Origin of the sequence: Maribacter forsetii DSM 18668 (assembly GCF_000744105.1) — a bacterium.
GTDB lineage: Bacteria > Bacteroidota > Bacteroidia > Flavobacteriales > Flavobacteriaceae > Maribacter > Maribacter forsetii.
This window is the reverse complement of record NZ_JQLH01000001.1, coordinates 3,747,843-3,790,000: the sequence shown is the minus strand read 5'-3', so window position 1 is coordinate 3,790,000 and position 42,158 is coordinate 3,747,843. Positions and strand designations below refer to the sequence as shown.

The 42,158-nt window shown below is 35.1% G+C and carries 33 protein-coding genes and 2 tRNA genes (2 of these 35 cut by a window edge); 26 read left to right on the top strand and 9 right to left on the bottom strand.

Annotated features, from left to right (window positions below):
* From P177_RS16135 to P177_RS16125, 3 genes are all read right to left on the bottom strand, one after another.
* Window positions 1–1,003 carry the 5' portion of a glutamate synthase subunit beta gene (locus tag P177_RS16135; RefSeq protein WP_036156407.1) on the bottom strand. Its footprint begins 464 nt before the window's first position, so only the first 1,003 of its 1,467 coding nucleotides appear in the window; it begins with the start codon at window positions 1,001–1,003; its stop codon lies off the left edge, out of view.
* 9 nt (window positions 1,004–1,012) lie between these two features.
* A complete protein-coding gene (gltB, locus tag P177_RS16130; protein WP_036156405.1) occupies window positions 1,013–5,521 on the bottom strand; it encodes a glutamate synthase large subunit in 4,509 nt (1,502 codons plus the stop codon).
* 320 nt (window positions 5,522–5,841) lie between these two features.
* Window positions 5,842–6,981 (bottom strand): acyl-CoA dehydrogenase, encoded by a 1,140-nt coding sequence (locus tag P177_RS16125; RefSeq protein ID WP_036156403.1) that lies wholly within the window; start codon window positions 6,979–6,981, stop codon window positions 5,842–5,844.
* A gap of 338 nt (window positions 6,982–7,319) precedes the next feature.
* Here P177_RS16125 and nhaD point away from each other — a divergent pair, with 338 nt between their 5' ends.
* The 15 genes from nhaD to P177_RS16050 all read left to right on the top strand — a co-directional run bounded on the left by nhaD (window position 7,320) and on the right by P177_RS16050 (window position 24,358).
* Window positions 7,320–8,690: a sodium:proton antiporter NhaD gene (gene nhaD, locus P177_RS16120; protein ID WP_036156401.1), complete on the top strand. Its 1,371-nt coding sequence runs from the start codon at window positions 7,320–7,322 to the stop codon at window positions 8,688–8,690.
* Window positions 8,691–8,742: 52 nt separating this feature from the next.
* Window positions 8,743–9,432 (top strand): MotA/TolQ/ExbB proton channel family protein, encoded by a 690-nt coding sequence (locus P177_RS16115; RefSeq protein WP_036156399.1) that lies wholly within the window; start codon window positions 8,743–8,745, stop codon window positions 9,430–9,432.
* 9 nt (window positions 9,433–9,441) lie between these two features.
* Window positions 9,442–9,828: an ExbD/TolR family protein gene (locus P177_RS16110; RefSeq protein WP_027068115.1), complete on the top strand. Its 387-nt coding sequence runs from the start codon at window positions 9,442–9,444 to the stop codon at window positions 9,826–9,828.
* Complete coding sequence (locus P177_RS16105; RefSeq protein WP_036156397.1) at window positions 9,829–10,767, top strand: cell envelope integrity protein TolA; 939 nt, start codon at window positions 9,829–9,831, stop codon at window positions 10,765–10,767.
* The gene (locus P177_RS16100) at window positions 10,764–11,975 is read left to right on the top strand and encodes a bifunctional folylpolyglutamate synthase/dihydrofolate synthase (RefSeq protein ID WP_036156395.1); all 1,212 of its coding nucleotides are present in this window, start codon (window positions 10,764–10,766) and stop codon (window positions 11,973–11,975) included. The genes P177_RS16105 and P177_RS16100 overlap by 4 nt, the downstream gene beginning before the upstream one ends.
* A gap of 59 nt (window positions 11,976–12,034) precedes the next feature.
* Window positions 12,035–12,109: transfer RNA gene (locus P177_RS16095), tRNA-Val, on the top strand.
* Window positions 12,110–13,033: 924 nt separating this feature from the next.
* Window positions 13,034–16,138, top strand: coding sequence for a SusC/RagA family TonB-linked outer membrane protein (locus P177_RS16090; protein WP_036156393.1), 3,105 nt, complete (start codon window positions 13,034–13,036; stop codon window positions 16,136–16,138).
* Window positions 16,139–16,155: 17 nt separating this feature from the next.
* Entirely contained in the window at window positions 16,156–17,598 is a 1,443-nt protein-coding gene (locus P177_RS16085; RefSeq protein ID WP_036156391.1) for a RagB/SusD family nutrient uptake outer membrane protein, read from the top strand.
* Between the two features lie 19 nt (window positions 17,599–17,617).
* Window positions 17,618–18,439, top strand: coding sequence for a PKD domain-containing protein (locus P177_RS19510; protein ID WP_051941879.1), 822 nt, complete (start codon window positions 17,618–17,620; stop codon window positions 18,437–18,439).
* Window positions 18,440–18,589: 150 nt separating this feature from the next.
* Entirely contained in the window at window positions 18,590–20,032 is a 1,443-nt protein-coding gene (locus tag P177_RS16075) for a hypothetical protein (protein WP_036156388.1), read from the top strand.
* A 10-nt stretch (window positions 20,033–20,042) separates the two neighbouring features.
* The gene (locus P177_RS16070; protein WP_036156386.1) at window positions 20,043–20,954 is read left to right on the top strand and encodes a polysaccharide lyase family 7 protein; all 912 of its coding nucleotides are present in this window, start codon (window positions 20,043–20,045) and stop codon (window positions 20,952–20,954) included.
* A gap of 10 nt (window positions 20,955–20,964) precedes the next feature.
* Complete coding sequence (locus P177_RS16065; RefSeq protein WP_051941878.1) at window positions 20,965–21,942, top strand: polysaccharide lyase family 7 protein; 978 nt, start codon at window positions 20,965–20,967, stop codon at window positions 21,940–21,942.
* Between the two features lie 178 nt (window positions 21,943–22,120).
* Complete coding sequence (locus P177_RS16060; protein ID WP_036156384.1) at window positions 22,121–22,822, top strand: FadR/GntR family transcriptional regulator; 702 nt, start codon at window positions 22,121–22,123, stop codon at window positions 22,820–22,822.
* Between the two features lie 87 nt (window positions 22,823–22,909).
* Window positions 22,910–24,190, top strand: coding sequence for an Nramp family divalent metal transporter (locus P177_RS16055; protein WP_051941877.1), 1,281 nt, complete (start codon window positions 22,910–22,912; stop codon window positions 24,188–24,190).
* Between the two features lie 93 nt (window positions 24,191–24,283).
* Window positions 24,284–24,358: transfer RNA gene (locus P177_RS16050), tRNA-Val, on the top strand.
* Window positions 24,359–24,378: 20 nt separating this feature from the next.
* Here P177_RS16050 and P177_RS16045 read toward each other — a convergent pair.
* Together P177_RS16045 and gldJ are read right to left on the bottom strand one after the other, a co-directional pair.
* On the bottom strand, window positions 24,379–25,656 hold the full coding sequence (locus tag P177_RS16045; protein WP_036156382.1) for a UDP-N-acetylmuramoyl-tripeptide--D-alanyl-D-alanine ligase: 1,278 nt from the start codon (window positions 25,654–25,656) through the stop codon (window positions 24,379–24,381).
* Between the two features lie 62 nt (window positions 25,657–25,718).
* Complete coding sequence (gldJ, locus tag P177_RS16040) at window positions 25,719–27,386, bottom strand: gliding motility lipoprotein GldJ (protein WP_036156380.1); 1,668 nt, start codon at window positions 27,384–27,386, stop codon at window positions 25,719–25,721.
* 439 nt (window positions 27,387–27,825) lie between these two features.
* Here gldJ and porV point away from each other — a divergent pair, with 439 nt between their 5' ends.
* The 9 genes from porV to P177_RS15995 all read left to right on the top strand — a co-directional run bounded on the left by porV (window position 27,826) and on the right by P177_RS15995 (window position 37,388).
* Entirely contained in the window at window positions 27,826–28,974 is a 1,149-nt protein-coding gene (porV, locus tag P177_RS16035; protein WP_036156378.1) for a type IX secretion system outer membrane channel protein PorV, read from the top strand.
* A 131-nt stretch (window positions 28,975–29,105) separates the two neighbouring features.
* On the top strand, window positions 29,106–29,591 hold the full coding sequence (gene cdd / locus P177_RS16030) for a cytidine deaminase (protein ID WP_036158636.1): 486 nt from the start codon (window positions 29,106–29,108) through the stop codon (window positions 29,589–29,591).
* Window positions 29,592–29,780: 189 nt separating this feature from the next.
* Complete coding sequence (gene pdhA / locus P177_RS16025; protein ID WP_036156376.1) at window positions 29,781–30,779, top strand: pyruvate dehydrogenase (acetyl-transferring) E1 component subunit alpha; 999 nt, start codon at window positions 29,781–29,783, stop codon at window positions 30,777–30,779.
* A 4-nt stretch (window positions 30,780–30,783) separates the two neighbouring features.
* Window positions 30,784–32,424: a pyruvate dehydrogenase complex dihydrolipoamide acetyltransferase gene (locus tag P177_RS16020; RefSeq protein WP_036156374.1), complete on the top strand. Its 1,641-nt coding sequence runs from the start codon at window positions 30,784–30,786 to the stop codon at window positions 32,422–32,424.
* 82 nt (window positions 32,425–32,506) lie between these two features.
* Window positions 32,507–33,547, top strand: coding sequence for a M28 family metallopeptidase (locus tag P177_RS16015; RefSeq protein WP_316930797.1), 1,041 nt, complete (start codon window positions 32,507–32,509; stop codon window positions 33,545–33,547).
* A complete protein-coding gene (locus P177_RS16010; protein ID WP_036156372.1) occupies window positions 33,547–34,227 on the top strand; it encodes an SDR family NAD(P)-dependent oxidoreductase in 681 nt (226 codons plus the stop codon). The genes P177_RS16015 and P177_RS16010 overlap by 1 nt, the downstream gene beginning before the upstream one ends.
* A 2-nt stretch (window positions 34,228–34,229) precedes the next feature.
* On the top strand, window positions 34,230–34,832 hold the full coding sequence (locus P177_RS16005; protein ID WP_036156370.1) for a SprT-like domain-containing protein: 603 nt from the start codon (window positions 34,230–34,232) through the stop codon (window positions 34,830–34,832).
* A 1-nt stretch (window position 34,833) separates the two neighbouring features.
* Window positions 34,834–35,913 (top strand): mannose-1-phosphate guanylyltransferase, encoded by a 1,080-nt coding sequence (locus tag P177_RS16000; protein ID WP_036156368.1) that lies wholly within the window; start codon window positions 34,834–34,836, stop codon window positions 35,911–35,913.
* 5 nt (window positions 35,914–35,918) lie between these two features.
* On the top strand, window positions 35,919–37,388 hold the full coding sequence (locus P177_RS15995) for a DUF389 domain-containing protein (protein WP_036156366.1): 1,470 nt from the start codon (window positions 35,919–35,921) through the stop codon (window positions 37,386–37,388).
* Here P177_RS15995 and P177_RS15990 read toward each other — a convergent pair.
* Together P177_RS15990 and P177_RS15985 are read right to left on the bottom strand one after the other, a co-directional pair.
* Complete coding sequence (locus tag P177_RS15990) at window positions 37,385–38,152, bottom strand: ABC transporter ATP-binding protein (RefSeq protein WP_036156364.1); 768 nt, start codon at window positions 38,150–38,152, stop codon at window positions 37,385–37,387. The two genes, P177_RS15995 and P177_RS15990, sit on opposite strands and share 4 nt — an antisense overlap.
* A complete protein-coding gene (locus P177_RS15985) occupies window positions 38,152–38,889 on the bottom strand; it encodes an MlaE family ABC transporter permease (protein WP_036156362.1) in 738 nt (245 codons plus the stop codon). Before P177_RS15985 ends, P177_RS15990 begins: the two co-directional genes overlap by 1 nt.
* 111 nt (window positions 38,890–39,000) lie before the next feature.
* On the opposite strand from P177_RS15985, the gene pafA reads away from it, so the two are divergent.
* Together pafA and murI are read left to right on the top strand one after the other, a co-directional pair.
* A complete protein-coding gene (gene pafA / locus P177_RS15980) occupies window positions 39,001–40,674 on the top strand; it encodes an alkaline phosphatase PafA (RefSeq protein ID WP_036156360.1) in 1,674 nt (557 codons plus the stop codon).
* Between the two features lies 1 nt (window position 40,675).
* Window positions 40,676–41,464, top strand: a complete 789-nt coding sequence (gene murI / locus P177_RS15975) for a glutamate racemase (protein WP_036156358.1) — start codon at window positions 40,676–40,678, stop codon at window positions 41,462–41,464.
* Here murI and P177_RS15970 read toward each other — a convergent pair.
* Both P177_RS15970 and P177_RS15965 read right to left on the bottom strand, forming a co-directional pair.
* The gene (locus tag P177_RS15970; protein WP_036156356.1) at window positions 41,451–41,951 is read right to left on the bottom strand and encodes a dihydrofolate reductase; all 501 of its coding nucleotides are present in this window, start codon (window positions 41,949–41,951) and stop codon (window positions 41,451–41,453) included. The two genes, murI and P177_RS15970, sit on opposite strands and share 14 nt — an antisense overlap.
* A 35-nt stretch (window positions 41,952–41,986) precedes the next feature.
* Window positions 41,987–42,158: the 3' portion of a 2TM domain-containing protein gene (locus P177_RS15965; RefSeq protein WP_036156354.1), read on the bottom strand. The gene runs 206 nt beyond the window's last position; only the last 172 of its 378 coding nucleotides appear in the window; the start codon falls outside the window, past its right edge; the stop codon is at window positions 41,987–41,989.

The following is a 42,158-nucleotide window of genomic DNA, read 5'->3' as shown; positions in this document are numbered from 1 at the left end:
GTCTCATTGGCCAAAAAGGCCAAGGCTGACCTTCTGGTCTTTCAGTAGTTGACATTGGCATAATTTCAAAATTAGAAACTGATGTTGCGCCATGACGAAAAGAAGTACCTATACAGTCTGAACCAGTATCACCACCACCAATAACGACCACGTCTTTACCTGTAGCTTTAATTTCTTCACCTAATTCTGTAATACCGTCTACACGTCTGTTATTTTGACCTAGAAAATCCATTGCTTGAACAACACCTTTTAAATCAGAGCCTTCAATAGGTAAATTTCTTCTAATAGTTGCACCTCCCGTTAATACGATAGCGTCATATTCTTCTTTAAGTGTATCAGCTTTAATATCTATACCAATATGAACTCCACATTTGAAAGTGATTCCTTCTTCCTTTAAAACATCTAAACGTCTATCGATTACATTCTTTTCCATCTTAAAATCTGGAATTCCATAACGCAATAATCCGCCAGGTTTTTCATCTCTTTCGAATACGGTAACATCATGCCCAGCTCTGTTCAATTGTTGGGCAGTAGCTAGACCTGCAGGTCCGGAACCTACAACCGCAACTTTTTTTCCGGTTTTATTTAAAGGTGGTTTTGCAGTAATCCACCCTTTTTTGAAAGCGGTCTCCACAATATTTTTCTCAATATTTTCTATAGTAACCGGATCTTCATTTATACCTAGAACACATGCTTCTTCACATGGTGCTGGGCATAATCTTCCAGTAAACTCAGGAAAATTATTTGTAGAGTGTAAAATCTCACTTGCTTTTTCCCATTTTCCACGATAAACGGCGTCATTAAAATCAGGAATTAAATTCCCTAAAGGACAACCGCTATGGCAAAAAGGAATACCACAATCCATGCAACGAGCACCTTGCTCTTTCAGTTCCTTTTCAGGAAGCGGCACTGTAAATTCTTTATAATCTTTTAAACGCTCTTCAACCGGTTCGTATGCTTCGATTTTTCTGTCAAATTCCAAAAATCCTGTTATCTTTCCCATTTTCCGATCTTAAATAGTTTGTAAATTTTCTTGCTCTAATCTAATTAAAGCTTGTCTGTATTCTTCGGGTAAAACCTTAACGAATTTAGGTAAGTATGATTCCCAGTTCTCTAAAATACGTTGCGCTAATGGACTTGCTGTAGAATTGTAATGACTCTCAATTAAATCTTTTAATTGTTTAATATCATTGTTCTCAGTAACCTCTAAAAGGTTTAGACCTTCAGTGCTACATCTCTCTTTAAAGGTTTTATTGTTATCCAGTACATAAGCTATACCGCCACTCATACCAGCTCCGAAATTTCTACCAACCTCACCAAGAATTACAGCAACACCACCCGTCATATATTCACAACCGTGATCTCCAATTCCTTCAACGACAGCTTTAGCTCCTGAGTTACGAACACAAAAACGTTCACCAGCTTTACCATTAATATATGCTCTACCGGCGGTAGCCCCGTATAAGGTAACGTTACCAGTAATTACATTGTCTTCAGGTACAATTGTGGATTTTTCAGGTACTTTGATAACTAGTTTGGCACCAGAAAGTCCCTTTCCTAAATAATCATTGGTATTTCCATTAACGATCATAGTTAGACCTCTGGTCGCAAATGCACCAAAACTTTGACCGGCAGAACCTGTGAAATTCAATCTTAACGTGTTGATTGGTAATCCTTCTGCACCGTAGGTTTTAGAAATTTCATTACTGATAATTGCACCAACTGCACGATCAGTATTACAAATTGGGTAATCTAAAGTTAATTTCTCTTTTCTAAATAAAGATGGATTAGCTTTTGCTATAATATCAAATTCTATTGATTTGTCTATATCGTGTTTTTGTTTTTCCGTATTGTAAAATTTAGTTCCTTTAGGTACATCTACTTGATGTAAAATAGGCGTTAAATCTATACCAGCAGCTTTATAATGATCAATAGCTTTCTTACGATCTAATTTTTGAACCTGACCAACCATTTCATTAATGGTCTTAAAGCCAAGTTGCGCCATAATTTCACGTAACTCTTGTGCTACAAAGTACATGTAGTTAACTACATGTTCAGGTTTACCCTTAAATTTCTTTCTCAATTCAGGATTTTGAGTTGCAATACCAACAGGGCAAGTATTTAAGTGGCATACACGCATCATTATACAACCAGAAGCTACTAGAGGAGCAGTTGCGAAACCAAATTCTTCTGCACCTAATAGACAGGCAACGGCAACATCTCTACCGGTTTTCAATTGTCCATCACATTCAAGAACTATACGGTTTCTCAAATCATTTAAAACAAGTGTTTGTTGTGCTTCTGCAATACCAAGTTCCCAAGGTAAACCACAATGTTTTAGTGATGTCAAAGGGGAAGCTCCAGTACCACCATCAAAACCAGAAACCAGAACAACATCAGCCTTTGCTTTTGCAACACCTGCTGCAACGGTACCTACACCTACTTCAGAAACTAATTTCACATTAACTCTTGCCTTCCTATTCGCGGATTTTAAATCATAAATAAGCTGAGATAAATCTTCAATAGAATAGATATCGTGATGCGGCGGTGGAGAAATTAAACCTACATATGGAGTAGAATTTCTTGTTTTAGCTATTTCAGGATTTACTTTGGGACCTGGTAATTGACCGCCTTCACCTGGCTTGGCACCCTGTGCCATTTTAATCTGAATTTCTTTTGCGTTGGTCAGGTAATTAGAGGTTACTCCAAATCTACCAGAAGCAACTTGTTTTATTGCACTGTTTCTCCAGTCACCGGTAGAGTTTTTGTAAAATCTATTTTGATCTTCTCCACCTTCACCAGAATTGCTCTTTCCGCCAATACGGTTCATGGCAATCGCTAAATTCTCGTGAGCTTCTTTACTAATAGATCCGTAAGACATTGCACCGGTTTTAAACCTTTTTACAATTTCAGTCCATGGTTCCACATCTTCTAGAGGAATAGGGTCATAGTTAGAGAATTCAAAGAGACCTCTTATAGTCATAAGGTTTTTTGATTGCTCATTAACCATGCTAGAATACTCTTTGTACGTATCTGGTTCGTTATTTCGAACTGATTTTTGAAGTTTTGCAATAGATAGTGGGTTAAACATATGTTTTTCACCATCTCTTCTCCATCTATATTCACCGCCAATTTCTAAATCTAAACTAGCATCAATATGTTGTTTGCTAAAAGTCTTATGGTGACGTAAGGCAATTTCTTTTTCAATTTGATAAAGACCAATACCCTGAATACGAGTAGGGGTATTAGGGAAGTACTTTTCAACTACTTTGGTGTTGATTCCTATACATTCAAAAAGTTGTGAACCACGATAAGAATTAAGTGTTGAAATACCAATTTTGTTCATCACTTTTAAGATACCTTTTCCAACAGCTTTATTGTAATTTTTAATAGCGTCGTCAAAAGATATTTCTGTAATATCATGCTCTTCTATTTGCTCTGCAATAATTTCATTAACCAAATATGGGTTAATAGCACTAGCTCCAAAACCAAATAATAAAGCAAAATGATGTACTTCACGTGGCTCTGCAGATTCTATAATAACACTTAATTTTGAACGTTTGCCAAGTTTCTGTAGTCCACTGTTTACAAATGAACAGGCAAGTAGTGCCGGTATTGGTGCCTTATCTTCTGTAACGTTTCTATCAGAAAGTATGATAATGTTAGCTCCTTCATCTACGGCTTTAGATGCTTGGTTTAGCACAGATTGTAAAGCGTCTTCAAGACCATTGTGTCCTTGTTTAATGGAATACAACATGGATATTGAAACTACCTTATAGTCAGGGCTTACATCGTAATTTTTAATTTTATCTAAATCCTCTTTAGAAATTACAGGATTTTGAATTTTAAGTTTTCTACAATGTAATTCTGAAAATTCAAATATGTTATGATCGCTACCTAGAGTTAAACTGATATCTGTAATCAGTTCTTCACGTATACCATCTAATGGTGGATTGGTGACCTGAGCGAATAATTGCTTGAAATAATTGTAAATTAATTGAGGGCGTTGAGATAGAACAGCAATAGGTGTATCAGAACCCATTGAACCAATTGGTTCTTTACCTGCTTTCGCCATTGGCAATACTATGGTGTTGATATCTTCTAAAGTATATCCGAAAACAGATTTTCTCTTCTCTAGAGTTTCCTCACCTAAAAATAAAGGACAATCATTATAAGGTATATCTTTTAAATGAACTAAGTTATCATTTAACCATTTCTTGTATGGGAATTTTTGGGCAATGTTCTCTTTAATTTCTTCATCGTTAACTATTCTACCTTCTTCCATGTTCACCAAGAACATTTTTCCAGGCTGTAACCTTCCGTGGAATTCTACATTATCTGGAGCAATATCAACAACTCCTGTTTCAGAGGACATTACTACGTAGTCATCTTTAGTAACAGTGTATCTAGATGGTCTTAGTCCGTTTCTATCTAATACCGCACCAATAAAGTTACCGTCAGTAAAAGGAATAGAAGCTGGTCCATCCCATGGCTCCATCATACAAGAATGATACTCGTAAAATGCCCTTTTTGCCTCAGACATTTCGGTATTTTTCTCCCACGCTTCAGGAACTAAAATCATCATTACTTCTGGTAAAGATCTACCTGTCATCAATAAAAGTTCAACGACCATATCCATTGTAGCGGAATCAGACTTTCCTGGTAATATGATAGGAAGAACATTCTTTATTTCATCTCCGAACATATCGCTCTTCAGCAATTCTTCTCTAGAGAACATGCGGGTAACATTTCCTCTTAGGGTGTTTATCTCACCATTATGACACATATATCTAAATGGTTGAGCCAAATCCCAGGTAGGGAAAGTATTTGTAGAGAAACGTTGGTGTACCAATGCCAATCTAGTAACTACTCTAGAATCCATAAGGTCTGAGTAATAAAGACTAATGTCTAAAGGCATTAATAAACCTTTGAATATAATTATCTTGGTAGATAAGCTGGGTACGTAAAAGAATTTGCTTTCAGATAATTTAGATTTTATAATGGTATGCTCTGTGATTTTTCTGGCAATAAAAAGTTTTAAGTTAAAATCGAAATAGTCTTGATCATCGTTTTCTTTAGCTACGAATATTTGCTTGACAAAAGGTTCTGTTTCGGCGGCAATTCTACCCGGTATAGATCTGTTAACCGGTACATCTCTCCATCCTAATAACTTTAAGCCTTGTTTTTTGATATTTTCCTCAAACACCGAAATACAGAAATCTCGTTGGTTCTCTTTACGTGGAAAGAATATATTACCAACGGCATAATCGCCGGCTTTTGGTAAGTCAAAGTTACAAACAGCCTCAAAAAAATCATGCGGTACATCTACTAATATACCTGCTCCATCTCCTGTTTTACCGTCGGCGCTTACTGCGCCCCTATGTTCTAAACGTTCAAGTATCTCTAACGCTTTATGAATAATGTCGTTAGATTTTTTGCCTTTAAGACTGCATATAAACCCAGCCCCACAGTTATCATGTTCAAATTCCGGTAGATATAATCCTTGCTTCTTCAGTGTCATCCTTTGTGGTATTTCTTCAAAAATATCAATTTAATTGAATTATATTCAATGATTGAAACAAATTCAAATAAAAAATTCAACGAAATAAATAAAAGCTTAAAAAATCGATAATTATGGATTTTTAAAACCTTCAATTTATCAGATTGATAAATTTAAGTTAATATTCTTGAAAAGGATGGGTGAAGTAGGGGGTAAATTCAAATTTATATAACTTTCTAACAATTGAGCCTAACTTTATTGAGAGGTTAACAAAGTCATATTATTTTTTAAAATAATTCACCCCCTAAAATTTAAGGGGTGAATTTTAAATAGTCTAATTTTTACTTCAAAATGCTTCTTGAAATGACGATTTTTTGAATTTCAGAAGTGCCCTCGTAAATCTGTGTGATTTTGGCATCTCTCATTAAACGTTCCACATGATAGTCTTTTACGAATCCGTTTCCACCGTGAATTTGAACAGCTTCAACCGTTGTTTCCATTGCAACTTTTGATGCATATAATTTTGCCATTGCGCCAGAAAGGTCATAATCATTTCCATTGTCCTTGTCAATTGCAGATTGGTATACTAGTAGTCTAGCGGCTTGAATTTCAGTATGCATATCAGCAAGTTTAAATGCGATAGCTTGATGATTACTTATTTCCGTTCCAAAAGCCTTACGTTCTTTTGAGTATTTTAATGCTAATTCATATGCACCGGCGGCAATACCCAATGCCTGAGCTGCAATTCCAATACGACCACCTGCCAAAGTTTTCATGGCGAATTTAAAACCAAAACCGTCTTCACCAATTCTATTTTCTTTAGGGACTTTAACATCGTTGAATATTAATGAATGCGTATCGCTTCCTCTAATACCTAATTTGTTTTCTTTAGGTCCTATTTCAAATCCGGGAGTACCTTTTTCAATAATTAAGGCGTTAATGCCTCTGTGCTTTTTTTCTTTGTCAGTTTGGGCGATTACAATATATGTACTGGCTGTACCACCGTTCGTAATCCAGTTTTTAGTACCGTTAACGATATAATGGTCGCCCATATCTATGGCCGTTGTTTTTTGAGAAGTGGCATCGCTACCTGCTTCTGGTTCAGATAGGCAGAAAGCGCCTATGTGCTCTCCTGTAGAAAGCTTGGTAAGGTATTTTTCTTTTTGAGCTTCAGAGCCAAATTTCTCCAATCCCCAACATACCAGTGAGTTGTTTACAGACATTACAACAGAAGTAGAAGCATCAATCTTTGATATTTCTTCCATTGCAATAACATATGAAAGGGTGTCTAGGCCGCTGCCACCATACTTTGGGTCCACCATCATTCCTAAAAAACCAAGTTCTCCCAATTTTTTGATTTCTTCTGTAGGGAATCTCTGGGCATCGTCACGTTCAATAACTTCTGCTAAGAGCTCGGTTTGGGCAAAATCGCGTGCAGCTTCTTGTATAAGTTTTTGTTCTTCATTCAATGAAAAATCCATCTGATTTTATATATAAGGTTAACTTCTCAAAGATAAAGATATAGTAGTTAAATATGTTACTTGAATATATCATTTTAAATGATTTTATAACAATATTGGACTTGCATTATAGCGTCTGTTCATTTTTAACATTTTCTTATGCGTTAAAATATGGTCACCAAAAACGTATTGAATTTAAATTCATGTTGTTTTAAGTATTTGGATGTCAGATAACTTCGGTATTATTGTTAATTCATTAGGATTTCACGGACAATTTTAAATATATTTGGGAGATTTATTTTTTAGAATTAGAACCTATATTTACAACTACTAACTAGTTACTCAAAAAACCAGCGAATATGGAAACCATCATTGTTATTGTTTTTTTGGCAGGATACCTTGCCATTACCTTAGAACACAATCTTAAAATAGATAAATTAATCCCTGCATTAGCTATGATGGCTATACTTTGGGCTCTTATTGCCCTTGGAATTGATGGCTATGAAAATTGGTTTGATTCTGCTCATCAAAGCCTTGTGGAAGGGTTTAGTGATTTTGGGCATTTAGATAGGATGCACATGATGGAGGAATCCCTTTTGCATCATCTAGGTAAAACGGCAGAGATTCTTTTCTTTCTTTTAGGTGCGATGACAATTGTTGAGATCATTGATTATTTCGATGGTTTTGCAACTATAAAAGGTTTTATTAAAACAAAGCAAAAAAGTAAATTACTTTGGTTGTTTTCAATCTTAGCATTCGTATTGTCTGCTATCATAGATAACTTAACGGCAACCATTGTTTTGATCACCATACTTCAAAAAGTAATTAAGGATAGAGAAACAAAATTATGGTTTGCAGGTATGATTGTAATTACGGCAAATGCGGGTGGTGCGTGGTCTCCAATTGGTGATGTTACCACTACAATGTTATGGATTGCGAATAGAGTTAGTGCGGGTCAGTTAGTGCTTCACGTACTTTTGCCTTCATTAGTTTGTATGATCGTACCAGTTGTAATAGCAAGTAGGTTTAAGGTGTTTAAAGGTTTGATTGATGGCGAATTGGATGGTGAGAATTCTAAATCTAAGTATAGCGGAGTAATGTTGTATTTGGGTCTAGGTGCTATTTTGTTCGTTCCTATTTTTAAGACAGTAACTCATTTGCCTCCTTATGTAGGTATGATGTTATCATTAGCCGTAGTAGCAACATTTGCTGAAATTTATAGTAATAAGAAATTTAGTATTTCTTCCGTAGATCAGGAAGGTCAAGATAGCGAAGGGCACCACAGTCCTGTTCATCATTCTTTATCTAAAATAGAATTGCCGAGTATCTTATTTTTCTTAGGAATATTATTGGCGGTAGCAGCCATGGAATCATTAGGTATACTATTTAATGCTGCAGGAGCTCTTAATGAGGCGATACCTAATACTGATATTGTTGTAATGTTATTTGGTATAGGTTCTGCGGTAATTGATAACGTACCGTTAGTTGCGGCAAGTATGGGTATGTTTAGTGAGCCTATGGATAGTCCGCTTTGGCATTTTATAGCTTACTCTGCCGGTACAGGTGGTAGTATGTTAATAATAGGGTCTGCCGCAGGAGTTGTTGCAATGGGAATGGAGAAAATTGATTTTTTCTGGTATCTTAAAAAGATTGCATGGTTGGCATTCGTAGGTTTTGTTAGTGGGGCGATCGTTTTTATCCTGTTAAGAGATTTTGTGCTCAACGCATAATTTAATTCGCAATTCATCGTTATAAAGGCAAATTCAATACTTAAAGAATACTATGTTATTATTCCAGGATTTGGCTCAAGATACGAGCGAAGAATTATTGTCTGAAGAGAAAACGCTATCGGTCATTGATTTAATATTTAATGGTGGCACTGGTAGTGTAATCATTATCTCGGTTTTATTTATAATGTTGGGTGTTGCCCTTTATATCTATTTTGAGCGTTTGTTGGCTGTAAATGCTGCTTCTAAAATAGATAAGAATTTCATGAATCAGATTCGTGATTATGTGACAACAGGTAAATTAGATGCGGCAAAAATACTTTGTGCCCAAACAGATTCGCCAGTAGCAAGATTGACGGAGAAAGGTGTATCTCGAATAGGTAAGCCTTTAGATGATATAAATACTGCAATAGAAAACGCAGGTACTCTTGAAGTTTATAAGCTAGAAAAAAATGTTAGTATTTTAGCAACTGTAGCCGGTGCGGCTCCAATGATCGGTTTTTTAGGAACTGTTATTGGTATGATTCTTGCATTTCATGAAATGGCCAGTAGTGGTGGTCAGGCAGAAATGGGTTCATTGGCATCTGGTATTTATACGGCGATGACGACAACGGTTGCGGGTCTTATAGTTGGTATTATAGCTTATGTAGGGTATAATCATTTAGTGAACAGAACTGATAAGGTGGTTCATAAAATGGAGGCTAACGCTGTAGAATTCTTAGATCTATTAAACGAACCTCTTTAATTTTATACTATGAAATTAAAAGGAAGAAATAAAGTCAGTCCAGACTTTAGCATGTCTTCAATGACAGATATTGTATTCTTGTTATTGGTGTTTTTCATGCTAACGGCAAATTCACCGAACGCTTTAGACTTATTGCTGCCTAAAGCGAAAGGGAAATCCACAAATACTCAAAATGTATCTGTTAGTATAGATAAGAACCTTCAATACTTCGTTAACGATGAACGTATTAATGGTGAGTACATAGAGATAGAGTTAAAAAAAGCTTTAGCTGGTCAAGATAGCCCTACTATCATACTTAGAGCAGAAGAAAGTGTTGCGATTAAAGAAGCTGTAAATGTTATGGACATCGCAAATAGAAATAATTATAAGGTTATTTTGGCAGTACGCCCAAACTAAATGGCATTTTTAGATACGAAACATAAAAAGAAATCATTGACACTTACCACATTGTTGTTAAGTGCTTTACTTTTGGTTTTATTTTATATCGGTCTAAACTATATGGATCCGCCAGAGGAGAACGGAATCTCCGTTAATTTTGGTACAATGGAATTTGGTAGCGGTAAAGTGCAGCCCAAGGAGAAAATACAATCCGAGCCTTTAGATACTCCTCCCGTTGAGCCTACTATACAAGAAGTTGCCGAAACTGTTGAGGAACCTGTAGAAGAAGTGGAGGGAGCTATAGCAGAGAAAGAAGCGCCTGCCGAAAAGTTGTTGACTCAAGATAACCAAGAGGCTATAAAAATCAATCAGGCAAAAGAAGCTAAAAGAAAGGCTGATGAAGCGGCTGCAGATGCAAAAAGAAAAGCAGAAGCTGCAGAGAATAAGAAAAGGGCTGAAGCAGCAAAAATTGCTAAGCAAAAGAAAGATGCCGAAGATAAGGCTCGCCAAGAGCAAGAAGCTAAAAAGAAAGCTTTAGATGCGATGATGGGAGGACTAAATAAATCTGACGGTACAGCATCTGGTAGTGAGGGCGATGATAATAGGGCAGGTGATAAAGGTCAGCCAGATGGTGATCCATATGCAACTAGTTATTACGGTAGCCCTGGTAGTGGCAGTGGAACAGGTGGCTATGGCTTAAATGGGAGGTCATTAGTTAATAAAGGAAAAGTGCAGCAAGAGTGTAATGAGTCTGGTAGAGTAGTGGTAAAGATTATTGTAGACCGCAATGGTAAAGTAATCAGTGCCGAGCCAGGTGTAAGAGGTACAACTAATAATAATCCATGTTTGTTAGAGCCTGCAAAGAAAACTGCATTCATGCACAAATGGAATTTAGATGGTAACGCACCAAGTAAACAAGTTGGTTTCGTAGTCGTAAACTTCAAATTAGGAGAGTGACCTATAAAGAGACATTAGATTGGATGTTTTCTCAACTTCCAATGTATCAGAATAAAGGTAAAAGCGCCTTCAATTCAAAACTAGATGGCATAACTTCATTTACCAAGCATTTAAACAATCCTCACACGCAATTTAAGAGTATACATGTAGCCGGTACCAATGGAAAAGGTTCTAGTAGTCATCTATTGGCTTCGGTTCTTCAAGAGGCTGGTTATAAAGTCGGCTTATATACCTCGCCACATTTAAAGGACTTCAGGGAGCGTGTGCGTATTAATGGAGAAAAGATAGGTAAGAGCTGGGTGGTTGACTTTATAGCTGAAAATAAACTATTTTTCACCACTAATAGGCTTTCTTTTTTTGAGATGACCGTAGGTATGGCATTCTCTTATTTTGCAGATCAAAAGGTAGATATAGCTATTATTGAAGTAGGTCTAGGCGGACGTTTAGATTCTACCAATATAATTACTCCAGAGGTTAGTTTGATAACCAATATAGGTATGGACCATACTGATATGCTGGGTGATACTCTTGCTAAGATTGCAGGAGAAAAAGCTGGAATAATCAAAAAAGAAGTACCTATAGTTATAAGTGAGTATAATGAAGAAACAGCTCCTGTTTTTATATCTGTAGCAAAAGAGAACAACTCTAGAATAATATTTGCTGAAGAATCTGAATATGCGGATTATAAAATTGGATTGTTAGGAGCTTATCAAAAGAAGAATATTAAGGGTGTGCTTGCCACTTTAAATACATTAACTGGTTTTAAAGTAACAGAGAATAATATAATAAACGGTCTAGGTCATGTAGTTGAAAATACACAATTAATGGGGCGTTGGCAGCAAATTGGCTCAGATCCGGTCATTATTTGTGATACCGCACATAATAAAGAAGGTATTTCGCTTGTCATGGAACAAGTAAAAAAACAGACATATGAAGAATTACATATTGTAATTGGCTTTGTAAAGGACAAGGATATTAATAGAATATCTCCCCTTTTTCCTAAAAAGGCAACATATTATTATTGTAAGCCAAAAAATTTTAGAGGACTTGATGAAAAAAAATTAGCACGTGTGTTTTCTGATTCAGGTTTTAAGGGTGAAGTTTATGAGTCTGTAAATAAGGCTTTTAAAGCAGCAAAAAAACGAGCAAAAAAAAATGATTTCATTTATGTTGGCGGCAGTAATTTTGTAGTAGCAGAAGTTCTTTAAATTTTTATTGGTTTTTCTTTTGTGAAATGTAAAAGTATTATATATTTGCACCCCCATTGGGGCTCTTAGCTCAGTTGGTTCAGAGCACCTGCCTTACAAGCAGGGGGTCACTGGTTCGAATCCAGTAGGGCCCACAGGTTAAAAGGCTTTCATGAAAATGAAAGCCTTTTTTATTTTATCTATTTTGTATTGTTATTTTTCTTCCTTTTTCTAAGTAATTACACTATTAGTATTAATTAGAAATTCAAACACTAATTTCAATCTATTTTTTAGTTAAATAGAACTTTATGAACTCTAATACTGGTTGTTTTACTTTAGGTGAAAATTTGTTATTCTTTCTGCTGTAGTTAGTGCATCACTTACCCTTGTTTTTATTAAAGCTTTTTAAGTTTTCAAATCATTTCATATAGTAAGTCTTTTGAAATTTTCGTTGAAAGGCTAATAAATATGTTAAATTTTTAAGAGACTTGAATTTGTATTGTTTTTATCAAATTTTAAAGAAAGATTTAAATAAGGTTAACGGAAAAACCTTTCTCATCGTCCTGTATAGTGGAGTTTCTGTTAAATTATGCATTTCTAAAAATGAGCTTAATATTTTATCAATTTTATAATTTTACAATCCATAATCCTGTTTAATCTCAAAAAACAAGCCTTTAAATCATTAATGTAATTTTTTTTAACAATATAATAACATATATTTGGTAAACCAGTTTGACGAACCAATTTGGTAAACCAGTTAAAATATTGAAATTAAAGAACCTTTATAAACTAAAAAAAATGACGTGAAACTTTAGAATAAAATTGCATAAAAAAAGGACGGGTGCTCGCCCATCCTTTTAATAAAAAAAATTACTTCATTTCGAAGGGAAGTAATACACAAACATGTAAATATTGCTATAAACACATTTCCTTGTAAAAATAGGAATTTTCATTGATTTAAGATGAAAGTGTGTGTATAGGAATATTGGAGATTATGATGCGAGGTATGTAATCGCATTTTAAGTAGATCAAAAAGATGGCAGAAGCCAATTCAATAGAACTAACTTAATATAACACAGATGAATTTTAAATTAAAAATTTTTATGGTTGTAATGTTGCTTGTCAACATACAATTATTTGCACAAGACACCTATGATCTATCAGGTACGGTAGTAGATGCAAACAATGTACCAATACCTGGTGCAAATATCGTTGTAGCAAATACAACAAGAGGAACTCAAAGTGATTTTGATGGAAATTTTAGCATTAAAGTAACTAGTGGGGATATTCTACGTTTTTCTTATATAGGATATACTACTGAAACAGTAGCTATCGTTTCACAGAAAACAGTTAGTGTTACTTTAAATGAAGACGCTAGTCAATTAGACGAAGTTGTAGTTGTTGGTTATGGTACGCAGAAAAAATCTACCGTTACCGGTTCAATTTCTAAAGTAACTAACGAAAATCTAGACCAAATAGCGGTGTCAAGGGTTGATGACGCATTAATAGGTCAAGTTTCAGGTGTTAATATTCAAGCTACTAATGCTGAAGCGGGTGGTGCTCCTACTATTACTATTAGAGGTATTGGTTCGGTAACGGCTGATTCTGGTCCTGCATTGGTAATTGATGGGGTAGTAGTAAGTTCAGAGTTTCTTGGTAACCTTGATATGAATGATGTAGAATCTTTTGAGGTATTAAAAGATGCTGCTTCTGCCGCAATTTATGGTAGTGAAGGTTCTAACGGTGTAATTTTAATTACTACCAAAAGCGGTAAGGCCGGTAAAACTAAATTTAGCTATCAGACTTACACAGGTATTAAAAGTGCCCATGGTAGTGATGATTACAGAAAAAGTGTGTCTGAATGGGCTAAAATAGAACAAGCTGCAACAGGTACTCTTTCAAATGAAACTCAGTATGCGCAATTGTTAGTGCAGGCTACAGGTGTTGATAGAGATTGGCAAGATGTTTTCTTTGACGGAGGGGCTATAACCAGTCACTCGATATCTGCTAGAGGAGGCTCAGAAGATACTAAGTTCAGTACTTCTTTAAGGTATCTTCATGATGAAGGTGTAGTTATTACAGATGACTATAAGTTGTTTTCTGCCAACATGAAAGTGGATTCTAAAATTGGTGAGAAAGCAAGATTTGGTATAAGAGCTACACCGTCTTATACAAAACAAAGAAGATTGCCAACGTCTATTCATAATCCAACACGTCAATCTCCATGGTTGCCTATTTATCATACAGAAGAATCTTTGCAATTTATTGATAGATCTGTTTATCCAGATGTTGGAGTTGGAGATTACTTTTACGAAAACCATTTAGTTGAATTAGATGTTAATGGAGATGGCAATGATAGTAGACCTCGTACATCGGGTGATTCTAACCCATATGCTCAATATGTGGAAAGAGAGCATTTTGAATATAACACCAAATTATTTGGGTCTACATACTTAAGTTATGAGCTTTTAGACGGGTTGACCGCTAAAACGCAATTAGGTGTTACACTTGAGCAGAGAAAGAGAACTAGATATGATGGTGTATTAAATCATGCAAGTGGTAATTCTAGAGCTTCTTATTATTTAGCTAATAGATTTAGAACAAGGGTTATTTCTGATAATACTTTGAACTATACAAAGACATTTGGTGATGATCACGATTTAAACTTGTTATTAGGGGCTACTATACAGAAAAGGAAATCTGAAGAAAGTATTACTACTGGTAGTGGTTTTTCTAATGATTTACTTAAAAACTTTCAAGGTGCTACTTTAGTTGACCTTCCTACAGAGATTAATACTGAGCTTAAAAAGTTAGGATACTTTGCAAGAGTTAACTACGCATACAAAGGAAAGTATTTAGTGAATGCTTCTTTTAGACGAGATGGTAGTTCTGTATTTGGTATAGATTCTAAATGGGGTAACTTCCCTGCTGTATCTGTAGGTTGGAATGTTGCTAAAGAAAATTTCTTGGTAAATAGTGACGCTGTTAATACTATGAAATTCAGAGCAAGTTACGGTCTTACCGGGGCAGAGAATTTTAATGTAGGTGATGATATTGTTAACTCATGGCCTTATTTGGCATTGTTACAAAATTCTAATTCAATTGATAATGGTAGTATTGCAGCTGGTGTATCTCCACTAAATATTGCTAACACATTATTACAATGGGAAGCTTCAAAGGAATTGACTGTTGGTTTGGATTATGGCTTCTTTAATAATAGAATCTCTGGTTCTATTGATTACTACGAAAGAACAAGTGATGAGTTGTTATTGAACAACCCTGTTTCTTACATATCTGGGTTTAATAGTGGTATTGTGAATTTAGGTGAAGTTCAAAACAAAGGTGTTGAACTTGAGTTGAGAACTAGAAATGTTTCTAATGAAAATTTCTCTTGGAATTCAACTTTTATAGCATCTACGAATAAAAATGAATTACTAAGCTTCGGAGATTCTAACAATGCTTTAATTGAAGATGATTATGGTAGAAATTCTCAATGGATTAATAGAATTGGAGAGCCAATATCTTCTTTCTGGGGTTACGTTGTAGATGAGGAAGCTTTTGATGAAACTTCTTTTAGAACAACATATGTTGACAGTCCTTGGAACAGGATAAATGGTCAGTCTGATGATACGATTGTTAAAGATTTAAATGGTGATGGTTTAATAACTGAAGAAGACAAAACTATTTTAGGTAGTCCTTATCCAGATTTGGTTTACAGTTTTACTAACGAATTTAAATTCGGAAATGTAGATTTTTCATTTATGGTTCAAGGTAGCTTAGGAGCTCAGGTTAATAATATTGGAGATCAATATTTCTACAACTGGTTTGGTAATAGAACAAGAAGTGGTGGTGAGTTAGAAGCGGTAGCTAATGGTCTAGTATCTGATGTTTCGTTCATTCAAGAAAAGGTATTGACAAGTGATGTTATTGCGAGTGCAGATTACTTCTCTTTACGTAATGTAAATCTTGGTTATAATTTTTCAAATGATGTTGCAGAACGTATAGGGGTAAGTGGTTTAAGAGTTTATGCTACTGCTCAGAATCTGCTTTATATCACTGCAGATGATTACCATGGTTTCAATCCAGAACATATAGATGGTAGCAATCCAAGAGCTTATGGTTCTCAAAGAGCAGGTACGCCAATCTTTAGAACGGTAACATTTGGTCTTAACGTTGACTTTTAATCTAAAAAAAACAAACGATGAAACATATAAAATATATAATTTTTGCCGTAACAGTATCCGTTTTTGTTTCCTGTGATACTGAGGAATTTTTAAATCCATTACCAGATACGGCAGTTGCTGTAGACGGTTTCTTTCAATCTGATGCAGACGTGTTGTCTGGTGTGTATGGAATTTACGATGCCTTACAAGGTGTAAATAGTAATACTGAATCTAATATTGGTGATTTCAATAGAGGCGTTCAATTTGAACATCTTTTAACTGAGCATCGTACAGATAATACGAGAAATGCAACACTTGAAGGTTCTAAAGCCGATTTTCATAGATATGTTGTTAATGCTAATAATGTAGAATCTGAAGATTACTATGCTTCTATGTATGAAGTTGTTTTCAGGGCTAACAATATCTTAGATTTTATTGATGTAGCAGATGAAGGCAATCAAGCAAGGTATACTGCAGAAGCTAAGTTTTTAAGAACGTATGCATACTTTAAGCTAGTTAGAATGTTCGGTGCAGTGCCATTGGTAACTTCAGTGGTAGGTCCTACCGATAACGAAGCGTTGTTTACTAGAATACCAGAAGCACAAGTTTATGATCAAATTATAGCCGATTTAGAAGAAGCTGTAACCGTTTTAGATAATTCATCTAAATCAAGAGCGTCAAAAGCTGCGGCTCAAGGAATTTTAGCCAAAGTTTATCTTTCTCTTGAATCTCCAGATTATAGTGCTGCACAGCAATTATGTGAGTCTATTATTAATAGTGGTAGTTTTAGTTTAGAAAGTAATTTTCATGATGTCTTTTATAGTGAATTGAATGATGAAATTATTTTTGCAGTGCAATATCAAACTGGTAATAGTTCGGAAAGTCAAAGTTTTTCGTCTGAATTTACTTCTTCAACTCGTGCGGGTTCAGAAGATGGTCAAAACATTGTAAATGAAAATTTAGTGTTGGACTTCGCTGCCTTTGGTGGTAATAGAACAGCTGAATCGTATATTACTTTTGGAACATCAAATGAAGTAATTAAATTTTTACCTGAAGGGTCAGATATTACAACTACACCACCTTCTTACGGTGCAAGTGCTAGAGATGCAGGTAACGATTATATAGCATTACGTTATGCAGATGTTCTTTTAATGCATGTTGAGGCAATTATGGCAGGCGGTGCATCAACTACAAGTTCTGCTGCGATAGCATCTTTTCAAGCGGTAAGAGATAGAGCTGGCTTACCGGCAACCGTTTCTACGATTACCAAAGAGGATTTGTTAGTTGAAAGAAGAGTAGAATTGGCTTTTGAGAATCAACGTTGGTTCGACTTACTTAGGTTCGGTGTAGCTGAATCTGTACTAAGTGCTCATTCTGCGGAGATGGGATATGTATTTGATGCAAGAAAATTATTATTGCCTATTCCAGCAAGAGAAATAAATATAAGCGGCGGACTTTTGACACAAAACCCGGGATATTAAATTTTAAAACTTTTAAACTATGAAAATTAAACAAAATATTTTCCGAAAAACAACTCTGTTACTCTTTAGTGTAGTAATTACAAGTTCTTTTGTTGGTTGTGTTGGTTCGGATACTTTTAGAGATGATTTGCCAGATTCTAATTCAAAGGCAGATACGATATTTCCTGAAGCTAATTTTGATTATACGGCGGATCAAACAGATTTTACCATAATAAATTTTACTGATCTTTCAACTGAAGCGTCTTCCTATTTATGGGATTTTGGTGGCGGTGAAACTTCTACAGATCGTGATCCTACATTTCAGTTTTCTGGTGAAGGTACATTTCCTGTTACTTTAGTTTCAAGTGATGGTAATGGTGTTACATCAACTGTTACATTAGATGTTGTGGTTGTAGATGAGTTGGTAGCGGCTTTTCAGTGTCCAGATTTCTTGTGTGATCCAAGAACACCTTGGGCCGGTGTAGATAGGGGAACTACTAGTTCTTACTCTGCAAGTTCTTCGCCAACACCACCAGAAGATAATGGTGCGGCTAAACTAAGTAGCAGTTCTAACTTTCTTGATCAAAGCATCCGTGTGGTTTCTGGTGCAACTTATGAGATAACGTTCTGGTATGTGAGTAAAACTACCGGTACTTCTGCAGGTACATTATTAATAGAAGATGCAGATACAGGAGATGATTTTCTTTTACAAGAAATTCCGTTAACTGATCAAGCTTCATCATACGTTCAAACATCATTCTCTTTTACAACTGGTGATGATACAGAGAACATGAGATTTAATATTGAATATGCAGGAACAGAATGTAGATTCTCTAAAATTAGTATTGATAGACTGAATTAGTGAAAATTCTTGAAAATGTAATTTAAAAATGCCACTGCAGTTAACAGTAGTTTCATTTTTAGATTACACTTCAAGACATCATGTATATTCTTAATCAGAAATTTAAATTGTTTAAGAAGCATCTAACAAAAAATAAAAAAATATAATATTATGAGTTTAATTAAAAAAGGAATAAGTGCCCTTTTGATAACTGGTCTGATCATGTCATGTGATGAAGATGGTTATGAGCCAATTGAGCCAGTTGATTCTTCTGGCGGTTCTATTGGAAGCGTATTTTCAAGTTTTGATGTATCAGCTAGTGGAGATGGTACCATTGTTACGGTAACACCGTTAACTGTTGGTGTAGATTCGTACGTAATTGATTTTGGTGATGGTAGTACACCGTTAACAGCATTGCAAGGAGAATCTGCTACATATGATTATTCTAACGTTGAAGCATCTGCAGACTACACCATAACCGTTACGACTAAAGCTTCAGGGCAAACCGATCTGGTTAAAACTGAAGATATTACGGTAGAGCATACTGTGCAATCTATTGACAGTGCTCCTGCGTCACCAGAAGTTAAAAGATATAATCTTTTAAACATTTTTACAGACGCTAGTTCTGTTGGTACAGCGGGTACAGGTGGTAAGGCTGTTATTTTGGATTCAGGAAACAATCTATTGGAATTTTCTAGATTGCATAGTGATGTAGGTGAATTTGCTTTAAGTGATGAGGTGGTTGCAGCAGACGCATTCTATAGCGGTGTTGGATCAAATGATATTCATTTTGATGTATATTCTGAGTTTGCTACAGGTATAGATAAGTTAAAAATAACTTTAGTAGATAGTACAAACGGTACTAGTCATATAATTGATGATTTGGATTTAACAGATGGTGAGTGGACAGGTTTTGATTTGGACTTGGCTACAGATTTTTCATCTCCTGTATCGCAATTTGAAACAATCCTTTTTGAATTAGGAAGTACTGGTACTGCAAATGATCATGCAACAATTACGGTAGACAATATATATATGTCAAGAATGACAGGTTCTTCTATTTTGAACGGTGATTTTGAAGATGGTCAAGATTTTTGGAAATGGACAACATTTACGGATGGGGAAACTAATCCTTTTGGTTCTAGTTCAGATGGTTCTAATCAAGATTATGATGGAGTTGATACAGGTAGTAAAACAAGAGGGGCAAAATGGTCATCAAGTCAATCTGGTGGTGATTTAAGAACTTCTAGTTCTAGATATGCATATCAAGAGCTTAATTTGGTTCCTGGTGCAGATTATATTTTAGAATATCAATATGCAATAAAGGACGATAGCGGTACAGATCCAATTGGTGGTAGAAAAATAGTAGGATTAATTCTAGATGGTCAGTATGATGATGGGGCAGATGCTGTTGACAACATAGGAGATAATTTAGGATTTAACGAAGGATTTGTAGCAGAGGGTAAGTTCTCAGATACGACAGATGGTGCAGGTACATTGGTGCAAATTCCTTTTACCGCTAATGATAGTGGAGAAGTTGCTATAATGTTTTTTGCAGTAACACCTGCAGATGCATTTATAGATAATGTGAAGGTTCGTTCAGTGAACCCTTAATTTGTAATTTATGCAAAACACCCGAAAAGGAATATTGGTATTTATAGTATTGCTATTTCTATCTGTAAACGCTACTTCTCAAAATCAGAAAAGTAGCGTTTCAGAATCGGATGTAAAACTTAAAAAATCCAAAAAAAGAAAGAAGAAAGTTAAGCTACCGGAAATTGATTTAAGTAACTGGAAGGTTACAATACCAGAAGGTAGTGGTAAAGGAGGGGCAATAAGTGTAGCACCGCCAGAGATTTTGAATTATGCTACAAATGAGGTGCTGAAACCTTACATGTACAATGATTCTACAAAAGGAGCTCTCACTTTTTATGCGTATCCAACAACTGCAACAACTGCCAATACTAAATATTCTAGGTCAGAATTAAGAGAACAAATGGTTCCAGGAAATGACAATGTAAATTGGACATTTAAGCAAGGGGGCACTTTAAAGGCAAAACTATCAGTTGATGAGGTTTCAAGAGATAAGAATGGTAAGTATCATAAAGTAATCATTCTACAAATTCATGGTAGGTTGACTAATGATCAAAAAGATTTAATCAAGCAAAAAGACAATAATGCGCCGCCGGTATTAAAGATATATTGGCAGAATGGTAAAATTAGAGTCAAAACAAAAAAATTAAAATATGCAGATGTAAATGCTCTTGGCATATTGCATGAAGAAGCTTGGACAGATGATGAAGGATTCAATTTTGAAGAAGAAGTAGGTTTCGGTAAGTTTCAAATTGAAGTGAAAGTTACAGATGGTAAAATGGTGGTTTCGTTGAATAAAACAGAATACGCCGTTTATGACGATTATAACATGAAAAGATGGGGTGTTTTTGAAAATTACTTTAAAGCAGGTAATTATTTTCAAAGCAGAGATGAAGGTTCATTTGCCAAGGTCAGTTTTTACGAACTTGAAGTAAAGCATTAATAAGAAGTATATGATTACAAATAATATTTTACGTTTCTGTAAACCAACTTTAGCAAATTATTTTTTTGCTTTTGCAATGGCATTAGCCATTGTAGGTTGTAGTAATGATGCAGAAATGGATGAAGAGGAAATTGTTCAGGAAGAAGAAGTGGTCAAAGAAGAGGAAGAGGTAACTCCAGAACCAGAAGAGGAAGTGGTTGTTGAAGAAGAACAAGTAGAAGGGGTAGACTTTTTTTTACCGAATATTGATTTAAGTAATTGGAAAGTTACATTGCCCATTGGTAGTCCAGATGAGGTAGAGCCACCAGAGATTATAGATTATGCTACTGATGAAAGATTAATACCTTATATGTATAATGATTCTACGGATGGTTCCTTGGTGTTTTACACAACGCCTGGTTCGTCTACAGCTAATTCTTCCTATTCACGAACGGAATTAAGAGAACAAATGGTACCTGGTAGTAATAGTACAAATTGGACTTTTACGGAAGGTGGCCGTATGAAGGGTACATTGTCTGTGCCTGAAATCACTACAGATGTAGGTGGTGATTTTCATAGAACCTTGGTAATGCAAATTCATGGTAGGCTAACCAATGAGCAAAGAGATTTAATTGGAGAGGATGATAACAATGCTCCCCCAATGTTAAAAATATATTGGCAGAAAGGTAAGGTAAGGGTACTTACTAAAAAGCTAAAAGATCTTAATGCTACAGATGAAGAAATTTTGCATACTGATGCTTGGGAGGATAATGAAGGACATACATTTTCAGAGGAAATCGGTACAGGTACATTTAGTCTAGAGATTATAGCTTCAGAAGGTAGGTTGGAAGTTATTTTAAATGAAACTGATTCTGTGGTTTATGAAGATATTCATATGCAAAAGTGGAGTGTGTTTGAAAACTATTTTAAGGCGGGGAACTATTTGCAAACCCTAGATGCGGGTGCGTTCGCTAGAGTTAAGTATTATGAATTAGAAGTCGCGCATTAGTGATATACGATAAATATACCTAGTATAAATAAGAGAGTTGTTTGAGTTAGATTTGTTGAAATGAGTTTACCGGCTTTTTTAAAAGCTGGTAAATCTCATATTAATTTTCTGATGTATAGAGTTTAGATGTTATTAAGATTATAATTTTTTAAACGATTTTCCTTAAAACAAGATATATATGAAATTAGAAATCCTCACAAGGACTGAAAATCAAGAAATACATAATGAAATTATAGTTCAGCTTAGAGATTTAATGAATAATAAAAATCTTGAGCCTGGTGATAAATTACCGTCAGAAAGAATGCTCTCAGATAAATTTGGCGTTAGTAGAAGTAGTGTTAGGGAGGCTATTCAAAAATTAGAATTTTATGGTATTTTAATATCCAAGCCACAAAGTGGAACTTTTGTGGCAGATATTGGTCAGGTAGCCATGAACGGTATGGTAAATGATATTTTAAGGCTTGATGAACCAGATTTCAAATCTTTGGTAGAAACTAGGATTTTATTAGAACTTAAGACTGTAAGGTTAGCTGCCAGAAGAAGAACTGATGACGATTTGCAATTAATGAAAAGTGCTTTAGATGCCTATCGTGAAAAAGTAGAAAATGGTGAAGATGCTGTACAAGAAGATTTGTTATTTCATTTGGCAATAGCCAGAGCTAGCGGTAATAGTACAATGAATACCTTTATGTTAATTATTACGCCAGAAATATTGACCAATTTTGAAAAATATCACGTTTGTGATAAGAATATGGCATTAAGAGGAATTCAAGAACATCAAGATGTTTTTGATGCAATTAAAAAGCAAGATCCTCAATTGGCAAAGGCAAAAATGAAAGTACACTTTAAGAACCTATACCAGTTTTGTTACAATATTTAATTGTTTAAAATAAATAATAATCATATTCTTTATACTCCAAATTTAAGTAACTATCAATTTTATTTTCATTATTAATCCACCTAAAAAATGAATAAAATAAATAACTCAGCCAAAAAATCGATTTGGAAAAAAATATTGGCTTTAGTATTGGCATTTGGTCCTGGTATCTTTGCTATTGGTTATACTATTGGTACGGGGAGTGTTACCTCAATGATTGTGGCAGGTAGTACTTATGGTATGCAACTTTTATGGGTGCTACTATTAAGTTGTATTTTTTCTGGTTTATTAATGTATGCTTATGGAAATTTTGCTTTAGTTACCGGCGAAACTGCTTTGTATGCTTTTAAGAAGCATTTAAAATGGGGTAAGTTGATTGCTATTCTAATAATTTTAGGTATTTCTTTTGGTCAATGGAATTCATTAATGGGTATTCTAGGTATTTCCGCAAATATTATTTATGAGATATTTTTAATTTATTTCCCTAGTCTGGTAGATGCCAAATATGAATCTGTTCTAATTATAGCAATATCTGTTATAATTTTATTTTATGGATTGCTATTAGTAGGTAAATACACTTTTTTTGAAAAGATTTTGGTCATTTTCGTAACAATAATGGGTCTTTCCTTTATTGTGTCGTTATTTATGGTAAACCCATTACCGGTTGAGGTAATTAAAGGGTTGATACCAACAATACCTAAGGTAGAAGGCGGACAAATGATGGTTGCAGCCTTTGTAGGTACCACTATGGCAGCAGCTACATTTCTTTCCAGACCACTTTTTGTAAAAGGAAAAGGATGGACAATTAAAAATCGTGGACAACAGAAAAAAGATGCTGTAATAGCAGCAACACTTGTATTTTTTATAAGCGCTTCTGTAATGGCTGTAGCCTGCGGTGCCTTATTTCATCAGGGAGAGCCAGTAACCAAAGTGTTGGATATGGTGAATACTTTAGAGCCTGTAGCAGGTAAATTTGCCCTTACACTTTTCTTTTTTGGTACATTAAGTGCAGGCTTGTCATCTATATTTCCGTGTTTATTGATCGCACCTATATTATTAGCAGATTATCAATCCGGAGAATTGGATACAAATTCAAAACAGTTTAGAATAATAACGGCAATAGCTTCATTGTTTGCATTGATTGTTCCAATATATGGGGCTAATCCTATTCAAATGCAAATACTGTCACAAGTCTTTAATGTGTTTGTTTTACCATTGGTGATTTTAGGGATTATCCTTCTCATCAACAACAAAAAATTAATGAACGAGTATAAGGCGGGTATATGGCTTAATTTAGGTCTGTTTGCTGCTCTTTTCTTTTCCTGTGTAATTTCTTATAATGGAATAGTGGCATTATTGGATTATTTTTAAACTTCAGGTAATCTAGGTATCACTTTTCAGTTTATCGAATGATTTTAAAATAAGATTAATAGTATCTTTGTCTCCTTATAAAGAATTACAAAGGGGATATTAGCTCAGTTGGTTTAGAGCGCTGCCTTGACAGGGCAGAGGTCACCGGTTCGAATCCAGTATATCCCACAGTTTTTATCGAAATAAGATTAAATAACATCTAGAACACGCTCTAATGCCATACCTCTAGAGCCTTTGATCAGAATACTTGATTTGGGTTTTAATTTGCTCTCTTTCAGGTAAACATTCAAATCATCAAAGTTTTTCAACTTTATAGATTTCGTACTAGTTCTATTAAAATTTTCACCTACTAATATTACTTTTTCAAAATTTAGGTCTAAAGCTAAATCGGCAATATTTTGATGTTCTTCCATAGCGGAATCTCCCAATTCAAACATGTCTCCAAGAATTAAAACTTTTTGATCCTTCTTTAAGGAACCAAAGTTCTCTAATGCCACCTTCATACTTGAAGGGTTCGCATTATAAGCGTCAAGAATTATGTAATGTCCGCTTTTGTCTATTATCTGAGATCTGTTATTATCTGGGGTGTAGCTTTCAATTGCATTTTTTATTTTGTTCAACTCAATATTAAAAAATTTTCCAATGATGATTGCAGCACAGCAATTTGGGAAATTATATGTACCAATAAGGTTAGATTTGATAATTGACCCTTCAGCTTTTATAGTAACGAATGGTTGGACTTCTACTAACGTAATATTATAATATTTGGAATTCTCAGTACTAAAGCCATATTTTTTGGTGTAGGCAGCGAGTTTTTCTAATTGTATGGGATCATCTGCATTTAGGAATATCGAATTTTTATTTGTAGTTAAATAATCATATAATTCGCTCTTACCTTTTATAACACCTTCCACACCTCCAAAACCTTCTAGATGTGCTTTGCCAAAGTTGGTAATGTATCCGTAATCAGGTTCTGCAATTGAGCATAAAAATTCAATTTCTTTAAGATGATTTGCACCCATTTCTACAATGGCAATCTCAGTATCTTGTTGTATTCTTAGTAAAGTTAGCGGTACACCTATATGATTGTTTAAATTACCTATAGTGGCAATGGTTTTATGGGTGGTACTTAGTACAGCATTAATCAACTCTTTGGTAGTTGTTTTTCCATTGCTACCTGTAAGACTAATGATTTCTACTTTAGATTGTTTTCTGTGAAAATTGGCCAATTGTTGTAATGTAGTCAAAACATTGTCTACGATAATTGTTCTTTGGTCAATGAAGTATTCTTTCTCATCTATAATCACCAAACTTGCTCCACTGTCAAGAGCTTTTTGAGCATAAGTGTTACCATTAAAATTATCTCCCTTCAATGCAAAGAAAATATCATTCTCTTTAATTTTTCTAGTATCTGTACTTATTGAAGGGTTTGCTAAGAAAGCAGAATGTAAATCTTGAATTTTCATAAAATCGAAGATAAAAAAAAGCCCCTTAAATAAGGAGCTTTTTTAATTCGTTAGGAAGAAAATTATTTAGCTTTCTTTCCTCTAACTGTTTTATTTTTTGTTTTCGATTTAGAACCGACTCTAGACATTGCACATCTAAAACCAATATAATCGGTAGCCATATATTGTGGCAAGTATCTTCTTTGTGCAGGATCTAACCAGTAAGCTCTATCTCTCCAAGATCCACCTTTGTAAACTCTTACTTCATCATTGATCAATGTAGTTCTATTGTTTGAAGAGTCATATCCTTTAACAAGGTTTCCTAATGAATCTCTTTCAACTGAATGCTTAGGAGAGTTATACATTTTTTTGCTTTCATCTTCCTCTTCACCATCGTTGAATCTATCATAGAATCTTGAAGAACCAGCGTCGCCATCTCTATATCCTCTGTTATCACTAGAAGAGAAATTTGTTCTCAAGTAAGTTTCTTCTTCATCAACAGGTACCATTTTAATTTCACCTGGTAAGTTTACGGCAACTACTTTTCCGTTTGGCAATGTATCATAAACTATAGAATCTCTAAGAATGTTAACTTTACCATCTTCGCCGATTGCAGTTTTCATGTAAATATTACCTCTGTAATAGTTGAAATCACTTACTTCATCGTCAACTATTGGTCGGTAAACATCAGCTACCCATTCGGCAACGTTACCAGCCATATCGTAAAGACCTAAATCGTTTGGCTTGTAAGACATAACTTGAGCAGTAATATCTGCGCCATCATCAGACCAACCTGCGATTCCGCCATAATCACCCTTACCTTGCTTGAAGTTTGCTAATTGATCACCTCTACCAACACGTTGTCCATTACGAGTGTAATCACCTTCCCAAGGATATTTTTTTCTACCTCTATAATTGTTATATTCTCTTTGCCCAACTTGCGCCTGTGCAGCATATTCCCACTCAGTTTCAGTAGGTAATCTATATTCTGGCATGATGATACCACTGCTTCTTTTTGCGAAAGCAGCTGTACTATCTTTTTTCATTTTTCCTTGTAGAGAGTCAATTTGACCATTATAAACCGATTCCGGTCTGTTTAAATAAGCCTCAGTACTAAAAGTACCTTGAACTTCTCCAGTTGCTGCTTGATATTTAGCATCTTCAGATAAGTACCCTTCTCTTTCTAACATAACTTCGTTTACACGGTCAGTTCTCCATTCTGCAAATTGAGTAGCCTGAATCCAGTTTACGCCAACTACAGGATACTCTGCGTATGCTGGGTGTCTTAGGTAGTTGTTGGTCATAGTTTCGTTAAAGCCTAATCTGTTTCTCCAAACCAAAGTATCTGGTAAAGCACCTACATAAATATTAGTGTATTTTGGGTTTTCTGGAGGATAAACACTTTTTAGATAATCTAGGTATTCCAAATACATTACATTGGTAACCTCTGTTTCATCCATATAAAAAGATTGAACATGCTGTGCAGTCGGAGTATTGTTCCAATCATGCATTACATCATCTTGTACTTTACCTTTAGTAAATGTACCACCTTCAACAAATACCAATCCAGGAGCGGTTTCTTGCTCTTTAAAGTCGGTATTGTATTGAAAACCACCTTCCTTGGCATTTATCTTCCAACCTGTAGCTCTAGACGTATTTTTTCCAGATGAGGATTTAGAACAGCTACTTACTGTAAAACCTCCTACTAATACCGTGCATGAGAGTACAACTTTTATTAAATGTTTTTTCATAATTAGGACTTGAGTTCAATTTCCATATACTATAGTAGTTTGGTAGCTATAGTATATGATACTGTAATTTCTTTTAATTTGTTTGTCACTTTCGCTCAATAGAACGGTGTTTTTATGAGATTATTTTACAATTGAAAATAATTTTAAAAATCTCATAGCGAACTGTCAATAAATTTAGGCTCGCTTTAATAGGTAAACGCTAAAAACAACTAATTAGTATGGTTTTGGATAATTCTTTTAGAAACAATAAACAACCGGGATTTATTGAGATTTAAAAAGGCGAAGATGTCTTTATTGATACTCGTATGATAAAATGTTGCAAAAAATTTAATATTCATGCAAGATAACGGGAAAATATGCGTTTACATGTAAAATATTAAAGTGTGAAATAGGGCATTCACTATATTTCACCTTTAAAAATTTAAAGAACTATTCTAAAATGAGAAAAATTTCTATCATTTTCTTTGTATTTATTATCGGTAAGGTATTTGCGCAAGACGATCAACGTGTAATTACTACAGCCGTTCCATTTCTTACAATTGCAGCAGATGCAAGATCTGCGGGTATGGGTGATATGGGTGTAGCAACGTCTACAGATGCTTTTTCTCAACAATGGAACCCTGCGAAGTTCGCTTTCGCGGAACAAAAAATGGGAATAGGAGTTAGTTATACTCCATATTTGGAAAGCATCATTACTGATATTTCTTTGTTGAACGCAAGTTTTTACAACAAGTTAAATGAGCAGAGTGCTTTTGCGGTTAGTTTAAGATACTTTACATTAGGTGAAATCGAATTAAGGCAATTCGCAAATGATCCAGGTACCATTGCTAAACCAAACGAATTAGCATTGGATGGTTCTTATTCTTTAAAATTGAGTCCAACTTTCTCAATGGCAGTAGGTGGTAGATATATTAGGTCTAACTTAAAATTACCACAGAACGGAACTGAAGATTCTCAGGCTGCAGGTTCATTTGCTGTGGATGTGGCAGGTTACTACAGATCACGAGAGATAGCATATAATAATTTCGATGGTAGATGGAGGGCTGGTTTTAATCTTTCAAATATTGGAGGTAAAATTCAGTATGATGAAGGAGGACAAGAGAATTTCTTGCCTAGTAAATTAAGTTTTGGTGGTGGTTTTGATTTTATTTTAGATCAAGACAACGTAATAGGCATAATAACTGAATTTACTAAGTTATTAGTACCAACACCTCAAGATTTTGATAATGATGGTGATGTAGATGCCGCTGATAATGATATCTATCAAAATGAAAGCGGATTCAGTGGAATATTTAATTCTTTTTCTGATGCACCAGATGGTTTTAGTGAAGAGTTAAAAGAATTTACTTGGGCGTTAGGGGCGGAATACACGTATCAAGATGCCTTTATGCTTAGAACAGGTTACTTTAATGAAAGCGAAGAAAAAGGATCAAGAAAGTTTTTTACACTTGGTGCAGGTTTTAAATTTAAAGCGGCACAAGTAGATTTGTCTTATTTGTTCTCAACATCTCAAGTGAGAAATCCATTAGAAAATACACTTCGTTTTGCTCTTACCTTTAATTTAGGAGAAGAGTTTTATAATGACTAATGGTAAAAACACATAAATTTTTTAAAAAAAAACCTGCTTCAAGCAGGTTTTTTTTATGCATTAACTTTTTTATTCAATTATTATAAGTGTCAAGTATATATTTGTAGATTGAAAAATAAAATAAAGATATGATCAGTCAAAAGAAGATAAGCTTTGATATAACGGTATATGATTCGGTAAGCGAATTAAGTAATAATGATCAAAATCTAATGTCAGCAGCTGTAAAAGCAAGAGGTAGGGCCTATGCCCCCTATTCTAGTTTTAATGTTGGGGCTTCTGTTTTATTAGAGAATGGGGAGATTATAGAAGGTAATAATCAAGAAAATGCATCATATCCCTCTGGGCTTTGTGCAGAAAGGGTGGCAGTTTTTTATGCCGGGGCAAAATATCCGGGAATGAAAATTAAGGCAATTGCAATTACTGCGGCATCATTAAATCATGTGGTTAGTGAACCAGCAGCCCCTTGTGGTAACTGTAGACAGGCAATTTCTGAATATGAATTTAGACAGCAAGAACCTATCAGAATTCTTTTAATGGGCGAAACTGGTGGTGTTATTGAATGCAATTCACTTGCAAATTTGCTACCTCTTGGTTTTAATAGTAGTTTTTTGAATTAAGAAAACTTATAAAAAGTATTGTAAATAAACACGTTATATGCTTTATTTGTTAAGCACATAATTTCTGGGTCGATTTGCTTCTAATATTTTTATCGATTCATTTATATGTGTATTTTTGCTCTTCTTGGATACCTAGGTCATACATGCCTCTGTTATCAAATAAAGAATTTAAACCTTTAGTTAAAATTGATGAAAAAAATCACCAAGGAAACGTATTTAAAGTGGTATGCAGACATGCTGTTTTGGAGAAAGTTTGAGGATAAATTGGCTGCTGTATACATTCAGCAAAAGGTAAGAGGGTTTTTACATTTGTATAATGGGCAAGAAGCTGTTTTGGCTGGTGCTCTTCATGCAATGGATTTAACCAAAGACCGAATGATAACTGCTTATAGAAATCACGTTCAACCTATTGGTATGGGTGTTGATCCTAAAATGGTTATGGCTGAGCTTTATGGTAAAGTAACAGGTACTTCTAAAGGTATGGGTGGGTCCATGCATATCTTTTCTAAGGAGCATCGCTTTCATGGAGGTCACGGTATTGTTGGGGGACAAATTCCTCTAGGTGCAGGTATGGCCTTTGGTGATAAGTACGCAGGTAGAGATAACGTTACCTTATGTTATATGGGTGATGGTGCTGTAAGGCAAGGGTCTTTACATGAGACTTTCAACTTAGCTATGTTATGGCAATTGCCAGTTGTTTTCATTTGCGAAAATAATGGTTATGCTATGGGAACTTCGGTAGCAAGAACATCTTTTTCTACAGAAATCTGGAAGCTAGGTTTGGGTTATGAAATGCCTTGTGGACCAGTAGATGGTATGAATCCTGTTACGGTTGCTCAAGAAATGAGTAAAGCTATTGAAAGAGCACGTAGTGGTGGCGGACCAACTTTCCTTGAAATGAAAACTTACAGATACAGAGGTCATTCAATGTCAGATGCTCAGCATTATAGAACCAAGGACGAAGTTGAAGAATACAAAAAGATTGATCCAATTACTCAGGTGTTGGATATTATCAAAGAAAATAAATACGCAACTGACGATGAAATCAAAGACATTGACAAAAATGTTAAGGTCATGGTTAAAGAGTGCGAGAAGTTTGCAGAAGAATCAGATTATCCACCAGTAAACCAATTATACGATATGGTTTACGAACAAGAGGATTTTCCATTTGTTCAACATAAATTATAATTAGATGGCTATAGTAGTAAACATGCCCCGTTTAAGCGATACCATGGAAGAAGGTACCGTAGCTAAATGGTTAAAAAGCGTTGGAGATAAAATAGAAGAAGGAGATATATTGGCGGAAATCGAAACTGATAAGGCGACGATGGAATTCGAATCTTTCAATGAAGGTACTTTGTTGCATATTGGTATTCAAGAAGGAGATACTGTTCCTGTAGATAGTCTTTTGGCGATTATCGGTGATGAGGGAGAAGATATTTCTGCTTTGATAAGTGGAGGTGGTGCAACTGCTTCAGAAGAGGAATCTGCTGAAGAGCCTGTTGCTGAGGGTTCTTCTGAAGATGCCGAAGCTCAAGGTTCTGGTGAAATTCCTGAAGGAGTAGAAATCGTAAAGATGCCTCGTTTAAGTGACACCATGGAAGAAGGTACTGTGGCTAGTTGGTTAAAGAAAGTTGGTGATGATGTTGAAGAGGGGGATATTCTTGCAGAGATAGAAACGGATAAGGCTACAATGGAATTTGAGTCTTTCTATAACGGTAAATTGTTATATATAGGTATACAAGAAGGTGAGTCTTCTCCTGTAGATGCGGTTTTGGCAGTTATTGGTCCAGAAGGAACGGATGTTGATGCCGTTTTAAGTAATAAATCTGGCGGAAGTAAAAAGAGTTCTGCTACCGAAGCTAAAAAAGAAGATAAAAAATCTGCAGATACTACTGGTAAGAAAGAGGTTTCCAAATCGATTGCAGATGGTGAACGTATTTTTGCATCTCCTTTGGCCAAAAAAATTGCAGCGGATAAAGGTATAGATTTGGCTAGTGTTTCCGGTTCTGGAGATAATGGCAGAATTACTAAAAAAGATATAGAAAATTATACGCCAAGTGCAGCTGAAGCTCCTGTTGCTTCATCAAGTGCAAAGGCTGATAATGCAATAGCTTCTCAGCCGGTTTCTATGGCTTTGCCATCTGGTGAGGAAGGTACGGAAGAAGTTAAGAATTCTAATATGCGTAAGGCTATTGCCAAAGCATTGGGTAATTCTAAATTTAACGCACCACATTTCTATCTTACTATAGAGGTGGATATGGATAATGCAAAAGCTTCACGTGCACAAATAAATAGTTTGCCTGACACCAAAGTATCATTTAATGATATGGTATTGAAAGCTTGCGCAATGGCACTTAAGAAGCATCCACAGGTAAATACTACTTGGAGTGCTGATGCTACAAAATTTCACAAGCATATTCATATGGGTGTTGCTGTGGCAGTAGATGAAGGTCTAGTTGTACCAGTTGTAAAACATGCTGACTTATTGGGCTTAACACAAATAGGAAGTGCTGTAAAAGATTTAGCTGGTAAGGCAAGAAACAAGAAGATTGCTCCATCAGAAATGGAGGGTAGTACATTTACCGTTTCTAATTTAGGTATGTTTGGTATTCTTGAGTTTACAAGTATCATCAATCAGCCAAATTCAGCTATACTTTCTGTTGGTGCAATTGTAGAAAAACCAGTTGTTAAAAATGGGGAGATAGTAGTAGGTAATACTATGAAGTTGACTCTTGCTTGTGATCATAGAACCGTAGATGGAGCTGTGGGAGCACAATTCCTTCAGACATTGAGATATTTTGTAGAAAATCCTGTTACTATGTTAGCGTAGAACATTGATTTAAAAATAGAATTAGAAAAGCATCCTTTCATCGGGATGCTTTTTTTTATCTTTATATTTTAAACTAGATAAGATGATGAAACATATATATGTAGCTTTTTTTAGCTTTTTACTTTTAAGTTGTGGAAGCACAAAAGTGGATCAGTCAACAGTGTTGAATCCTACGAATCCAAAAGGTGTTAAGGGTTCGGTTCTGCCTGCATCTAAAGATGCTCAATTAGAAAGTGTAAAGTCAAATGTTTCTGTCAAAGCTTTGTCCGTTGATATAGAAGCAATCATGACTTTCTTGACGTCAGATGAATTACAGGGTAGAGATACTGGAAGCGAGGGAATTGAAAAGGCTGCAGATTTTATTCAAAATGTATTCAAGAACAATAATGTTCTGCCTTATTTTGCAACATATAGAGATACATTGGAAAACTATAGTGACGGTGTAGCTTATAATGTAGTTGGTTTTTTACCTGGGACAGATTCAAAACTTAAAAATGAATTCGTGGTAATTGGCGCACATTATGATCATATAGGCTTGATTAGCGGAGACGGAGATGATACTATAGCAAATGGTGCCAATGACAACGCATCAGGTACTACTGCTGTTTTGGAATTTGCTAAATATTTTGGTGAACATAAAAACAACAAACGGAGCGTAATTTTTGCCCTATTCACTGCAGAAGAAAAAGGGTTGGTAGGTTCTAAGCATTTAGCTAAGAAGTTAAAAGAACAAAGTATTAGTTTGTATACTATGCTAAATTTTGAAATGGTTGGTGTGCCAATGGTGGAGAAGGATCATAGTTTGTATTTAACAGGTTATGAATTATCTAATTTAGCAGAAATCAGTAATGGCTATGCCAATAAAAATTTGGTAGGGTTTCTTCCAAAGGCAAAAGAATTTAATTTGTTCAGACGTTCGGACAATGCGCCATTTCATGATGAGTTTAATGTGCCTTCGCAAACCTATAGTTCCTTTGATTTTACCAATTTTGGTGAGTATCATAAGGTAGGTGATGAGGCATCGTTAATTGATTATGGTTTTATGGCTAAAATAGTAAGCGAATCTGTACCAATGCTAGAGGGTATTATAAATGCACCTATAAAAGAAGTAAAGTATAACTAATGGAATACATTATAGTAACAGGTACCAGTAGAGGAATAGGATTTGAGTTAAGCAAATTATTGGCTGGCGCTGGGTATAAGGTTTTAGCGCTTTCTAGAAATGCAGAACCGATTAAGAATCTTAAGCATAAAAATATTGAAGCATTTTCTTTTGATGTCTCCGCTAAAGAAAGTAGAAATCATCTATCTGAATTTTTAAAAGATAAAAGTGCTAATGTTCTAGCGCTTATAAATAATGCGGGTAAGCTTATAAATAAACCATTTCTAGAAATAACAGAAGAGGAATTTAAGGCGGTATATGATGTTAATGTATTTGGTGTAGCCGCTGTGACAAGACTGGCTATTCCTTTCATGAGTAAAAGCGGTCATGTTCTTACCATTAGTTCTATGGGCGGCATACAGGGTAGTGCAAAGTTCCCCGGACTTTCAGCTTATAGTTCAAGTAAAGGAGCGGTATTGACTTTGACGGAATTATTAGCTGAAGAATTTAAAGAAACTGGTCCGTCATTTAACGCATTGGCCTTAGGAGCCGTACAAACAGAAATGTTAGAAGAGGCATTCCCAGGTTATGAAGCTCCGGTAAGTGCAAAGGAAATGGCAGAATATGTAATGGACTTTGCGTTAAAGGGACAGAAAATGTATAACGGTAAAATTTTGCAGGTTAGTAGTAGTACGCCATAATAATGCAGCAAACATTAGCTAAATATCTTCCAGAATTGGCGGTTAGTCCTTGTTTTGAACTAATTAAGGATACTCAGGTGCATTTAAAAATCGTTAATGAGCGTGTAACTAGGCATGGAGATTATAGAAGAAGAAAAGACGGTAATCATCAAATAACGGTAAATGCTTCTTTAAATAAATACAGGTTCTTAATTACTTTAATTCACGAAATTGCCCATTTAATTGCTTTTGAGAAATATGGGCGTGGTATTAAGCCGCATGGTCTGGAATGGAAAAAAACATTTCAACATTTAATGATTCCGTTTATTAGACCAGAGATATTTCCATCGCAATTATTACCATTATTAGCTAGACATTTTAAGAATCCAAAGGCAAGTAGTAGTACGGACGCTCAGCTATCTATTGCTTTAAAACAATTCGATGAACAACAATCGGAAAAAACTTACGTTTACGAATTACCAATAGGATGCGTTTTTCGTATCTATAATGGGAAGTTATTTAAAAAAGGAAATAAACGAACCAAGCGTTATGAGTGTATAGAAATATCTACAGGAAGGATGTTTTTATTTCAACCAAATGCTGAGGTAGAATTAATAAAAAGCTGACATGAATAAAAATTATTATGCCGTTTTAATGGCAGGAGGAGTAGGATCGAGATTCTGGCCAATAAGTACAAGTGAAAATCCGAAACAATTTCATGATATGTTGGGTACAGGTGATACCCTTATTCAGAAAACGTTTCAAAGGTTAAATAAGTTTGTGCCTACCGAGAATATTTTAATTCTTACCAACGAGCGTTATAATGATTTAGTGTTAGAGCAATTACCTTTGGTAAAGCAAGAACAAGTAGTTCTTGAGCCTGCAATGAGAAATACAGCACCATGTATTTTGTATGCTGCCATGAAAATTCAGAAAATGAATGAAGATGCGGTTATGATTGTGGCACCAAGTGATCATTGGATCGAAGATGAAGATGCATTTGCAAAAGATGTAACGGCGTGTTTTAAAAAGTGTGAAACAGAAGATGTTTTGTGTACGTTAGGTATCAAGCCTTCTTTTCCTAATACCGGTTTTGGGTATATAGAGTCTAATAAAACTGATACTGCTTCAATTAAAAAAGTAAATCAGTTTAGAGAAAAACCTGATTATGAAACTGCGAAAGATTTTCTTGCACAAGGTAACTTTTTGTGGAATGCAGGGATATTTATGTGGAGTGCAAAAACCATAGTCAATGCATTTCAAAATTTTCAGCCAAAGCAGTATGCGTTGTTTAGAGATGGTCTAGTATGTTATAATACAGACGATGAAAAGAAGTTTATCTCTGAGAACTACCCAAAGGCTGAAAACATTTCTATTGATTATGCTATTTTAGAAAACTCTAAAGCTATTTACGTTAAAGAGGCTACTTTTGATTGGAATGATTTAGGTACTTGGGGGTCGTTATATGACAAGTTAGATAAGGACGAGAATAAAAACGCTATAGTAAATGCGAAAGTATTAACGCAAGATGCTAGTGGTAACATGATAAGGTCTAAAGCCGGTAAGGTTGTTGTTGTAGATGGTCTTAATGATTATATCATAGTTGATAAAGATGAAGTACTTTTGATCTATCCAAAGACTAAAGAACAAGATATCAAACAAGTTTTAAATAAGGTTAAAGATGCCTTTGGTGATGAATTCGCTTAATAAATATGGAGAACAATCTTAATCAAGATAATATTACCCCTACTAGTAATGAAGGTGGTGGTAGTGAAGAAGTAAAAAAAGATTTTCAAGGTCTTTTAGGTAGTGTAAAAAAGTTCCTTTCTGAGCTGTTGGATATTAGAACCAATACAGATCAGCAAGCGACTAAAGAAGCTATTATAGCCGATATTCCTTTTAAGGGGCATACTTCTTGGATTTTGATATGTTCCATTTTTATTGCATCCATAGGTCTTAATGCCAATTCTACTGCGGTAGTTATTGGCGCCATGTTAATATCGCCATTAATGGGACCTATTTTAGGAATAGGGATGTCTGTGGCAATCAATGATATAGATACCTTAAAAAGATCATTAAAGAACTTTGCGGTAATGGTGGTACTTAGTGTCATTACCGCATATTTATTTTATCGTTTTTTTCCCCTTAGAGATGAGTCTTCAGAGCTTCTAGCTAGAACAGAGCCGGATATTAGAGATGTTTTAATAGCATTTTTTGGTGGCTTGGCATTGGTAATTGCCCGTGCTAAAAAAGGTACTATAGCTAGTGTTATTTTTGGTGTTGCAATAGCAACGGCATTAATGCCGCCTTTATGTACAGTAGGTTTTGGTTTGGCAATTGGTAATTTTGAGTACGCTACAGGTGCAATGTACCTGTTTATTATCAATACTATTTTTATAGCCTTGGCGACCTTTTTGGTGATTAAGCTCTTAAAATTTCCCATGGTTCGTTACGTGAATTCGCAACGAAGAAAATTAATAGCTAGGTTGGCTTCTTTATTAGCTGTATTGGTAATGATTCCTGCTGGTATTACATTTTACAATGTATTTAAAAAATCATTGTTTAATAGAGATGCAGAGTCCTTTATTACAGAGAAAATAGAACCATATCAATTTACGGGAGAAGGTAAATTTCTAAGAGATTTTAGTGAGGTGGTTTATGATGATGAAGGTAATTCTAAAATAGAATTATTCTTTATGGGCAATGAGGGAATACCAGAAAATGTAATTGCTACGTGGCGTACACAGATGGCAGATTATAAACAATTAAATGGTACTGAGCTTGCCGTTGTTCAGGGTTCTAGAAGCGATGAGGCAAATGAACTTAAATACGTAAATGAGCTATATGAATCTCAGAAAAGTATTCTGACCAGTAAAGATGAGAAAATACAGGTTCTAGAGACGGAGCTGATGCGTTTAAATCAAATTTCATCAAATCAAATCCCTTTTAAAGAGATTAGTCTTGAAGCAAAGACCAATTACGAAAACTTGGATAGAATTGGATATGCATATTTAATTTCGACAGATTTTACAAAGACGGATAGTATTCCCTTATTTGAAGTCACATGGAAAAAAGAAGCTAAAAGAGCCGAAACAGTTAAGGATATGGCTAAGCTGCAAGAGTGGTTGAGGCTTAGATTGGATAATAAGAATATCCAAATTAAGGAAATGCCTAAAGACTAGTTTTGTTCTTGTATATACATTTGGCGCACTTTCTTAAAAAGGTCAGATGAATACACAAAGTTTGTAACCGCCTCATTATCGGTTTTAAAGATTTCGTTTTTAGTACCTTCCCATTCTAAAAGTCCATCCTTAAGAAATATTATTTTTTCTCCAATTTGCATTACAGAGTTCATGTCATGAGTGTTTATGACCGTTGTAATGTTATATTCTTCTGTAATTTCTTTGATCAGGTCGTCTATTAGAATTGCCGTTTTAGGATCCAGACCAGAATTAGGTTCGTCACAAAATAAATATTTTGGATTCATAACAATTGCACGGGCAATTGCTACACGTTTCTGCATACCTCCAGAAATTTCGGAAGGGAATTTATGATGTGCATCAATTAGGTTTACTCTTTTTAGAACGGCATCTACGCGGTCTTTCATTTCAGATTTAGACTGCTTGGTAAACATTTCCAAAGGAAACATCACATTGCCTTCAACGCTCATGCTATCAAATAGGGCGCTACCTTGAAATACCATGCCCATTTCTTGTCTCAAATCGCGCTTTTCATCATCAGAATGCTCTGAATATAATTTACCATCGTATGCAATGCCGCCTTCTTCTGGTTCAAAAAGACCCAGTAGGCATTTAAGAAAAACGGTTTTACCAGATCCACTTTGTCCAATAACCAAATTTGTTTTTCCTTTTTCAAAGGTGGTAGTTATGCCCTTAAGAATATGAGCGTCGCCAAAAGATTTGTGTATGTCTCGTACCTCTATCATTATCCTAGTAAAAGTTGTGTTAAAATATAATTAAGAATGATAATTACAACACTCGTCCAAACAAATGAAGTTGTACTTGCTTTACCTACTTCTAACGCACCACCTTTCATATAAAAACCATGAAAAGAAGGGATGGTAGCAATAACAAATGCGAAAATTAAAGTTTTTACGAAAGCGTATGCAATATGAAAAGGAACAAAATCTGCTTGTAAACCGGTAATAAAATTTTCGCTAGTTAAGAATCCGCCGAAAACGCCGGCCATCCATCCGCCAAATATTCCTACATACATAGAAATGGCAATGGCAAAAGGATAAAATAACATAGCAATAATTTTAGGGAATACTAAATAGTTCAATGAGTTTACACCCATAACCTCTAAAGCATCAATTTGCTCTGTAACACGCATTGTACCAATACTAGAAGTAATATAAGAACCTACTTTACCTGCCATTATAATAGAAACGAAAGTTGGCGCAAACTCTAAAATAACCGATTGGCGCGTTGCAAAACCAATTAGGTCTCTTGGTATTAACGGGTTGGTAAGGTTAAGTGCTGTTTGTATGGCTACAACGGCACCAATAAAAAAGGAGATAAAAATGATAATACCTAATGAGCTAAAAATCAACTCGTCTATTTCCTTTAATATAAGTGACTTCATTATTCTCCACTTGGTCGGTTTTTTAAAAACCTCACGGATCATAATTGCATAGCTTCCTACAGATGCTAAATAGTTCATTTATTAAAAATAAAATTCTTACCGTAAAAATAACAATAAAGGACTTGATTTAACCTCCGTTTAATCTTTAAAGGTGTAAATTATTTACATTTGTGCTACAATCCTATCTCAATGAAAATGAAAAATTATTTTGTTGCTTCTTTGTTAGTAAGCACCATGTTATTTGTAAGCGTATTAAGCGCACAAAAGAAAAATAAAGAAACCCGCAATGACAATCTTTTAAGGGTGAAGCCTAAATTGGTTGTAGGTATTGTAGTAGATCAAATGCGTTATGATTATTTAACTCGTTTTTATGATCACTTTGGAAATGACGGATTTAAAAGACTTGTTGAGCAAGGTTTTAATTGTAAGAATAATCATTTCAACTACGCGCCTACCAGTACAGGTCCTGGTCACACATCTGTGTATACCGGTACAACGCCTGCGGTACATGGCATTATTGGTAATAATTGGTATGATAAGGAATTAGATGCCAGTGTATATTGCGCAAGTGATGATACATATACTTCTGTTGGTACAACTGCAGATGAGGGTAAAATGTCTCCACATCGTATGGGAGTTACGACCATAACGGATGAAGTGCGTTTAAGTAGCCAAATGAAAGGCAAAACTATTGCTATTGCATTAAAGGATAGAGGTGCTGTGTTGCCTGGTGGGCATACAGCTAACGCAGCATATTGGTTTCATGGCGCAGATGAAGGTAATTGGATAACAAGTTCATTTTATATGACGCAATTGCCTAAATGGGTAAATGATTTTAATTCATCAGGTACAGCGCAATCATACAAGAAAGTATGGAATACCTTAAAAGATATTAAAGAATATAAAGAGAGCGGAACCGATAATAATTTATTTGAAGGTAAATTTGAGGGCGAAGCAACCACTTCATTTCCGCATAACCCTGCAGAACTTTTAGATAAGAATAAAAGTTTTGATATTATTAAGGCAACACCATTTGGTAATTCTTTGACTGCTGATTTTGCTATTGAAGCATTGAAGCAAGAGAATTTGGGTAAGGATGACATTACAGATTTTCTTGCAGTAAGTTTTTCAAGTACAGATTACGTAGGGCATATGTTCGGTGTTAACTCAAAAGAGATTCAAGATACGTACTTAAGATTAGATGCGGACTTGGCAAGACTGTTCAAGGCGTTGGATAAGAACGTGGGCGAAGGGGAGTATACCCTGTTTTTAACTGCGGATCATGGTGCTGTTGAGGTGCCAACCTATCTAAAAAGTGAAAAAATCCCTTCTGGATATGTGGACACAGCTGCTAATAAAAAAAGATTAAACGAGTTTTTGCAGTATAAATATGGTACTGAAGATATTATAAAAAACTATTCCAATGATCAAATATTCTTGGACCATAAAATAGTAAAGAATTTAGATCTTAGTTTGGCAGACGTACAAGTTGAAATAGCTCAAGAAGTTTTGGGTTATGATGCAATAGATAGGGTGTATACTGCAAGTCAAATGTGGTCTAACAACTACACATCAGGTATTCCATATATACTTCAGAACGGTTATAATCAAAAGAGATCTGGTGACGTGTTGGTAGTGTTAAAACCAGGGTATATTTCATACAGTACAACTGGTTCTACACATGGGTCACCTCAAATATATGATACGCATGCACCATTATTGTTTTATGGTAAAGGTATAAAGTCTGGTTCAACGGTTAACAGAACAGAAATACCAGATATCGCGCCAACTATTTCTGCTTTGTTGGGAATATCTTTTCCAAACGGTACAACTGGTAAACCTATAACCGAGGTGATAAAATAATATGGATGACAGGGGCGTAGGTATTTTTGACTCAGGTATTGGGGGAACATCTATTTGGGGAGAAATTCAAGAACTTTTACCCTTAGAGGAGTGTATTTATTTGGCAGATAGCAAGAATGCACCCTATGGAGAAAAACCAGAAGAAAAAATTCTAGCGCTCAGTATAAAGAATACGGAATTCTTGTTAAGCAAGGGGTGTAAATTAATAGTCGTTGCCTGCAATACGGCAACGACCAATGCAATAGATTATTTAAGGGAAAATTACAACGTTCCCTTTATAGGTATAGAACCTGCAATAAAACCTGCGGCTATAAATTCAAAATCCAAGATTGTAGGTGTTTTGGCTACAAAAGGAACCTTGTCAAGTAGTTTGTTTCATAGTACTTCTAAAAATCATGCGGCAGGTATTACCATATTGGAGCAGCGAGGTACAGGCTTGGTTGAAATGATTGAAAATGGTCATCTTGAAAGTGAAGAATTGTACCTTCTCTTAGAAAGTTATATTATGCCAATGCTAGAAAAAGGAATGGATTATCTGGTGTTAGGCTGTACGCATTACCCATACTTAATTCCCTTATTACAAAAAATGTTGCCAGAAAATGTTACTATAATAGACTCAGGTCAGGCAGTGGCAAGACAGACTAAATCAGTGCTGGAGCAAAATAATTTATTAACCAATTCCAATGAGTTGGGAACGCATCAATTTTTCACTAATGGAGATGAGAAAGTGCTAGCTTCCATTTTAAGTCCGGCAAAAGTCAAACATTCTGTATCCTTTAAAGATTTTTAAGGGCCGTTTCTTTTTTTACGTAAGTTAAATAGGTAAAAGAAAGCTTGTGCTTTTCATCTGTTGGGTGAAATTCTTGTTTCGTCAGCATCCAATAATTCTCATCTATTTCTGGAAAGAAAGTATCGGCATCTTCAAAAGAACCATGAACTCTGGTAAGCTCAATTTTGTCAGATTCCTTTTCACCTTGCTTATATATTTCTCCACCTCCAATTATAAATGCAATTTCGTTTTCAACTAAATTTATGGCTTCGTCAAGAGAATGAACCACTATACATTGATCGAATTCAACACTGTAGTCCTTGTCTCTGGTAATAATAATGTGTGTTCTGTTTGGTAACGGCTTTGGAAAACTCTCATATGTTTTTCTACCCATTATAATTTTGTGCCCAGAGGTTAGTTTTTTGAACCTTTTAAAATCATCTGGTAAATGCCATAGTAGATCATTGTCTTTGCCTAATGCATTATTTTCTGCAGCGGCAGCTATCATTATAAGTGTTCTCAAAGCAATTTTTTTTTAGGTTCTTACTTAATTGATAAAGGTGGTGTTATTTCCTGTTCAATTTCTTTCTCCATTTCGGCAATGCGTTTCTTTTGCTTCTCAACCAATTTCTCTCGTTGAGCGCGCTCCCAATCGGTGCCCATGAATTTATTAGTAATAAAAACGTTGAAAACATGAAGAACAAATAAAAAGCCC

Bases quoted from the DNA above. Each gene is read 5' to 3' on its own strand.
- P177_RS16020 (WP_036156374.1), top strand. From the start codon at position 30,784: ATGGCTATAGTAGTAAACATGCCCCGTTTAAGCGATACCATGGAAGAA.
- murI (WP_036156358.1), top strand. From the start codon at position 40,676: ATGGATGACAGGGGCGTAGGTATTTTTGACTCAGGTATTGGGGGAACA.
- P177_RS16105 (WP_036156397.1), top strand. From the start codon at position 9,829: ATGGCATTTTTAGATACGAAACATAAAAAGAAATCATTGACACTTACC.
- P177_RS16060 (WP_036156384.1), top strand. From the start codon at position 22,121: ATGAAATTAGAAATCCTCACAAGGACTGAAAATCAAGAAATACATAAT.
- P177_RS16010 (WP_036156372.1), top strand. From the start codon at position 33,547: ATGGAATACATTATAGTAACAGGTACCAGTAGAGGAATAGGATTTGAG.
- P177_RS16000 (WP_036156368.1), top strand. From the start codon at position 34,834: ATGAATAAAAATTATTATGCCGTTTTAATGGCAGGAGGAGTAGGATCG.
- P177_RS16110 (WP_027068115.1), top strand. From the start codon at position 9,442: ATGAAATTAAAAGGAAGAAATAAAGTCAGTCCAGACTTTAGCATGTCT.
- P177_RS16070 (WP_036156386.1), top strand. From the start codon at position 20,043: ATGCAAAACACCCGAAAAGGAATATTGGTATTTATAGTATTGCTATTT.
- P177_RS16065 (WP_051941878.1), top strand. From the start codon at position 20,965: ATGATTACAAATAATATTTTACGTTTCTGTAAACCAACTTTAGCAAAT.
- P177_RS16015 (WP_316930797.1), top strand. From the start codon at position 32,507: ATGATGAAACATATATATGTAGCTTTTTTTAGCTTTTTACTTTTAAGT.
- P177_RS16005 (WP_036156370.1), top strand. From the start codon at position 34,230: ATGCAGCAAACATTAGCTAAATATCTTCCAGAATTGGCGGTTAGTCCT.
- P177_RS15990 (WP_036156364.1), bottom strand. From the start codon at position 38,152: ATGATAGAGGTACGAGACATACACAAATCTTTTGGCGACGCTCATATT.
- pdhA (WP_036156376.1), top strand. From the start codon at position 29,781: ATGAAAAAAATCACCAAGGAAACGTATTTAAAGTGGTATGCAGACATG.
- P177_RS16115 (WP_036156399.1), top strand. From the start codon at position 8,743: ATGTTATTATTCCAGGATTTGGCTCAAGATACGAGCGAAGAATTATTG.
- P177_RS16075 (WP_036156388.1), top strand. From the start codon at position 18,590: ATGAGTTTAATTAAAAAAGGAATAAGTGCCCTTTTGATAACTGGTCTG.
- gldJ (WP_036156380.1), bottom strand. From the start codon at position 27,386: ATGAAAAAACATTTAATAAAAGTTGTACTCTCATGCACGGTATTAGTA.
- gltB (WP_036156405.1), bottom strand. From the start codon at position 5,521: ATGACACTGAAGAAGCAAGGATTATATCTACCGGAATTTGAACATGAT.
- P177_RS19510 (WP_051941879.1), top strand. From the start codon at position 17,618: ATGAAAATTAAACAAAATATTTTCCGAAAAACAACTCTGTTACTCTTT.
- pafA (WP_036156360.1), top strand. From the start codon at position 39,001: ATGAAAATGAAAAATTATTTTGTTGCTTCTTTGTTAGTAAGCACCATG.
- nhaD (WP_036156401.1), top strand. From the start codon at position 7,320: ATGGAAACCATCATTGTTATTGTTTTTTTGGCAGGATACCTTGCCATT.
- P177_RS15970 (WP_036156356.1), bottom strand. From the start codon at position 41,951: ATGATAGCTGCCGCTGCAGAAAATAATGCATTAGGCAAAGACAATGAT.
- porV (WP_036156378.1), top strand. From the start codon at position 27,826: ATGAGAAAAATTTCTATCATTTTCTTTGTATTTATTATCGGTAAGGTA.
- P177_RS16045 (WP_036156382.1), bottom strand. From the start codon at position 25,656: ATGAAAATTCAAGATTTACATTCTGCTTTCTTAGCAAACCCTTCAATA.
- P177_RS16125 (WP_036156403.1), bottom strand. From the start codon at position 6,981: ATGGATTTTTCATTGAATGAAGAACAAAAACTTATACAAGAAGCTGCA.
- P177_RS16055 (WP_051941877.1), top strand. From the start codon at position 22,910: ATGAATAAAATAAATAACTCAGCCAAAAAATCGATTTGGAAAAAAATA.
- P177_RS15995 (WP_036156366.1), top strand. From the start codon at position 35,919: ATGGAGAACAATCTTAATCAAGATAATATTACCCCTACTAGTAATGAA.
- P177_RS16085 (WP_036156391.1), top strand. From the start codon at position 16,156: ATGAAACATATAAAATATATAATTTTTGCCGTAACAGTATCCGTTTTT.
- P177_RS16090 (WP_036156393.1), top strand. From the start codon at position 13,034: ATGAATTTTAAATTAAAAATTTTTATGGTTGTAATGTTGCTTGTCAAC.
- P177_RS15985 (WP_036156362.1), bottom strand. From the start codon at position 38,889: ATGAACTATTTAGCATCTGTAGGAAGCTATGCAATTATGATCCGTGAG.